Genomic DNA, 54,211 nt, shown 5'->3' on the forward strand with positions numbered 1-54,211 from the left:
CCCGGGTTTGCGCGCCCCCACCCCCTCACCGCACCGGCGGCACCTCGATGACACGCGTTTCGCCTGCGCGATCCACCGTCAGCGCGCCGCCATCGGCCTCGCTGTACTCTGACATGAGCCAGAGCACGTCCTCGCAGCCATCACTGCCCAGCGCGCGCCCGTCGATCGCCGTGACGCGGTCGCCCAGGCGCAGGCCGGCTTCGTCTGCCGGCGAGCCCTCGTACAGCTGCACCACCTCGACACCCTCTTCGGCAAAGGCAAGGGCAAAGCCCGGCTCGATCCGTTCCGGCGCCGGCGCGTCGCGCGGCGACAGGGTGAAGGCCGCGCCGGGATAGTCCAGCGTCACGATGAACCGGTCCATCATCCCCGCGCCCACCAGGCTGGGCGGGACCGTGCGTGTGGTGGCGCGCACGAGACCGGGTGACATCTCGCCGATCCGGAAGTCCTCGAGCGAGAAGCGCACCAGTTCGCGGTTTTCAGACCGCCCGCCCGCGCCTTCGCCATCACTGCCCTGGCCGGTCACCACCGAGCCGCGCACGATGTGCGACCGCGCCGGACGGCTGTCCGCGACCTCCTGGAACAGCACCACTTCTTCCTCGCTGCCGGTATCGAACAATGCCTTGTCCTCGATCCGCCCCAGCGCATAGTCCAGCACCGGCGCGTGCGGATAGCCGAAATCATGCAGCGGTGCTTCCAGGGCCGTTTCCAGCGGCGCCAGAGCCGCGGCGCTTTCAGCGATCTCCAGCCGGCCGGCCGACGTATCGATCCGCCAGGCACTGCCGGGCAGGATTTCCGACCCGATCACCCCGCCATCGATCAGGCAGGCCCCGGTCGCCAGGCCGGAGAAATCATGGATCAGCACCGGCACGCGGGTGAAGGTGACGTCGCCCAGGGTCAGCCGGTCGATAATCGCGAAATCCATGGTGATCGGCGTGCCATTGGCATCGCGGCCGGTATTCTGGCCGACGATTTCCAGCCCCAGTGCATCGGCGAGCTGGCGCGACAGCACGGTCGGCGAACCGGTATCGAAAATGAATTCACGGGTCTCGCCGTTCACCGACGCGTCGAGATAGAATTTCCGCACACGCGTCTGGAAGGGCACGCTGGACACCGCCGCCGCGCGCTCGATCCCCACAGGGGCCGACAGCAGGGCCTGCAGGTCATCCTGCCGGGCAAAAGCCGGTGAAGTGGCTGGAAGGGTTACGGCCAGCACACCGGTGAGCACCGGTAGGGCCAGTCGGACAAATGAAAATCGCCGGGTAAAGGGCGTCGGGCATGGTCTGGTCAAGGGTCATCTCCCCGTCAAGGAAACACCCGCATCGACCCATCCCCCGATGTGCCTGCGGGCACTCTAGCCGGGGAGGCCCAAGGGCGCCAGCGTTCCATCATCAAGCACACTCCCGCCTTTCCTCCCCATTCCATGGGGAGGTGGATCGCCGCGTGAGCGGCGAGACGGAGGGGCGCCGCGTCAGCGGCGGTGTGTTGATGCCAGGCGCGACGGGCGTAGGCGGAAGAGCAGCAGCTTCACCCCAAACACACTTCCCCCGGCCTTGTGCCGGGGCCCGTGATTGCTGACGGGCTGAGCGCAGTTGCCTTCGTATGCCGGGCCCCGGAACAAGGTCCGGGGAAACCGCGTGTTTGCTTGCTACTGCCTTTCCTCCCCATTCCATGGGGAGGTGGATCGCCGCGTGAGCGGCGAGACGGAGGGGCGCCGCGTCAGCGGCGGTGTGTTGATGCCGGGCACGACGGCCGTAGGCGTAAGAGCAGCAGCTTCACCCCAAACACACTTCCCCCGGCCTTGTGCCGGGGCCTGTGACTGCTGACGGGCTGAGCACAGTTGCCTTCGTATGCCGGGCCCCGGAACGGGGTCCGGGGAAACCGGCAAGTTGAGCGCCCCGCTTTTCTACCCGCAGACGCGGAGAAGAAACTTACGCCGCGAAAATCTGGTCGTCGTTGCGGAAGGTCTTGAATTCAAGATTGTTTCCGGCCGGGTCGCGGACGAAGAATGTGCCCTGTTCGCCCGGCTGGCCCTCGAAGCGGACATAGGGCTCGATGACGAATTCGAAGCCGGCATCGCGGAATTTTTCCGCCAGGCTTTCCCAGTCGGACCAATCCAGCAGAAGACCGAAATGGCGGCAGGGCACCTGGTGGCCGTCGACCGCGCCGGTGGGCGGCGGCGTGCATTCGTCCGGCGCGTAATGGGCGACGATCTGGTGGCCATAAAGGTCGAAATCGACCCAGTTCTCGGCCGAACGGCCTTCCGGACACCCGAGCAGACCGCCATAGAAACGGCGCGCTTCGGCAATATCGTTGACGGGAAAAGCCAGGTGGAAACGGGGACGGCTCATGGGCGTTCTGCCTTTCGGGACTGGTTTCAGGCCATAGCCCTGATTACATCATGCTGACCAACAGGCAACGCAAAGCTCTCGATGACCGATTTTTCTCCACGCGAAATTGTCTCCGAACTCGACCGCCACATCGTCGGCCAGTCCGACGCGAAGAAGGCCGTGGCCATCGCCTTGCGCAATCGCTGGCGGCGGCGGCAGCTGGACGAGACACTCGCCGAGGAAGTCACGCCGAAGAATATCCTGATGATCGGGCCGACCGGTGTCGGCAAGACCGAGATCTCCCGCCGCCTGGCCAAGCTCGCCGGGGCGCCCTTCATCAAGGTGGAAGCGACCAAATTCACCGAGGTCGGCTATGTCGGCCGCGATGTGGATCAGATCGCCCGCGACCTGGTCGAGATCGCCATTTCCCTGGTGCGCGAGAAAAAGCGCGAGGAAGTGAAATCGCGCGCCCACACCGCCGCCGAGAATCGCGTGCTCGAGGCGCTGGTCGGGCCGGGCGCGTCGGAGAGCACCAAGGACAGTTTCCGCAAGCGCCTGCGCGCCGGCGAGCTGGACGACAAGGATGTCGAGATCCAGCTGTCCGAAACGTCCTCGCCCATGCAGATGCTGGATATTCCGGGCATGCCCTCGGGCGGGGCCGGTGTGCTCAATCTGGGCGAACTCTTCGGCAAGGGCTTCCCGAAGAAGACCAAGACCGTGCGCATGAAGGTGAAGGATGCCTATGAGCCGCTGATCGAGGAAGAGGCCGACAATCTGCTCGACGACGCCCAGATCACCGCCGAGGCGATCAAGCTGGCCGAGAATGACGGCATCGTCTTCCTCGACGAGATCGACAAGATCGCCGCGCGCTCGGACGCCCGCGGCGGCGATGTCTCCCGCGAGGGTGTGCAGCGCGATCTTCTGCCCCTGATCGAGGGCACGACGGTGGCCACCAAGCACGGCGCCATCAAGACCGACCATATCCTGTTCATCGCCTCGGGCGCCTTCCACGTCGCCAAACCCTCGGACATGCTGCCCGAATTGCAGGGCCGGCTGCCGATCCGGGTCGAGCTCAACGCGCTGACCGAGGCCGATTTCATCCGCATCCTCACCGAGCCGGAAGCCAATCTGATCAAGCAGTACACCGCGCTGATGGGTACGGAAGGCGTGACGCTGGACTTCACCGAAGATGCCGTGAAAGCGCTGGCCAAGCTGGCCGCCGACGTCAATTCCACCGTCGAGAATATCGGTGCACGGCGGCTGCAGACCGTGATGGAAAAACTGGTGGAGGAGGTCTCCTTCACCGCCTCCGACCGCTCCGGCGAGACGATCACGATCGACGAGGCCTATGTCGCCAAACATGTCGGCGAACTCGCCAAGAATGCCGATCTGTCGAAATTCATTCTCTGACACGGGAAGGCTCGCGGCATGGATGTTTCGCTGGCGGGGATTCTGGGCGCAGGCTTGCTGGTGATGGCCAGCCCGGGTCCGGCCACGCTGGCGATTGCTGCCGCCTCCATGCAGGACGGCCGGCGCAACGGGCTCGCCCTCGCCGCCGGGGTGACAACCGGGTCGGTGACCTGGTCGCTGCTGGCCGCGGCGGGGCTGGGCGTTGTCATGGCCAGCCATGCCTGGGCCTTCACCCTCGTGCGCTATCTCGGCGCCGGCTATCTGCTTTATCTGGCGATCAGATCGGCCCGCACCGCCCTGCAGCGGCAAACCCCCGCCGACACGCCGGACGAGTGGACCGCGCCCACTTCGCCGGCCGCGTCATACCGCCGGGGCCTGATGATCCATCTGACCAATCCCAAGGCGGTGTTGTTTTTCGGCGCGCTGTATTCCCTCGGCCTGCCGGCCGGCGCCGGCCTGTCCGAACTCGCCGTCATCGTCGCCGCACTCGGGGCACTGGCCGGGCTGATCTTCTGCGGCTATGCGATCCTCTTCGCCGCCCCGCCGGTCGCGCGCGGCTATGCCCGTCTCAAACGCGCGTTCAGCGCCGTCTTCGCTGTGCTGTTCGGCGGCGCGGCCATCCGCATCCTCATCTCCCGGGCCCCGGCCGGATGATGTTCAGCCTTCAAGCCAGCCGGGCCTCGATGAAATCGGCCCGTGCCGACAGCGGGCCTTTCGGCACGATCTCGACGTCATAGCCGGCGGCCGGATAGGCGGTCAGCAGATGCGCGTACTCGGCAACCGCCGCGCCGAAATCATGCTGGCGCTCACTGTCCTGCTCGAACAGGTCCTGCCAGGGCGGGACCAGGAAGACCGTACGCGCATAGCGCAGCCGCTCGACGATCCGGCGATGGTGCCCGGCCACGGCAAGACCGGTCCGCTCCAGCGCGGCGACGGCATCCACGACGGAGCGGTCGAAAATCGTCCGCCGCGCCTCCGCCACAGCCGTCGCATGAAAATGCACCGCGCGCGACAGGCACAGTTCCGCGAAATGCGAAAGGTCCTTCCAGGGCAGGCCCGGACCGTCGATCAGCGTCTGCTCGCGCACAATCTGGCGGCCCGGTTCGGGCCGCACCGCATGTCCGCGCCGGGCCAGTTCCTCGAGCAGGCTCGACTTGCCACCGCCGGAACAGCCCGACAGCACGGTCAGGCGCGCCGTCTCCTCCGCCGTGGGCCGGCGGGTCATATAGCTCTCTTCGCTCATCCTGATCGGTCCTGTCGTGTCAGGCGGTTTTCGGCTTGACCCGCAGCGTCACATAGAAGGCCCCGCCGCCGCCATGGCGGATATGGGCGGGGGCTATTCCTGACACCTGCTGACGAAACTCCGGACTGCCCAGCCATTCCGGCAATTTGCGCCGCAGGACGCCGGGTTCTTCGACATAGTCCCACGGCTCGGCATCGCGCTCGCGCGTCTTCAGCCCCTTGCCGGTGATCACCAGCACGGTGCGATATCCCCCCCTGTGGGCCATCGTGATAAAATGGCGCAGCGAGGACAGCGCCTGGTCCTGGGTCAGGCCGTGAAGATCGAGGCGGGCATCGATCTCCACCCGTCCCCGGCGCACGCGTTTTTCCGTCGACCGGTCGTGCGGCACCGGCGGGTGATGGGTCGCCGGATCACGATAGGCATGACGCTGCGGCAGCGGCTTGTCCGGCTTGCGGGCGGAAACGTCACCGGACGGGGCATCAATGTTACGCGAAGGGGGCACCAATGGGGGCTCTTCGTCACGCTCAAGCGACTGTTTCTTGGCATCATCGAGCGGCTTCACCGACCGCGCCACCTTCCGCCAGAGCGCGCGCTCCTCGGGCCGGATTGTCCGCTTGCCCTTCACGGCCGGTCACGCAGGCGGGCGTTCGGCGAACAGGCGCGCAACCACTGTGTGCGGCAACAGCATCACCCATTCTGCCTGCGCCCGCGTCGACCCGGCCCGGCGCTCTGCCGCCTCGCCCCAGCCCCAGAAAAAATCCACCCGCAACGGACCCGTGATCGCCCCGCCCGTATCCTGGGTCACGACCAGGCCGGACCAAGGACCCAGCTCGGGCAGGTCGGCACTCAGCCAGACCGGCACGCCATAGGCATGCTGGGACGGGTCGACCGCGATCGAGGCCATCGGCGTCAGCGGCACGCCGGCCGAACCGGACGGACCGATCGCCGGATCGTCCAGCATCCGGGTCTGGAAGAAGACATAGCGCGGATTGACGGCAAACAGCTCGGCCGTGGCCTGCGGACCGTTATCCTCCAGCCAGGCCTCGATCCCCGCCTTGGACGCGGCATGCGCTTCCAGCTCGCCACGCTCGATCAGCTCGCGGCCGATCGAGCGGTAGGGCAGGCCGTTGTGCGCGGCAAAGGCGGCGCGCTCCTGATGACCGTCGGGCCAGACCAGGCGGCCGGACCCCTGGATCTGCAGGAAGAAGACATCGGCCGGACGGCCCCAGGCAAAAATCTCGCCGGCATTCAGGCGCTCGATCTCGCCGCGATCCTTGTAGAGGACCAGCTCGCCGCCTCGCACCTCGCCGACAATCCGGCGCCCGGCCAGGGCCGGATCGAACCGGCCCAGATCGACCGTCACCAGATCGTCCGGACGCCGGCGCAGGGGCTGGGTGAAACCGTTTCCGGGCTCCGGACGGACATGGACGAAAGGCTCGTAATAGCCTGTCATCATGCCGGTTTGCGCCTCGGTCCCGCTCTCCGGCTCCACAGCGACAACGCGGACCGGCGTGAACACCGCCTCGAAAACCGGCTGCAGCGGCGCCGAACCGGGTTCCACCGCATCGAGCTGGGTACAGGCCTCGCGCCAGTCGGCGACCGTTCCGGCCCAGGCGGCCCGTTCGCTGAGCGCCGCAGCCCCCTCACGCACCCGCAGGCGTTCACAGCTGCGCAGGAAGGCCGATTGCGCGTCGGCGAGATCGGCCTCTGCCCAGCCGGGCAGCGCATCCCAGCTGGCGGGCAGGAATTCGAGCGTATCGGGTAGGGGCGCCGGCGGTTCTTCCGGCTGCGGCGCGGGTTCAGGCTCCGGCTGGCATGCGATCAGCAGCAGACAACCGGCCGCGACCGTCCAGGGTGCGCGCCGGCCATCAAGCCGAGGCGACACGGGTCAGCACCCAGTTCGGATTGCTGTCGTCCGTGCGGCGCTGGAAGACCCAGTCCTCGTGGACCGTGGAGAGACGACTGAAGTCGCCGGCGACAGACTTGCCATTGGCGTCCAGGGTCTCGGTCGCGATCTCGGCATCGAAATGCACCTTGATCGTCGCGACATGATCGGTGTGATCCGCCTCGGTGATCTCGGCCGAACGGATGCGCTCGATCTCCGTACGCACGGTCTCGCCCTTCGTCTCGCGCTTGGCAATGGCGGCCTCGTAGCGATCGTAGACGGTTGGTGCGAGCAGCGGTTTGAGGGTTTCGCGATCGCCCCGGGCAAAGGCCTCGACGATCATTTCATAGGCGGCGCGGGCGCCTTCCAGGAAGCGCGCCGGGTCGAAGCTGGTATCGGCAGCGGCAATGGCTTCCAGACCGGCCGCGGCCGGTCCCTCGAAGGCCGGGCGCAGATGCGTGGCGTTTTCCGACGCCAGGCCCTTGCGGGTTTCGACATCCCGGGGGGCTGGCGCTTCCATATGGCCTTCCCGCCGTCCGAGCACGGAATACAGGCGGATGGCGAAGAAAACGGCGATGGCACCGAAGATAAGGGTCGAGAGGAGTTCGATCATCAAGGTCCGCCAGACTGGGCAAGCAACAGGTCCAGTCCCTAGATATAGGCCGGATTGGCGGTCACGTCAGCCTCTGCGCTGTGGTGCTGCCAGCTTGCCGCAGGCAGGCCCGCATGTTAACGGGCCCGCCTTGTTTCAGTGCGGCCCTGTTAGAAGGGTCCGACATTCACCTTGCCCGAACCGGGGCTCATCCGGGGACTTAAATGACCGACGCACCGTCCACGCCGACCGATAACCAGACGCCCGCCCAGCCGCAGCTTCGCGTGCTGGCGCAGTATGTGAAGGATCTCTCCTTCGAAAATCCCGGTGCGCCGGACACGCTGCGCCCGGGTCAGCCGGCCCCCGGCATCGACCTGTCGATCGACGTGCGCGCCCGCAATGTCGGCGACGATACGTTTGAAGTTCTCCTGGTGATCAATGCGCGCGCCAGCCGCAAGACCGAAGCCGGTGAAGACAGCGTCGTCTTCATCGCAGAGCTGTCCTATGGCGGCCTGTTCCAGCTGGCCAACATCCCGGACACCGAGCGCGAGCCCTTCCTGCTGATCGAATGCCCGCGCATGATCTTCCCCTATGCGCGCCGCATCCTCGCCGACACCACGCGCGACGGTAATTTCCCGCCGCTGATGCTGGATCCGGTGGATTTCGCCAGCCTCTACCGCCAGCAGCTGGCCAAGCGTGCCGCGGCCGTTCCGGGCGCCGACACGAACGGCAATGGCGATCCGGCCGCGTCGAACTGACGCAAGCCGCTAGACGTTCGACAGACGTTTCCAGAGCGCGTCGTCGCCCAGCTCGTCGATAAAGGCGGCATGGGCGGCGCGCTCTGCGTCGGACACGCGCGAAACCAGCGGCTGCGGCCGCGGCGCTCGCGCAGGAAACGCCACCTTGCCACCCTCCGAGGCGTGCCGGCCGGACAGGTCGAGCGCCCGGGTGCGCCCACCGGTCAGTTCCAGATACACCTCGGCCAGCAGCAGGGCGTCGATCAGCGCGCCGTGCTTGTCACGCGTGTCGAGCGAGATATCGAACCGTTTGCAGAGCGCATCGAGCGACACATAGGAACCAGGAAACTTGGCGCGGGCAATGCGGGCCGTGTCCTTGAACCGGTCTTCCGGATAGATGGGGTGGCCGAGCCGCGCGAGCTCCATATTGATGAAGCCGCGGTCGAAAGGCGCATTGTGCGCGACCAGGACGGCGTCGCCGACAAAGGCCAGGAAATCCTCGGCGATCTCCTCGAACAGGGGTTTGTCGGCGAGGAATTCCGCGGTCAGTCCGGTGATCTCGATCACTTCCTTGGGGATGGAGCGCTGCGGATTGACGTAGGCATGAAAGGTCTTGCCGGTCGGGATGCAGTCGATCACCTCGACGCAGCCCAGCTCGGTCACCCGGTCGCCGGTATTGGGATCGAGACCCGTGGTTTCCGTATCGAAGACAATTTCCCGCATGTCCGCCCCTGGACCTCTCTGGCTGTCGGCCGCCTGCCCAAAATGTCTAGCTGGCGCGCAGGGCCGCAATGATCTTGCTAACCTGCTGACGCGCATCGTCGAAACCGCCCGATGTTTCAACGATATAATCCGCTTTTTCGAGCTTCACCGAATCAGGTGTCTGCCGCGCGATTATGGCCGCCAGCTTGTCTTCCGTCATGCCGGGCCGCTGCAGCACGCGTTCGCGGCGGACATCATGCGGTGCATGCACGGCAATCACCGCATCGACATGTTCATGACCGCCCGTTTCGAACAGGAGCGGGACATCCAGGATGACGATGTCGGCGCCGTCTTTCTTTGCAACATCGAGAAAATGCTGCCGGGCCTCGCCGACCAGGGGGTGCACGATGGCTTCAAGGCGCGCAAAGCCGTCCGGATCGTCATTCAACTGCCGGGAAAGCCGCGCCCGGTCGATCGATCCGTCTTCGGCAAGCGAGCCGGGAAAAGCGGCCTCAACCGGCCCGACGGCCGCGCCGCCGGCATCATAGAGTGCATGCACACAAGCATCGGAGTCGAAGACCGGGATGCCGGCTTCGCGGAACAGCCTGGCTGTTGCCGACTTTCCCATGCCGATGGACCCTGTCAGACCGATGATTTTCACGGGCGGGCTCCCAGCACTTCAAGCAGGACCGGACGAACCGGCGGATCGGCCGGTGCTTCCCGGCCGAAGAAAGCGCGGAAGCTGGGCCGGGCCTGGCCGATCAGCATGTCCAGCCCGTCGATGGTTTTAAGCCCGGCCTGCCTCGCCCCGGCGAGGAAACCCGTGACGAGCGGCGTATAGACGCTGTCGAACACGATCGCACCGGACCGCGCTTTTCCCCAGTCCATGGCGAGGTCGTTTTCACCTTTCAGGCCAAGCGCAGTCGCATTGACGACGATGTCGGCATCGGCGAGGGCCGCATCGCGGTCGTCCCAGGCGACAATCGCGGCATCGGGGGCAAGTTCAGCCGCCAGGGCCCGGGCCCGGTCAGCGGTCCGGTTGGTGATGATGAGATGATTGACACCCGATGTCACCAGCGCATGGACCAGGGCGCGGGCCGCGCCGCCTGCACCGAGCACCAGGGCGGTTGACTGGTGATAGGCGGGTTTAGCGGGTTCCAGGGCATTCAGGAAGCCGGTGGCATCGGAATTGTCGACCAGAATACCGTCAGGATGAAATGTCAGGAGATTGGCGGCACCGATGGCCTTGGCGGCCGGTGTCGCCCGGTCGGCCAGGGCCAGGGCAGCTTCCTTGTGTGGCAGGGTGACATTGAGGCCGCTGGCCTGGGTGCCGGCCAGCCCGCGCACAAAGGCCTCAAAACCTGATGGCGGCACGGCAAATGGCAGGTAGGCGGCGTCCAGTCCGAGCGTGCGGATCCAGTGCCCCATCAGTCTGGGCGACAGCGAATGCGAGACCGGATCGCCCACCACGCCGGCAAAGACCGCCCGGCCTGTCAGCCCGACCGTCATGCCGGGATCACGTCGAATTCGCGCAGCGCATCCAGCAGCGGCAGAAGCGGCAGGCCGAGAATGGCGTAGTAGTCGCCGTCGATTTTCTCGAACAATTGCGCGCCCAGACCTTCGAACGCATAGGCACCGACGCTGGCGGTCAGGGCAAAACCGGCCCGCTCGAGATAGTCGTCGAGGAAGGCATCGGAAAAGGCGCGCACATGCAGGGTGGAAGATTGCTGGTGCTGCCAGACGCATTCACCGTCCCGATAAAGCGCCAGGCCGGAATGCAGCTGGTGCGACCGGCCCCGCATGGCCATCAGGCGATCGCGGGCGAGGGCGGCGTCCGGAAGCTTGTCGAGGAGTGAGCCGTCCAGTTCCATCGTCTGGTCGGCACCCAATACCAGGGCTTTCGGCCGGCCGCGCGAAACGGCTTCGGCCTTGGCCTTGCCCAGCACCAGCGCCATCTCGGCCGGCGAGAGATCGCTGCGCTGCTCCTTGATCACGCTCTCATCGACGTCGGGCTTTTCGACCGAGAAATCGATGCCCGCATTGTCGAGGATCTGGCGGCGGATCTGGCTGCCGGAAGCGAGGACGAAGTCAGTCATGATTTGGCTGCGCGCTTTTCATTGACGAGATTGATGATCTTGGCGGCCGTTTCCTCGATCGATCGGCGTGTGACATCGATGGTCGGCCATTTATGCTTGGCGTAGAGCCGCTTGGCGTAAAGGATTTCGTCGCGCACTGCGAAGTCGTCAATATAATCGGTATCGCGGTCTTCATTCAGGCTCAGCAGGCGATTGCGGCGGATCTGCACGATGCGTTCCGGTGAAGCGGTCAGACCGACAACGAGCGGATTGCGCAGTTTGAAGATCGCCTCGGGCAGGGGCACATCCTTGACCAGCGGGATATTTGCGGCGCGATAGCCACGATGGGCGAGATAGACGCTGGTCGGGGTTTTCGAGGTGCGGCTGACGCCCAGCAGCACGATATCGGCCGCTTCATAATCGTCGCCCTGTCCGTCATCATGCGCCATTGTATAATTGAGCGCGTCGATGCGGCGGAAATATTCGGCGTCCAAGGAGCGCTGGGCGCCGGCCCGGCTAGCCACCGGCCGGCCGAGATAGGTACTCAGCGTGGCGAGCATCGGATCGAGCACGGCAATCGCCGGCACGCCGAGCTCGGCACAGCGCGTTTCCAGCTCCCGGCGCAGATCGGCATTGACGATCGTGTACATCACCACGCCCGGATAGGCTTCCACCTCTTCGAACACGCGCTCCATCTGCCGTGACGAGCGGACCAGGGCGTACAAATGTTCCAGCGGATGCGTGCCTTCGAACTGCGCCACCGAAGCACGCATCACCTCCATCAATGTCTCACCGGTTGAATCTGACACCATATGGATGTGGAAACATGTTTCGAAGCGTGTGGACGGCGGAACGGTCATGGCGCGTTTTTGCCCCTCGATCGCGTTTACGATCTGTTAACAAATTGGGAAAACCGGCCACATTCTGGCCATTCGCTTCCCGCCCTGTGAGTAGTACCGGGTGTTACCCGGCGCAACCAACACCTCTTTCCACACGCCGGACGCTGTGAACAAGCCTGTTCAGGAATATCGGCAATTCACAGGGTGTATCTCGTTTTCGACACGATATTCTTTGAAGATATGTATCCAGCTTGTTGGATTTAAATAAGAGTTTCGGTTTTAAAACGGCTCGTTCTGGCCGGGGTGTGGATATCGCGCCGTGGACGGGGATATCCGGCAAAACGGTATAACCGTATTCGCCCACACCATTCACGGCCCTACAATCACATCAATTCAATAAGATGGTTTTGGGAAGAAAAAGGGGCTGGTGAAAAGGACGCATTGATCGAAAGCCCGCGGATGCCTATCAGGCGGTATGACACTGACTTCGAAAAAACCGATGCTCGCCGTCCTCTCCGGAGAGACGCGCACTCCGCCTCCGGTCTGGCTGATGCGCCAGGCCGGCCGGTATCTCGACGAGTACCGGGAGGTTCGCTCCCGGGCGAAGAATTTCATCGATTTCTGTTTCTCGCCCGATCTGGCGGCCGAAGTGACTCTGCAGCCGATCCGCCGGTTCGGCTTCGACGCAGCGATCCTGTTTGCCGACATCCTGCTGATCCCGATCGCACTGGGCCGCAAGGTCTGGTTCGTCACGGGTGAGGGTCCCAGGCTGGAGCCCTTCGATCCGCTGGCGTTCGAGACGCTGACGCCAGAGCGTGCCCGCGAAGTGTTGGCACCGGTCGGTGAGACCTTGCGCCGGGTTGCGCCTGAACTGCCAGACGAGACAACGCTGATCGGCTTTGCCGGAGCGCCCTGGACCGTCGCGACCTATATGGTCGAGGGCGGGGGATCAAAGGACCGGTTTTCAGCCCGCGTTGCGGCCTGGCAGCACCCGGAAGCCTTTGACGGCATGCTGGACCGGATCGCCGATGCGACGGCAGAATACCTGGTCATGCAGGCCGAGGCCGGCGCCGAGGTTCTCAAGATTTTCGACAGCTGGGCGGAAGGGCTTCCGGAACCCCTGTTCGAGCGGGTCGTGATCCGGCCGACAAAGCGGATTGTCGACAAGGTGCGGGCTGCCGGCGTGACCGTGCCGATCATCGGCTTCCCGCGGGGAGCCGGGGCTTTCTACGCCCGCTATGCCCGCGAGACCGGCGTCACCGCCGTGGCGCTCGATACCGGCATGGATCCGGCCTGGGCGCAGTCCATGCTGCCCGAGGGCATGCCGGTCCAGGGGCATCTCGATCCGGCGGCCTTGCGGGCGGGCGGTGCGGCCCTGCGTAGTGAAACGCAGCGTTTGCTGGATAGCTGGTCGGGACGGCCCCATATCTTCAACCTGGGTCACGGCATTACGCCCGATGTCCCGGTCGCGCATGTCCACGAATTGCTGGCGTGCATCCGGGAGCGGGCCTGAATCAGGAGAGCGCCATGGGTGATGCGCGCCGCAAGCTGGCTGTTGTGCTGTTCAATCTGGGCGGCCCGGATGGTCCGGACGATGTTCGTCCCTTCCTGCGTAACCTGTTCCGCGACCCGGCGATTATCCGCGCGCCCGGCCTGATCCGGGAAGCGCTGGCGCTGCTGATCTCGACCACGCGGGCAAAGGAAGCCAGGGCCAATTACGCCAAGATGGGCGGCGGTTCGCCGCTCCTGCCGGAAACCCGCAAACAGGCTGAGGCACTGAAGGCCGAGCTGGAAAAGGCTTTCCCCGATCGCGAGATCGGTGTCTGGCCGGCGATGCGCTACTGGCATCCGCTGACCGAGGATGTGGCGGAAGAAGTCTCGGCCTGGGCGCCGGACGAATGCGTGCTGCTGCCGCTCTATCCGCAGTTTTCCACCACGACGACCGCAAGCTCACTGAAGCGCTGGCGCGAGGCAGGCGGGCCGGAAACGCGCACCGTGTGCTGCTATCCCACCGAACCGGCCTTTGTGGATGCGCATGCGGCGCTGATCCGCAAGACCTGGGAAAAGGCGGGCCGGCCGGACAATGTCCGCCTGCTGTTCTCGGCTCACGGCCTGCCGAAGAAAGTCATCGAGGATGGCGATCCCTATCAGTGGCAGGTCGAGCAGACGGTCGGGGCGGTGATGCACCAATTGCCGGAATTCCCGGACTGGCAGGTCTGTTATCAAAGCCGGGTCGGACCGCTGGAATGGATCGGCCCGTCGACCGAAGAGGCGATCGAGGGCGCTGCGAAAGACGGCCGGAACATTCTTCTCAGCCCGATTGCCTTTGTCTCCGAGCATATCGAAACGCTGGTCGAGCTCGACGAGGAATATGGCGATCTGGCCCGTGAGCAGGGGGTGAGCTCCTATGTCCGCGTGCCGGCGCTGGGTCTGGATGCCGTTTTCATTGAATCCCTGGCGACATTGGTGAAGTCTGCCCTGGCGGGGGCGCCCGGTCCGCGATGCGATACGGGCGGGCGGATCTGTCCGGCGGAATGGTCCGGATGTCCCTGCCGGAACGGGGAATTGGAAACAGCATGATCCTGGCAGCAGCGTATGACTGGTTGAGGGCCCTGCACATCCTGGCGGTGATCTCTTGGATGGCGGCGATGCTCTATCTGCCGCGTCTCTTCGTCTATCACTGCGGCGCACAGCCGGGCGGCGAGCTGGACGAGACGCTGAAAATCCAGGAGCGCCGTCTGCTCAAGGGCATCATGAACCCGGCGATGATCGCGACCTGGCTGTTCGGCCTGCTTCTGATCTGGTCGAATGCCGAGCGCGCCGGCGGCTGGACGATCTTCCTGCACTGGGCCTGGATGGCCAAGTTTGCACTCGTGCTGGCAATGTCGGCGATGCATGGCGTCTATTCCAAACGGACCCGCCTGTTTGCCGAGGGCGCCAATGACTGGTCGGACAAGCGCTATCGCATGCTCAACGAAGTGCCCTTCCTGCTGGCCTTCTTCATCGTGCCGATCGCGGTGGTGGCGCTGAAATAGCCGACGGTCCCGCGCTTGTGCTTGACGAGGATGGCAAGGCGTGGCAAGGCTTTGAGTAACTCCTCTTATGGATCCTTTCTTTGCGTGGCGCAGGACATCGGTCCGACGACGCGCCAGCCCATTCCACATGTCACAGGTCGTGTCCGGATCCTCCGGCACGCCGATTGTTTGAACGCGACAGCTCCCCGTCCGGGGATGGTCGCCCGTAATGTCTGACAGATAGACCCATCATGACCGACGAAACTTCCCTGCCCGCCCCGCTCGAAGGCCTGGAGCGGATGACTCTGCAGGATCTCAAGGAAAAGAAGCCGACCGAACTCCTGCAGTTCGCCGAGGCCCTGGAGATCGAGAACGCCTCGGCCTTGCGCAAACAGGGCATGATGTTCGCCATTCTCAAGGCGCTCGCCGAACGCGGTGTCGAGATCCATGGCGGCGGGGTGATGGAAGTCCTCCAGGACGGGTTCGGTTTCCTGCGCTCGCCGGAATCCAACTACCTGGCCGGCCCCGACGACATCTATGTCTCGCCGACCCAGATTCGCAAATTCGGCCTGCGCACCGGCGATACGGTCGAGGGCGAGATCCGCAGCCCGCGCGACGGCGAACGCTATTTCGCGCTGCTCAAGGTCTCCTCGATCAATTTCCAGGATCCCGAAAGCGCCCGTCACAAGGTGCATTTCGACAATCTGACGCCGCTCTATCCCGAGAGCCGCTTCGTGATGGAGTCGCAGGATCCGACGGTGAAGGATCGTTCGGGCCGGGTGATCGATATCGTCGCCCCGCTCGGCAAGGGCCAGCGTGGCCTGATCGTCGCGCCGCCGCGGACCGGCAAGACCGTCCTCCTGCAGAACATCGCCCACTCCATCGAGAATAATCACCCGGACTGCTACCTCATGGTGCTGCTCATCGACGAGCGCCCGGAGGAAGTCACCGACATGCAGCGCACGGTGAAGGGCGAGGTGATCGCCTCCACCTTCGACGAGCCGGCAACGCGTCACGTCCAGGTCTCCGAAATGGTGATCGAGAAGGCCAAGCGCCTGGTCGAGCATGGCCGCGACGTGGTCATCCTGCTGGACTCGATCACGCGTCTGGGCCGCGCCTACAACACGGTCGTCCCGTCCTCGGGCAAGGTGCTGACCGGCGGTGTCGACGCCAACGCCCTGCAGCGTCCCAAGCGCTTTTTCGGTGCTGCGCGGAATATCGAGAATGGCGGCTCGCTGACCATTATCGCCACGGCGCTGATCGATACCGGTTCGCGCATGGACGAAGTGATCTTCGAAGAGTTCAAGGGTACGGGTAACTCGGAAATCGTGCTGGACCGCAAGGTTGCCGACAAGCGCGTCTTCCCGGCAATCGACATCCTCAAGTCCGGTACGCGGAAAGAGGAACTCCTCGTCGACCGCAGCCAGCTTCAGAAAATGTACGTCCTGCGCCGTATCCTCAACCCGATGGGCGCCCAGGACGCGATCGAGTTCCTGCTCGACAAGCTGCGCCAGACCAAGACCAACGACGAATTCTTCGACTCGATGAATACGTAGGTCTGCATCGCCGATGTTTGTCATCCCGGCCGTATGGCCTGCGAAGGCAGGCCGGAGGGCCGGGACCCATACGCTCGCTTGAGGCCGGAAGCAGGCTCGGTTTAAGCGATAGCGGGACGATCACCGGGATTATGGGTCCCGGACTTGCGCCCCGCCTTCGCGGGGCATTCATCCGGGATGACATCGGCGAGGTGCGCTACGGCACTAGAACACTCGCACCCGTGGTACGCCGCCCCTCCAGATCCTCATGCGCCTTTTGCGCGTCGGCCAGGGCATAGCGCTGGTTTATGGCGATCGAGATGGCGCCGCGGGCGACGGCGTCGAAGACATCAGCGGTGTTCGCGGCGAGATCATCGTCGGATGCCACATAATGCATCAAGGACGGCCGGGTGACGTAGAGCGAGCCTTTCTGGGTGAGGATGCCCAGGTTGACGCCGGTCACCGGCCCGGACGCATTGCCGAATGTCACCAGCAGGCCACGCGGCGCCAGACAATCCAGTGACATCTCGAACGTATCCTTGCCGACACCGTCATAGACGACCGGCACGCCGCGTCCTTCGGTGATTTCGCGGACGCGCTCGACGACATTCTCGCGGGAATAGTTGATCGTGTGGGCGGCGCCCTTCTGCCGGGCGATCTCGCATTTCTCGTCACTGCCGGCTGTGCCGATCAGGGTGACGCCCATATCGGCCGCCCACTGGCAGGCGATCTGGCCGACACCGCCCGCGGCGGCATGGAAGAGGATCGTATCGCCCGCTTGCAGCGCATAGGTGTCCTTGAAGAGATAGCGCACCGTCATGCCCTTCAGCAAGAGGGCTGCGGCCTGCTCGTCGCTGACGCCATCGGGGATTTTGGCGACGCGTCCGGCGGGCAGGATATGGGCCTGGGAATAGGCGCCGATCGGTCCGGAGCCATAGGCAACCCGATCGCCTTCCTGCAGCGTCGTCACGCCGTCGCCGACAGCCTCGACGATACCGGCGGCTTCCAGGCCGATCCCGCTGGGCAGGGGCAGAGGGTAGAGACCGGAGCGATGATAAGTGTCGATGAAATTGACGCCGATGGCCGTGTGGCGTACGCGAATCTGACCCGGTCCAGGATCGGCCAGATCGACCGTATCCAGACGCAGCACGTCGGGCCCGCCGGTCTCGTGAATGCGGATTGCCTGGATACTCATCGCGTGTGCTCCCGTATCAACCCCCTGTCACATAGGATGTTTCCCGTGAAACACTAGCCTATGAAACGGTCGGGCATCAGAAAGGCGTCGCGGGATGCCGGGTCGGCGAGGCGGGCCGGGCTGTACCAGGTATCGAGCGTCTGCGGATGCGGAATACCGCCGCCTTCCCGGATCAGTGACAGGAAAGCCAGCGTCTTGGTGACCGAGCGCTTCTGCGGGACGCCGGCGCGCGCCGTGATACGGGCGAGGGCCTGATCGTAGAGGCAGGCTGCATCCAGGAAGCCTGTGCGGGCCAGCAGCCCTTGCGCAATACGCACATGCGCGGCGTGGGAGAAGGTGGACGGATCGGTCTGTCCCGCCAGGAAGGCATCCAGTTCGCGATCCGGATCAGGCAGGCGCGTCATCGCTGTCCTCGCAGAGTGTATGGCTGTCCGCCGCCGTGAGATCGAGCCCGTAGACGGCTTTGAGCTGGTCAATCTTGGCCAGCGTTTCGGGCGAAAAGGCAGGCCTGCCCTCAAAGGCGTGCCAGACGATCCCTTCAAGGAGATCGCCCAGCGACAGATCGAGATATTCGGCCAGGGCCTTGAGGGTTTTCAGTGTGCGGGTTTCAAGCCGCACACCGGTCTGCGTCCGGATGAGTGTGTTCGCCATAACGGTATATTGTTACCAATGTACCGTTATGTCAATCCGGTGTGCAGGCGGCGATCTGTGCTTGCAGCGCCTCCGCACCGCCCAGCGCGACGACAGCCGTGTCGACATCGTCGATCGAGAGCAGTTCCACACCGGCTGCCGCAGCCGTTTGGTATACGGCGGGATCGCCATTCTCGAGCCTGAACAGACCGGCGGAGGTTTCCAGTCCGGCTTCGGCCAGGCGGGCATCCTGGTCGGCGTCTGCGGCACCGACCCCGGTCCAGATATAGACGGCATCCAGATTGGCGCCGGCCGCGCTCAGGGCGGCCGGATCATTGGGAGCGGAGAGGAGGAGGCCGTCATCGAGGGCGTGGATGGCGGCAGCCTGGTCGATCGAATAGGCGATGATGGCGACTTCATCGCGCGCGTCGTGGTCGTGGACAAAGCCGACGATCTCTTCGGGGGAGACCGATTTGAGATCCAGATTGAGGACCAGGCCGGCCTCACGCGCGACCGTCAGGGCGTCTGCGAGGGTCGGGATGGTGTCCTCGACAATTGTGCCGTCCGGATCGCGCAGTGTGGTGCCGGACAGCGCGTCCCAGGCGAGACCGTCCAGGGAGCCGGTTCCGGTCGTGGTGCGGTCCAGCGTGTCATCATGCAGCAGGAAGAGCATGCCATCGGCGGAGCGGCGCACATCGATCTCGGCATAGAGTACGCCCAGCTCGGCAAGACGGTGCAGGGTGGACAGTGCGTTTTCCGGATAGCCCGGCGCCGGGCCGGCGCGGTGCGCGGCCAGCATGGCAGCCCCGGTCTCGCGGAAACAGTCGAGCTGGATCGCCGGCGCGGCCAGGGCGGTTTCTGGCGCTGTCGGGGTGGACGGCGAACAGGCGGCGGCCAGGACGAGGAGGGAAGGGATGAGGCGCTTCAGCATGGGTGTCTCCGGAAAGTGTCGCGAGACACTATCCCATGAGCGCGACAGAGTTGTATCTGTGACATGCTGAAATTCAGCGCGGCGGCGCAAGATCGCCGTGGAACGGTAGGACACGCACAAGCATGGATAAGGGGAGACCGGCCATGGCCGATACGTCAGGAATTCGCGTCTATCACGCACCGCGCACGCGCTCGATCCGGGTGTTGTGGCTGTTGCAGGAAATGGGTGTGCCGCACGAGATCGTGCCGGTGAAGTTCGACTCGCGCCCGGCCGGCGACGAGGCCTATGCCGAAATCCATCCCTTGCGGAAGGTTCCTGCGCTCGACGACAAGGGCACGATCGTCCTGGAGTCTCTGGCGATCGTGCAATACCTCCTGGGCCGCTACGGACCGTCGCCGCTGGAGGTGACACCGGACGAGGCCGATTATGGACGGTATCTGCAATGGCTGCATTTCGGCGAAGCCGGGATGATGATGCCGGTCAGCCTGCTGCTGGCGCATACGGTCTTGCTGCCGGAAAAGGCGCGCGACCCGAAACTGGCCAAGTGGGCCCGTTCGGAAGTGGGTCATCTTCTTGAATTTATTGGGAAACATGGAATCGGTGACCGCGAATACCTGGCCGGCGACCGGCTGACCGCGGCCGATATCTCGATCGTCTACATGCTCTACATGATCAAGGTGATGCGCCAGTTCGACGGCGCACCGGAGAATGTACAGGCCTATTTCAAACGCCTGACCAAGCGCGAAAGCTGGGTTGCCGCGACGGCGGTGGAATAGATCGATGGGTTGCGTCTGCGGCGCCTGCCCCGGGAGGCAAGCGCCGGCAGATACGGCCTATTCGGATTTCAGATTCTTCCGGAAGAATTCCAGGGTGCGGCTGTCGGCGAGATGGGCGCTCTCGGGATTATAATGTGCCCCCTCGATGCGCGAGAAGGCGTGCTCATCGTCGGGATAGTCGTGCAGGGTCACCTGCAGGTGCGGGTCGAGGCCGGTGTGCATCGCGGCCTGAGATTCCGGCGGCACGAACTCGTCGCGGCCGGCGATATGCAGCATCAGCGGTTTCGAGATCTTGCCGGCCTCGTCGAGAAAGTTCGGGATATTGACGCCGTAATAGCCGACCGTGGCATCGCTGTCGGTGCGCGCTGCGGTGAGATAGGCCATCAGCCCGCCGAGGCAGAAGCCGATGGCGCCCACCTTGCCCGTGCACCCGTCCAGCTTGCGCACATGATCAAGGGTGGCCTGGACGTCTTCGATGCCCGTATCCGGGTTGAACTTGCCCATCAGATCGAAAGCCTTATCGAGCTCGGCCTGGGTCTTGTCTGTAATGTCGACACCCGGCTCGATCCGCCAGAACAGGTCGGGGCAGACCGCGATGAAGCCCTGGGAGGCCAGGCGGTCGCACATCTCGCGCATCACATGATTGACGCCGAAGATTTCCTGCAGGACGACGATGCCGGGTCCGGTACCGCTCGCCGGTTTGGCCAGATAGGCCGAGAATTCGCCGGCCGGCCCGGTGATGCGGATGTCTTGACCTGTCATGTCATGCTCCTGTTCATTGGAAGAGGACCCACCATCCTGCGAGGCGGCCATGAAGGTCAACATCGAGATCGAATGCACACCTGAGGAAGCGCGCAGCTTTCTCGGCCTGCCGGACGTCACGGCGCTCAATGAGAGCCTGATGGCGGAAATGCAGAAGCGGGCTGAAGCAAATATGGATCAGCTGGACCCCGAGGTTCTGATGCGTCAATGGTCGGCCTTTGGTGGCCAGATGACGAACCAGTTCATGGAGCTGATGCGCAGTGCGGCCGGGCCCGCTGCCGGCGGCAAGACGGGCAGCAGCAAGGATCGCTAGGCCGTGAACACGACAATCTATGCCCTGTCGACGCCCCCGGGACGGTCCGGTGTGGCGGTGGTCCGCCTGTCCGGTCCTGGCGCGGGCGGCATGCTGGATGCGCTGGCGGGTCTGCCGAGGCCGGAGCCGCGCCGGGCGGCGCTTCGCACGCTGAATGCTCCCGACGCGTCCGTCATCGACCGGGCACTGGTGCTATGGTTTCCGGGTCCGGCAAGCTTCACCGGCGAGGATTGTGTCGAACTGCACCTGCATGGCGGGCCGGCCGTGATCGAGGCCGCGCTGTCCGCGCTCGACGAGAGCGGGGCGGTACCGGCCGAGCCGGGCGAGTTCACGCGGCGAGCCTTCGAGAATGACAAGCTGGATCTGACCGAGGCTGAGGGTCTGGCGGATCTGATCGAGGCCGAGACCGAGGGGCAGCGGCAGCAGGCCCTGGCGCAGATGTCCGGGGCTCTGCGTCAGCTCTATGAGGGTTGGCGCGAGGATCTGATCGTCGCCATGGCCTCGATCGAGGGGGAGATCGACTTCCCCGACGAGGCCGATGTTCCTGACGCATTGTCCCACGTGGCACACGCGCCGCTGAGCCGGCTGATTGCGTCCATGGAAGCCCATCTGGATGATGGCCGGCGCGGCGAGCGCGTGCGGACCGGCTTTTCCATCGCGCTGATCGGGGCACCGAATGCGGGCAAGTCGAGCCTGTTGAACCGGCTCGCACGGCGCGAAGCGGCCATCGTCACGGATATTCCCGGCACCACGCGGGACGTGGTCGAGGTGCGCGTCACCATGGCGGGCTTTCCGGTGATCATTTCCGACACGGCGGGTCTGCGCGAGGCTGTGGATGCCATCGAGGCCGAGGGCGTCCGGCGGGCGCTGGATCGCGCCGACAATGCGGACCTGCGGATCGGCGTCGTGGATGCTCGGTCTGATGAGGATCTGCTCGATCTGCGCGGACGTCTGAAGGACGACGATCTGCTTGTTCTCAACAAGCTCGACCTGGCGCCGCAAAAGCGGTCGGAAGGGGCTTACCGTCTCTCGGCCAAGTCCGGCGACGGTGTGGACATGCTCGAGGCGAAGATCGAGGAGATCGTGCGCGAGCGCCTCGGCGCGCGGGAACTGCCGGCGTTGAGCCGGGCCCGGCATCGCCGTGCGGTGGAAAGCGCGCTGGGGGCCCTGAAGCGCTGCCGCGAGCGGCTGGCCGATGCGCCGGAGCTCGCAGGCGAGGATGCGCGATTGGCTGTGCGGGCGCTGGAAAGCCTGACCGGCCGCGTCGGTGTTGAGGACGTTCTCGACCGGGTGTTCAGCCAGTTCTGCATCGGCAAGTAGGCTCTCGTGAACCGCGCGGCGTGTTTCACGTGAAACACGCGGGTGTGCCCCTCGACTCGACGACCTGCGGGCATTATGTAGGCCGACCTTTTCCGCAAGTCAGAGCGTCGGGATCGATCCGGTCATGAAGCAATGGGATGTCATCGTCATCGGGGGCGGACACGCCGGCTGTGAAGCCGCGTCCGCAGCCGCACGTCTGGGCGCCTCGACCCTGTTGCTGACCCATCGTCTCGACACGATCGGCGAGATGTCTTGCAATCCGGCCATTGGCGGTCTGGGCAAGGGGCATCTGGTTCGCGAAGTCGACGCGCTGGACGGGGTGATGGGCCGTGTCGCGGATGCGTCGGGGATCCAGTTTCGTTTGCTCAACCGGTCCAAGGGTCCGGCCGTGCGCGGTCCGCGGACCCAGTCCGACCGGGCGCTCTACAAGACCGCGATGCAATCGGCTCTGGGCGCGACGGACAATCTGGAGATCCGGGCCGCGGCGGTAGAGGACCTGATCATCGACCAGGGCCGCTGCGTCGGTGTGACGGATGCCGCGGGGAATGAATACGCCGCCGCGTCTGTCGTGCTCACGACAGGCACTTTCCTGCGCGGCATGATCCATCGCGGTGCCGAGCGTATTCCCGCCGGGCGGGCCGGCGAGGCGCCGGCTGTGGGTCTGGGCGAGACGCTCTACGGGCTCAAGCTGCAGATGGGCCGTCTCAAGACCGGAACTCCGGCGCGGCTGAAGAAATCGTCGATCGACTGGGACGCACTGGAGCAGCAGGCGGCTGACGAGACGCCGGTGCCGTTCTCCTTCCTGACCGACCGGATCGAGGTGCCGCAGATCACCTGCGCTATCTCCCGGACCACGGAAGCGACGCACGCCATCATCGCCGCCAATCTGGAACACTCCGCCGTTTATTCCGGCGCGATTGCCGGGCGCGGGCCGCGCTATTGCCCCTCCATCGAGGACAAGGTGGTGCGCTTTGCCGACCGGACCAGTCACCAGGTTTTCCTGGAGCCGGAAGGGCTGGATGACGACACCGTCTATCCCAATGGCATCTCCACCTCGCTGCCCGACCACGTGCAGGACGCCTTCCTGAAGACCCTGCCGGGTCTCGAACAGGTCGAGGTGAAGCGCTACGGCTATGCCATCGAATACGATTATGTCGACCCGCGCGAGCTTGACGCGACACTTCAGGTGCGCGCCGTTACGGGGCTCTGGCTGGCCGGTCAGATCAATGGCACGACGGGCTATGAAGAGGCCGCTGCCCAGGGCGTGATGGCCGGCTTCAATGCGGCACTGTCCGCTCAGGCGCGCGAGCCTTTCGTGCTCAGCCGGTCGGACGCCTATATCGGTGTGATGATCGACGATCTGATCACGCGCGGTGTCAGCGAGCCCTATCGCATGTTCACCTCGCGCGCCGAATACCGGCTCACCCTGCGCGCCGACAATGCCGATCAGCGCCTCACGCCGAAGGCGATCGCGCTGGGAGCGGCGTCTGTTTCACGTGAAACACGCTTCACCAGAAAGATGGCGGCGCTCGAAACGACCCGCAGCCAGGTGCAGGCGCTCACCCTGACGCCGAACGAGGCGAAGGCGCACGGCTTGTCCGTGAATGCCGATGGCAAGCGCCGCACGGCGAGTGAACTGCTCGCCTACCCGGATATCGCCTGGAGCGACCTCGCACCGATCTGGCCCGAGCTGGACGGTATCGCGCCGGACATTGTCGAGCAGATCGAGATCGACGCGCTCTATGCCGGCTATATCGATCGTCAGCAGGCCGATATTCTCGCCTTCCGCCGGGACGAAGCTGTGCGCCTTCCGCGTGATCTCGACTATCGCTCTGTCGGCGGGCTGTCGAACGAAGCGCGCGAGAAGCTGGAGCGCGCGCGCCCCGAGACCTTGGGCCAGGCCTCGCGTATCGAAGGCGTCACGCCGGGCGCTCTGACAGCGGTTCTGGCGCATGTGAAACGGCTCAGCAAAGAGGCCAGCTAGGTGACACGCGACGAATTCCAGGCCCGAACGGGTGTTTCACGTGAAACGCTCGACGGGTTCGACCGCTGGCGGCAGATTCTCGTCGAGACGAGCGCTCACACCAATCTGGTGGCCCGCAGTTCGCTCGATCATTTCTGGGAGCGCCACGCTCTCGACAGTTTCCAGCTGATGCCGCTTGTTTCACGTGAAACGCGTCTCGTGGCCGATCTCGGCGCCGGTGCCGGCTTCCCCGGCATGGCCCTGGCGCTCGGTTTCCGCGACCGCGGACAGGCGGCTCGTGTGGTCATGGTGGATTCCGTGGGCAAGAAGGTCGCCTTCCTGCGCAAGGTGATCGACGATCTCGGCCTCAATGCCGAAGCGCGCTCGGTGCGGGTGGAGACGCTCGATCCTGCGGAAGGTTTCGATCTCGTCACTGCGCGCGCCTTCGCGCCGTTGAATAAATTATTGGGCTATGCCGAGCCCCTGTTGAAAAACGGGGCTGAAGGCCTCTTCTTCAAGGGCCGCCAGTACCAGGATGAATTGACCGAAGCCCGCAAAAGCTGGACAGTTGATCCGGAAGTCATACCCAGCCAGACGAGCGACGGTGTGATCCTGCGCATCAAAGAGGTCGAGCGTGTCCGATAAGAACGAGCGCCGCAGAGCGCCCCGCGTCATCGCCATCGCCAACCAGAAGGGCGGCGTGGGCAAGACCACCACCGCCATCAATCTGGGAACCGCCCTGGCGGCCATCCGCCAGAAGGTCGCGATCATCGATCTGGACCCCCAGGGCAATGCCTCCACCGGTCTGGGCGTGCCGCCCAGCAAGCGGACCCTGACATCCTATGACGTGCTGGTGGGTGGCGACCCGCTGAAATCGGCTTTGGTTCCCACTGTCGTGCCCGGCCTGTCCATCGTGCCGTCCGATCAGCTCCTGTCCGGGGTCGAGCTGGAACTGGCCGACGATCAGCGCCGTTCCTACCGGCTCAAGCGCGCCGTCGACCAGAGCATTGCGGCGCTGTCGCACGATGAAGACGGGCTGGACTATATCCTGATTGACTGTCCGCCCTCGCTGAACGTTCTGACGGTGAATTCGCTCACCGCGGCCGATGCCATCCTGGTGCCGCTGCAGTGCGAATTCTTTGCCCTCGAGGGTCTGTCCCAGCTCCTGCGCACCGTCGAGCGTGTGCGCGGCCACCTGAACACCAAGCTGGAGATCCAGGGCGTCGTGCTGACCATGTATGATGGCCGCAATAATCTCTCCGCCGAAGTCGCTGCCGATGTGCGCGAGCATTTCGGCGAGAAGGTCTACAAGACCATGATCCCGCGCAATGTGCGGGTCTCTGAAGCGCCCTCCGTGGGCAAGCCGGTGCTGCTCTACGATCTGCAGTGCACCGGGTCTCAGGCCTATATCAGCCTGGCCAAGGAAATCGTCCAGCAAGAGCGCAAACGCCGCCGGGAAGAGCAGGGTGAAGCCGCATGACATCCACTGACAAGAATCGTCGTCTGGGCCGGGGCCTCTCGGCCCTTCTGGGCGAGGTCGAGACCGAGGACTATGCCGCGCCGGATGGCGGCGATGCGCCGGCCTCCGCGCCGCGTTCGCGCGATGGCGTGCGCACCCTGCCGATCGAGCTGATCCGCCCGAACCCGGACCAGCCGCGCAAGACCATCACCGAGGCGGAGCTGGAAACGCTGTCGGAATCGATTGCCGAAAAAGGCGTGGTCCAGCCGATCCTGGTGCGGCCCGTCAAGGGCGAGGGCGAAGCCTATGAGATCGTTGCAGGGGAACGCCGCTGGCGAGCGGCCCAGAAGGCCCGCTTGCACGATATTCCGGCGCTTGTCCGCGAGCTCACCGACAAGGAAACGCTGGAAATCGGCATTGTCGAGAACGTTCAGCGCTCGGACCTCAACCCGGTGGAAGAGGCGCATGCCTATCGCCAGCTGATCGACCGTTTCGGTCACACCCAGGACGATGTCGCGCGCGCCGTGTCGAAGAGCCGCAGCCATGTCGCCAACATGGTGCGCCTTCTGGCCCTGCCGGAGGCCGTCCTGACGTCTCTTGCCAGCGGTGAAATCAGCACGGGTCACGCCCGCGCGATCGCCTCGGCGCCCGATCCGGAAGCGCTGGTCCGTATCATTGTCGAGAAAGGCCTGTCCGTACGCGAGGCCGAGCGCCTGGCGCGCGATGCGCAGGCCGGCAAAGCGTCTGACGGCAAGGCTGGCAAGGCCTCCAAACCTGGTGACAAGGATGCTGACACGCGAGCTCTCGAGTCCGATGTTACCGCACGCCTCGGCCTGTCGGTCGATATCCGGCACGGCAATAAGGGCGGCGAGATCCGGGTGCAGTACAAGACACTCGAACAGCTCGACGATGTCTGCCGCCGGCTGTCCGGAAACCGCACCGCCTGATTCCTCAAAGATATAAAGCTAGCGGCTGGCCTGTGCAGCGCCGCGGGCCAGCCGGATCAGCAATTCGCTGACCAGGGCCTCGGCCGGGCTGCCCGAGCGCTTGACGTCGCGCTCGGCCTGGAAGGCGAGCTGTCTGGCGTGCTCCAGCCGGCGTCCCCGCCACAGGCTGACCTGCCGCTTGAAGGCATCGGCCTGGGGCCCGAAGCGCGGCGCACCGGAGCGCGCCAGGGCGGCATCATCCCCGCCGGAGCTCTGCACGACACCGATCTGGTCGAGCCGCCGCTGCAGGGCGCGCAGGATGGCAACCGGGCTGCCACCCGCACTGACGGACCGGACATAGGCCTTGTCGGCTTCGGCGAGCCGGCCGAGCAGGGCAGGCTCGATGACGGCATCCATCTGGGCCTCGCCCTGGTCGGCGGCGATGGCCTCGACATCCTCGATCGAGACGACATCGTCACCCTCGGCGCGCTGGCTGCGGAGACCCTTGTAGAGAATCAGCTTGTCGATCTCGCCGCGGGCGAGCGCCCGGTCACCTTCGAGCCGCGGCAGCCAAATCATGCGCGCATCGGAAGCAATCGACAGACCTTCAGCTTTAAGTAGGTCTTCTGCGAGGTTTCCGAGCGATCGCGCGTCATCAGCATAACATGCTATAGATAAAGCCTTTTTCGCCGGTTCGAAGGTTTTTCTGAGCTTCCCTCGCGGCGTTAGATCCCCGGACTCGACCACGAGTACGGTTTGCGGCGCGAGAGAGCCGCTCTCGATCTCCGAAATCACGTCCGCAACGGGGCCGCCGCCGGTCTCGCCGCTGAGCCGGACCCGGACCAGGCGCTGACCGCCGGTCAGCGACATGGCGACCATCGCGTCGGCCAGGGCGGCCGGATCGGATTTGAGGTCTTCCTCGGTGAGCAGGGTCAGCGCGAAGGGATCGTCGGGATCGGACAGGATCGACTTGACCAGCGTGCTGGCGCGCTCGTGAGCGAGGCCGCGATCCGGCCCGTAGATCAGATAGGCCTTGATGGCCGGATCCGGGGTCCGGACGCGCGCATCGGCGTCGCGGGCCGATACCTTCATGGCGTGGCGGGTCCGCGGGTGTGGATCTCGTCCAGGGCGCGGACAAGCTGCATGGAAACCCGCTGGGCTGCCATCCGGGCGGCACGGGCCTGGGCATCCTGTTCGGAGATCATGGAGGCGTAGACAGAGCTCGACAGATTGTAGGAGGCCTCGCCATAGGTGGAGCCGACCAGAACCGGATCGGTCTCTCCGTCACGATAAAGCGCATAGTCGACTTCGAGCCGGATGGAAAAGCGCCGGACGATCGCATCGGCCCCGACGCCCAGTCCGGTCGCGCCCAGATCCGTCTCCGTTCGCAGCGTCAGATCGCCATTGGCATGGCGCGAGCCCATCTGGTCGATCAGGGCCTCCTGAAGCAGGAAGTCGACCCGTTCATCGCCTGTCTCGACGCGGATCTGGGACAGCGTGCTGCCGACAGCGCTCGATCCATACATCGGCGAGAAACCGCAAGCGCCCAGCGCCAGCGTGAAAGAGGCTGCCAGAGAGCCCAGGATCACTCGACGGCTGGTACGCATGGTTTTCCTACCCCACGACGATATTGACGATCCGGTCCGGTACCACGATCACCTTGCGCACTGTAAGCCCTTCGGTGGCGCGCACCACCCCGTCATGGGACAGGGCGAGTTCCTTGACCAGGTCTTCGGGCGTACCCTTGGCGACATCGATCTGGGCGCGGCGCTTGCCATTGACCTGGATCGGCAGCGTCACCGTATCCTCGACCAGCAGCGCCGGATCGGCTTCCGGCCAGGCCGCGTCGATCACCAGGCCTTCCCCGCCCAGCACTGACCAGCATTCTTCGGCCAGGTGCGGTACGAAGGGGGCGATCATGCGCACGAGAATACCCAGGCCTTCCGCCTTGGCCGCAACACCGGCCGCATCGGTCGGTTCGAACTTCCGCAGCGCATTGACCAGGTCATGGACCTGGGCGACCGCCGAGTTGAAGCGGAAACCCTCGATCGAATCCGTAACGGATTTCAGGGCCTTGTGCGCGGCCTTGCGGATATCCAGAGCGTCGCCGCTTGCGTCCGCTGCAATCGTTGCAGGACCCGGCGCACCCTCGGGCAGTGAGGTGACGGTCGTCCACAGGCGCTGGATGAAGCGCCAGACGCCTTCCACACCGCTGTCGGTGTATTCGACATCGCGCTCGGGCGGGCTGTCGGACAGGACGAACCAGCGTGCTGCGTCCGCGCCATAGCTCTCGATGAATTCATCCAGGTCGACGACATTCTTTTTCGACTTGGACATTTTCTCGATCGCGCCGACGGTCACCGGCTTGCCGGTGGCGATCTCGACGCGTGTTCCGTCGCGCTCCTCGATCTCGTCGGGGCCGAGCCATTTGCCATCCGCCGACTTGTAGGTCTCGTGCGTCACCATGCCCTGGGTGAACAGGCCGGCGAAGGGTTCGCCGCCGTCCAGCTTCATCAGGCCGCAATCATTCAGAGCGCGCGTGAAGAAGCGGGCATAGAGCAGGTGCAGGATGGCGTGTTCGATACCGCCGACATACTGGTCGACCGGCATCCAGTGCTCGGCCTCGGCCGGTGCAAAGGGCGCGTCCTCGGTCCAGGGCGAGGTGAAGCGCAGGAAATACCAGGACGAGCACACGAATGTGTCCAGCGTATCGGTCTCCCGGCGCGCCGGCTTGCCGCATTTCGGGCAGTCCGTGTTCTTCCAGGTCGGATGGCGTTCCAGCGGATTGGAGGGCTGGTCGAAGGTCACATCCTCGGGCAGGACCACCGGCAGCTGGTCTTCCGGCACCGGCACGGCGCCGCAATCGGCGCAATGCACGATCGGGATCGGGCAGCCCCAGTAGCGCTGGCGGGAGACCAGCCAGTCGCGCAGGCGATAGCTGGTCGCACCCTTGCCGAGGTCCAGCTTTTCCAGCTCCTCGATGGCGCGCTCGATCGCGGCCGGCGTTTCGAGCCCGTCCAGGAAGCGCGAATTATAGATCGTGCCGTGGCCGGTGAAGGCTTCGTCCTCGATTGTGTGCGTCGCGGCATCGGCATTGGGCGGCAGCACCACCGGATTGACCGGCAGACCGTATTTGCGGGCAAAGTCGAGGTCGCGCTGGTCGCCGGCGGGCGAGCCGAAAATCGCGCCCGTACCATAGCCCGACAGCACGAAATTCGCCGACCAGACCGGGATTTCCCAAGTGTCGTCAAACGGATGGCGGACCTTGATGCCCAGATCGATCCCCTTCTTGGGGGCTTTCTCGATCTCTTCTTCCGTCGTACCCATGCGGGCGCAATCCTGACAGAAGGCCTCGATCTGCGGATTGTCCTTCGCCAGCGCCTTCACGATCGGATGATCGGGCGCCAACGCCAGGAAGCTCGCCCCGAACAGCGTGTCCGGACGGGTGGTGAAGACGTCGATCGTCTCGCCGAAACGGGTATCGGTCAGCGGGAAGCGGACTTCGGCCCCGCGCGACCGGCCGATCCAGTTTGACTGCATCGTACGGACCTTGTCCGGCCAGCGGTCGAGGCCTTCAATAGCGTCGGTCAGCACATCGGCATACTGGGTGATCTTGAAGAACCACTGGTCCAGTTCGCGCTGCTCGACCTCGGCGCCGGAGCGCCAGCCCTTGCCGTCGATCACCTGTTCATTGGCCAGAACGGTCTGGTCGACCGGGTCCCAGTTGACCTTCGCCGTCTTGCGATAGGCCAGACCATTTTCCCACAATTTCAGGAAGATAGCCTGCTGATGGCGATAATAGGCCGGGTCGCAGGTCGCGATCTCGCGGCTCCAGTCGAGGGCCAGGCCCAGACGCTGGAGCTGTTTGCGCATGACGTCGATATTGCCATAGGTCCACTTGCCCGGGTGCACACCGCGGTCACGGGCGGCGTTCTCCGCGGGCAGGCCGAACGCGTCCCAGCCCATCGGATGCAGCACGTCGAAGCCGCGGGCGCGCTTGTAGCGCGCCACGACGTCACCCATCGTGTAATTGCGGGAGTGGCCGACATGGATACGCCCCGACGGATAGGGGAACATCTCCAGGACATAGTATTTCGGCTTGCCGGACTCGGGTCCGCCGGCACGGAATGCATCACGCTCCGCCCAGGCCGATTGCCATTTCGGTTCGGCCTCGCGGGGATTGTATCGGCTCATGGTCATGCTCGCTGCGAGGCCGCTATGGCGTCACTAGCCTTCCAGCTGGGAAATACGCAGCTGGCGGGCCCGGGTCAGGATCGCATTCTCGATCTCGTAGGCGGTGTCGTCGCCGGACTGCGCGTCGGTCCATTCGCCCTGGTCGTTGCGGACCTGGCGGAAGACGTTGACGGCCAGTGCGTCGGCACGCAGGCGCGTATCGAGAATATAGACCGTCAGCTTGAAGCGCTCGGTCGGCATCTGCGGATTGGCGTACCAGTCCGTGATGATGACGCCGCCGAACGGATCGACTTCCGACAGCGGCATGAAGGAGATGGTGTCCAGGCTGGCGCGCCACAGGAAACCGTTGACGCCGATGCCCTCGACCTCGACCGGGCGATTGCCGCCACCCAGCGGGTTGGGCAGGGACGGAAGACGCAGGCCGGACCGGCTCTCCGACGCGGCGGATTGCTCGGCCGCATTGTTCGAGGCACAGGCCGACAGGCCAAGAATGGCGGCGGAGAGGGCTACTCCAAGAATCCGACGGTCGGACATAAGCCGAGACTCCTTCGAAACAGACAGCGGTAACACGCGGGGAACCGTGAACGCGGACGCGCTCCTTGCTTTGACGATTTGTATAACATGCGAAACGGGACACGCCAGCGCCGAAAGGCACCCGATGCGAGCGTGGCAGGATCGCAACAACTTGGCGCCAAGTTTTCCGCAAGCCGTGCGGGGTGCTTGACCGGACGGGCGTGCTGACCTCCTTTAGGGGCGCGACGTCCGGGGGGACGGGGCCGATCGGCGGGACCGCGAGACATGGTACGGACACTCAGCGCGACCTTGATCGCCGCTCTGTCCGGAGCGCTTGCGGCCCCGCCGGCATTCCCCCAGACGGACTCGTCTACCGGCATATTTTCCAATGAAAGCAACGGGTTCGATGCGGCGTTCGAGACGCGTTTCGAGCTGGCTGCCGGCGCGGTCCTCGCGTCCGGTGATGGCGCTGAGACGCCGCTTTTCGACATCGATACGGCCCTGACCATTGAAGGCTTCACCGATGCCGGCCGCCGCTATGGCCTGGTCGTCGGCGGGCGGATCGAGCGGGACAGCGGCCGCCTCGGCTGGGGCGGGCTCGCCGGAGACTGTCCGGCCGGCCGCGGCGATTGTGCCACGGGGGTGAGCCCGGCGAGCGGCTATCGCAGCAGCGGCGCACCGGTTGGTGACGCCACCCGCACCGCGCTGGAAGACGCCTATCTCTACTACGACACCGGCTGGGGCGAGCTGCGTCTGGGTTACGGGCCGGGCGCCGCCCAGCTCGACACGGCCGGCGGGCCGGCGGCCTTCCGCCTGAGCCGCGCCGATGGCGGCCGCGTCGCCACCGACCGCCTGTCGGGTGCGCGCACGGCCAACCTCGCGTCCGGCTGGTCGCCGAAAATCCTGTTCCGCTCGGTCGCGCTGGGGCAGGAGAGCACGATCGGCACCCTGCGGGCCTCGGCCTCCTGGACCCCGGCCGTGCGCGATTGCGGCGTCGATGTCTGCCATCGCGAATACGGTCCGGCCGGACTGGTCAGCCCGGTCTTCGACGACATGGCCGAGCTGGGCCTGATCTATGCCGTCCGCCGCGGCGATCATGAGATCGAGGCCTCCTTCGGTATCGCCAGCGGCGCCGACGCCACCGGCCGGCCGGGCTTCGAGCGCCTGCTTGCCTGGGATGCGGGCCTGTCCTGGCGCCTTGGCGACTGGTCGGCGGGGCTGCGCGGCCTGGTCAGTGACAATGGTCTTGCCGGCGACCAGGGCTATCAGGCCTGGTCGGCTTCAGCCGGGTATGAGGCCGGTCCCTGGCTGTTCACGCTGGAATATGCGGGCTTTTCCGACGACGCGGTTCATGTCGACGGCACCAGCTGGCAAGCGGGCGGATCGCGCCTGATCGGCGAGCACTGGCTTGCCGGCGTCGGACTGCGCAGCGCCCGGCGCTGGGATCCGGTGCTGACACCCGCCGGGCGGACACAGGTCCGGTCGGAGGACACGGTCGGATTTTTCGAGCTCGGCTGGCAGTTTTGACAAATCCGCCACAGGCGGCGTGAAACTGTTGTAACCGCCGCAGAATCTTCTTGGGACGGATGGGTCCGGTGCGGTAAAACCATCTGGTGTGAGGGAGATTGCAATGAGCGGGCGGAGCTATCCGTTTGACATCATTGGTAAGACGGCGCCTGCAGTCGTAACGGCTGCTGCCCTGTGCCTGTGCGCGCCTGCGGCTTTCGCCCAGGACGATACCGCGGCTGCGCTTGCAGCGCCGGCACCGGCCACGTCCGAGGCTGAAACGCCGTGGTATGAAGCCTTCACCCTGTCCATGAATGAAGCCGCCCATCCGGGCCTGGAAGAACCCGATACGTTCGACTGGGAATCCGCCGGTGGCCGCTGGGGCATCACGCTGGGCGTGGAAGACCATTCCGACACGCGCTTCGAAACCGAAGACGTGAGCGCCGGGGCCTTCGTCAATCTCGGCGAACGCTTCCGCCTCGGCGGTCAGGTCCGCTTTGCCGCACCGGACAGCGAGTATTTCACGCTTCGCGAGAACCGCCAGGACCGCCGCGAGCCGGAAATCAAGTTCGAGTCGGCCCTGCGCTTCTGATCGCGCCGACACACGCAATTCCTGAAAATCCGAGACCTGTCAGCCGTTTCGCCGTGCGGTGATTGACGCCGCCCAGTGCATAGACCGGCAGAACTGTGGCCCGCGCCATCGCCGCTGCGGCCCAGCCCCCCAAAGGCCGTCCGGCGCTGGGGCTCTGGCTGGGAAAGACCGCCGACAGCAGGGCTGCATCGATACCGGCATCGCCCGCCCGGGCCAGCGCCCGCCAGGAATGGGCGGCGGCTGTGAAAAAGCCCGTATTGCCGCGCGCCCGGCAGGCGGCGGCTTCGGCGATCTGCCGTTCCGGCCAGTGCACGCCGTCCGCCCCGGCCCGCCGGGCCAGATCCGGATCTCCCGACACCAGCAGCCAATTGCCCTGCGCGTGGCAGATCGCAGCCAGCCGTTCTGCGACCTCCAGCCGGTCCGGTGCACCGAAATGCCGGTAGATCACCGCGCTGCCGCCCGGGGCCGCAGCGGCGAACGCTTCCGGGTCTGGCGTGCGGGCCGGATCGGTCAGCGCCAGCAGCGCCGGCAGACCGGTCCCGCGCGGGGCCTGCACCGCAAGCGCCTGTCTTGCCAAGCCCGCCGGGGCGTCATATGGCGGCATGATGAGCGACACTTCCGCAATCTCCGCAAACCGTCAGGCCCTGCTCGACACGATCGCTGCCGCGGCCCGGCCGGCAGGACGAAGCCCGGGTGATATCACCCTGGTGGCCGTATCGAAACGCCAGAGCGACGACCGGCTGGATGCCGCGCTTGCGGCCGGCCAGCGCGTGTTCGGCGAAAACCGTGTGCAGGAGGCCCAGGCGCACTGGTCCGGCCGCCGCGCAGACTATCCCGATCTCGAACTGCGCCTGATCGGCCCGCTGCAGTCCAACAAGGCGGACGATGCCGTTGCCCTGTTCGACGTGATCGAGACGCTGGATCGCGACAAGCTGGCCGGTGCGCTGCGCAAGGCGATGGACGCGCAGGGCCGCACGCCGCGGCTCTATGTGCAGGTCAATACCGGCGAGGAAGACCAGAAGGCGGGTGTTGCCCCGGCCGAGCTGCCGGACTTCCTGGCGCGGATGCGGCAGGACTATGGCTTCGAGATCGAGGGTCTGATGTGCATTCCGCCGGTCGAGGAGCCCGCCGGTCTCCACTTTGCCCTGCTCGACAAGCTCGCCCGCGAAAACGGGGTCGAAAAGCTGTCCATGGGCATGAGCGGCGATTTCGAGACGGCCGTCGCGCTGGGCGCGACATCGGTCCGCGTCGGCACAGCCTTTTTCGGTGAACGGGAAGTCTAGAGCCGCTGCATTTTCGAACCGCGAAACCGGTACCCACTTTCGCTGAAAATGCTAGCTGATCGTCAGCGTGTCGCCCGGCTTCGCCTGCGCCAGCAGGGCGCGCACATCGTCGGGATCCAGCGCGACACAGCCCAGCGTGGGCTCGTAATCGCCGCGCTTGCAGTGCAGGAAGATCGCCGAGCCCGCACCGGGCACGGGCGGATCGTCATTATGGCCGAGCACGAGAATGATGTCGTACAGCCCGTCCTCGCGCCATAAATCCTCGTGAGACGCCGGATAGGGCTTGCGGACGGGGCGGTTATAGGCGGGGTCGTCCGGCGCGTCGCACCAGCCATCATCGGGGCGGATCGCCCGCACCGGCAGCGCGGTGTCGGGCGCCGTGACCCGGTCGGCCCGGTACATCACACGGCGCAGTGCATAGCGGCCCAGCGGGGTGGCGCCATCGCCCTCACGCTTGTCTGACGCGTCCGTGATGCCGCCTTTTCCCAAGGCTGCGCGTACGGTGCGGCCGCCGAGGTCGATCTGCCCGGTTCGTGAGACTTGCCAATCCATGACGCCAGCATAGATGAAAAAAGCGGTGGTCGGCGAGGGACGCTCTTGTGCCGGAAATGGCACAGGCATCCACTTCGCCTCCCCCACCACGGAAGGGTGTCCGGCCTGCGGACTCGGCGCTAACCAAGCAATTTCGGTACCAGAATTCGTGATGGAAATACGGGACACTTCGCTATGCTTAAGCAAATATTGCCGGGCACATCCTGCCGGTGGGCAGAATTTGCCTTGCGACCGGAAAAGGGCATGATCGCACCATGAGCGCACAGAAAACGATTCTGATCGTGGACGATGACGAGGATCTGCGCGAGGCGCTGGTCGAACAGTTCGCGCTTCACGAGGAATTCCGCACGCTCAGCGCCGGCACGGCCGGCGAAGGCATGGCAACGGCGAAGGCCGAACGCGCCGATCTGGTCCTGCTCGATGTCGAACTGCCGGACATGGACGGCCGCGAGGCCTGCCGGCTGATGCGCAAGAACGGGGTGTCTGCACCGGTCGTCATGCTGACCGCCCAGGATACCGATGCCGACCAGATTCTCGGTCTGGAATCCGGCGCCAATGACTATGTCACCAAACCGTTCAAATTCTCCGTCCTGCTGGCCCGCGTGCGCGCCCATCTGCGCAGCCACGAGCAGAGCGAGGACGCGGTCTTCCGCATCGGCCCCTACGAATTCCGGCCGGCGATGAAGCTGTTGCTGACCGCCGACGAGAAAAAGATCCGGCTGACGGAAAAAGAGACCAATATCCTCAAATACCTCTACCGCGCCGGCGGCAAGCCGGTGCCGCGCGACGAGCTGTTGCACGAGGTGTGGGGCTATAATCCGGCCGTGACGACGCACACGCTGGAAACCCACGTCTACCGGCTAAGACAGAAGATAGAGCCCGATCCGGCCCATGCGCGGCTGCTGGTGACGGAAAGCGGCGGATACCGGCTGCAGGGCTGAGGCAAGGGGTCCAACTCAGGGCTCGTCCGTTCCGCCTTCCCAGATACCGAAACAGGCGGTGAAGACCAGCAGATCGCCCTGCTGCAGCGTGTCCTGCTCGATCTTGTCGTTGTAGCAGGTGCGGAAATGGAAATCGAAATCGCCCTTGCGGTTGCGCAGCGTGTCGCGCTTGGTCACCGGCAGCCAGCCGACTAGGTGCAGGCCGGCATGGCGTGAACGGACCAGGCTGGCATAGCTCTGTCCGATCAGCGGATCGTCGGCCGCCAGCTCCTTCATGTAGAGATGGGTGCCGTCGCGCATATTCATAACGGCGATCAGGAAATCGAGAACCGAATTGCCGTCGAACACGTCCTTGACGAGGAAGCGTTCGACCAGCGTCGCGCTGGGGATGACCGCATTGGCGCCCGCGCCGGCCTGGCTGGCAGTCTCGCGGACAGGCAGATCCTGTCCCTGTGAGAATTGCGGACCGAGAAAGGCGTCGCGGTCCTCGCGGGCGATCGCCTCGGCGATGATCTTGCAGGTCCATCCGCTGCTGTCGGCGATCTGCCGGATCAGCTTGGTGGCCAGAAGCGTGTGGGCATCGGCCGCACGCACCCGGGCCGAGCTGGACGCATTGCGCTTCTTCTTCGCGTCGGCCAGGACGATGGCATAGTCGAAAGCCTCCACGCCGCAATCCGTCCTGAAACTGTCGAGGCGTTCGGCCAGGACATTTCGGGTCAGGAAGGGAGTCGACTCGATCGTGACAACGCAGATCTGCGGGTCGCGGTGAAAGGCGCGCAGGTTCTTTTCCAGCCGGTCGACATGTTCTTCCGAAGCATAGATCAGGATCCGCGTGCCCTCGGGGCGGGAAAAATTGAACAGCTCGCGGGGGATCGGGGCTGCGTCCAGAACGGTCTGGCGATGCCCGGGCTTCAGCACCGTGTCGCGGGTGTGGGCGGCGTAGATGATCCTGTCATTGCGCGCGGGCACATGGTCATAGCCGGCCTCGCGGGTCAGCGAGATGATCGGACCGCCATCCAGAACTTCGGCGTCATAGACAGCCTCGCGCTTGAGATCGCCGCGGACCACGCCGATCAGGTTTGCCCCGCTGCGCCAGATCTCGCGTTCGACATCGCACAGCGTCATTTCCGGGTCATAGCCGGGGTGCCGGTCGCACAATTCGCCGTATTCGACGGCGTAGATTTCGTCGAACGCGTCATAGGTCAGCACTTCCAGCAGATAATCCACCATCAGCGGATGGATGGTGGAGAGCGCGGCGGCCTTGGCGATGAAGAGGTCCGGCGTGATCAGCGTGTCGCAGCCGAAGCTCGCGAAATGGTCGGCATTCTGGTTGAAATTCAGCTCGGCCGAGATGCGGATCTCGGGGTTCAGGCGCTTCAGATTCATCGCCGTCAGGATAGCGCCGATATTCTGGCTTTCCCGGCGCTCGTAATCGGCCAGGATAATGGCATGCGAGGCGCGCCTGGCGCCGGCTTCCTCGAGCGTCTTGCGGTCGGCGCTGTCGCCGCGCCGGAAGCGGACCCGTTTCGGATTGAAATGATGCCCGTCCATCGGGCTCGCATCGCCCGACTGGGCCACCATGCACACCTTGTATCGCTCGGCTGCGTCCTGTCCCGTCAGCGAGTAGATCACGCCGGAGAGATGCTCGTTCCAGCCGCACACCAGGATGTGGTCATGCCATTTCGTGCGGGCCCAGCCGGCCGCCTTGGCGGCACGCTGCCGGCCGATGAAATTGCTGGTGACGATAATCGCCGTGATCGGTCCGCCAATGCCCAGCAGGGCCAGGCAGGCCACCATCACCCGGCCCGGCGGGCTCAGCGGGTAGGCGTCATTCTCGGTGAAGCCGCTGGCCACGAAGGCCAGCATCCAGACAATCCCTTCCATGAAGGCGAGATCGCCGAACGGATTGTCCAGGTTGAAGGCCCGCGCGTGCATCGCCTCGGCTGTGCGCAGGGCGATAAAGGCGCCGCACAGGATGATGGCAAACAGGCTGATACCGATGAACCAGGGGCTGGGCCGGGCCCACAGGTCGATCGCCTGCTGCACGCCCGGCAGGCGCCGGTCCCGGGTCCGCGCTTCGCCCGTGCGGTCATAGGTCGTGCGCATGGAAATTGCCGCGACGCTCGAGGCCAGCAGCGCGCCCCAGGCGATCAGCCAGAGCCAGTAACGCGGCGGCGCAGCGGCATGGCCCTGTTCGACCAGGACCGCGCGTGCGGCCGGATGAAAGTCCAGCGCCAGACGCGTCACGAAATCCTCGGGCGGATACAGCCCGCCGACATCCTGCAGGTCGGGCCAGATCGCGAGGAGTGTACCGGTCAGTGCTCCGACTGCCTCGCGCGGCGCATCCCGCCGGGCCAGCAGCACGGCGCGTGTCGCCAGCGACGCCTGGATGCGTCCGTCGATCTCCAGGCCGGAGCTTTCGTAATAGGGGTTCTCGTTGGCCAGCTGGGTGATGATCGAGGGCGGCACGGCGAGGCGCGAGAAGCGGTCCGCATCGAACTCGAAATTCTCGCCGGCCGTCACGAAGACGGCATCCACCGTATTGTCGCCCAGCGCCGTGAACGCATCGCGTATGCCGTCGCTGGCCGGCAGATAGTCGACGCCTTCACGCAGACCGGCCGCGGCCAGCACGTCGCGCGCATTGATCGTGCTGCCCGATCCGGGCACGCCGATATTGATGCGGCGTCCGCGCAGCTCGCCGAACAGATCCGGCGCATTGTCTTCCCGGCGCACAAAGACTTGCACGAATTCGGGGAAGAGCGGCGCCACAGCCGCAAAGTCCTGCCAGCGTTCCAGCCCGTGGCTGCCGGTAAACTGGTGATAGGCGAGATCGTTCTGGGCAATGGCGAAGGCCAGCTCACCGCCGCGCAGCCCGCGCAGGTTTTCCAGGCTGCCGGCGGTCGGGGCGTTGCAGACCGAGCCTTCGAGCCCGGCCTCGATCAGGCGCTCCGCGAAGGCGTGATAGCGCCCGCCCGGCTCGCCGGACCCGATACAGATCCCGGCGGCGGCCGCACTGTCCGTATCGGTCTCCGTGCTCGTCGCGGAGCCGGAGCCCGTCTGGGCCAGCGCACCGCAGACCGCGAGAATCCATACCGTTGCCGCTGTCAGGAAAATCCGCATCAACCCGTCCCCCCGGCGCACAGGATGCGTCGGAAAACGGGCCGATTACAAGAGATTGGGTGGAAGTTGGCGGTCAGCCGCCGATCCGCAGCACCACCGGGGCGTGATCCGACGGCTTCTCCCAGCCGCGCACATCTTCCCAGATCCTGAAAGCCTCACGTCCGCCGGCCAGGGCGCGCTCGCGCACGGCGGGAGCGGCCCAGATATGGTCGAGACGGCGGCCGCGATTGGCGGCTTTCCAGTCGCGGGCGCGGTAGCTCCACCAGGAATAGACCTTCTCGTCCATCGGGATCAGCTCACGCGCCACATCGGCAAAATCGCCGGCCTGGCGGATCCGCTCCAGGGCTTCGGTCTCGACCGGTGTGTGGGAGACCACTTTCAGCAATTGCTTGTGCGACCAGACATCGTGCTCATAGGGCGCGATGTTGAAATCGCCGACCAGGACGAGCGGCGGGTTCTCGGCGGCGCGGGCCTTGAAATAGGCCTCGATGCGGTCGAGGAAGCCCAGCTTGTGGGCAAAGCGCGGATTGATCGCCGGGTCCGGTTCGTCGCCGCCGGCCGGGATGTAGAAATTGTGAAGCTCGATGCCTTCCACCATCACCCGCTGGTGACGGGCTTCCGCCTTCGGGCACAGGTCTTCATCGCCCAGATCCTCCAGCGGGAGTTTCGAGGCGATCGCGACGCCGTGCATCCCCTTCTGGCCGCGCACGTGGAAATGCCGGAACCCCATCTCGCGGAAGGCCTCTTCCGGGAATTGCTCGTTCAGGCACTTGATCTCCTGCAGGCACAACACGTCCGGATCGGCCTGGCTGACCCAGTCGGCCACAAGCGGTGCGCGCAGGCGCACGGAGTTGATATTCCAGCTGGCGAGCGTGAAAGCGGTCATGGGCAGTCCTTGTGCGGGCGGTCGGTCGGAAAGTGTCAGAGGATGTTGTAGGTGGCGCCGGCCAGGCCCACGGGCCAGCGGCCGCGGGCGAACAGGCGCCAGCGCGCGAGGAAGGGATGGGGCGGCTCATCGTCCTCGGCTTCGGCCAGAACCACCAGGGCCGCGCCATTCGCCGCCTGGGCCAGCGCACCGGCAGCAGCATGGACCAGCGCCATGTCCTCGACATCGGCCAGCGCGGCCGCATCCTCGATCGCGTCGCGGGCCGTGTCGCCGGTCTTCTGGGCAACCAGGGTCAGCGCGGCATGCACCGCTTCCTCGTCCAGCCGCTCGAGAACCCGCGACACCAGGCCGGTGCGCAGCATCTCCTCGGCTTCCCAGCCCATCGGATCGGTATCCATGGTTTCCGCCGCGCCGGCAGCCTCGTCCCAGCCCGACAGCAGGGCCGGCTCGGCTTCGGGAAAGCCCAGCCCGTCCAGATAGGTCCGCGCCAGAAAGCGCTCGCGCGCGTCCAGCGGTTCGCCCAGGCGGGAAAACCAGGTGTTGGCATTGAGGCTCTCGGCAAAGGCCCGGGCCTTGTAGAGCAGCGGAATTTCTTCGAGCAGGCGCGGGATGTCGGCGCCTTCGTCTTCGTCGTGGAAGTGCATGCGTCGTATTTAGCGATCCGCTGCCGGCTTTGACAGGGGGAAGGTGTGCCGGGGGTCGCGAATGACGGCAGGCTGAATGACGGGAGCCTGAAACGAAAGGCGCCCGGTCTCGAGGGGGGAGAGACCGGGCGCCGAGCCGTGCGCGTGTCTTTTTACAGCGCAGCGCCGGGAGGGGATCAGTCCGGCGCGACCGAGAAGGGATCTGCAAGCGGGGGGACGACGCCGATCCTTTGCCTCTCAGTCAGCGTATCAATAACGCCACATCGCCCGGATTTCTGCAAATAAAAAATGAGAAAGGATTTGCCTGTGGCAGAAAAACATCAACCATTTTACCGGTTGCGGCGCGAATCCCGGCGGTCTTCCGCCTCCGGAATGACAAACAGGCGCGGGTTCAGCCGCATGCCCGTCTCGACATTGTTCAGGCTGACGCGGGTGATCTCGCCCATCGCATCGGTCACGAACCATTCGCGCAGCTCATAGCTGGGCTCGGCAAAGACGAACATGATCTCGCCCGGCATTTCCTCGCTGGGGTCGCGCAGCGTGACATAGAGAAAGCCGAACTCGCTCTCCATGCCCACCAGTTCGGCGTCACGGGCGATATCGATATCCTCTTTCAAGAGCCACCAGAGCGGCGTCGAGCGCAGCGGGCCGCGATCGACCGTCTCCAGGGCGCTGTCCTCGATCGCGACGGTCGTTCCGTCGGCAATGATGCGGATCGGCGTCGGCTCGTCATACTCGAAGCGCAGGCGGCCGGGACGCGCCATGGCCAGTTCGCCCGTCGCGGACGAACCGTCGGGGGCCACCTGCACGAACTCCGCACGCAGGGTGTCGATACCGTTGAGATAGGCGTTGATATCGGCCAGCGCCGTTTCGCGGTCCAGGCCGGACGGCGCCGTGCCGGCTTCTTCGGCCGCCGGCGTTTGCACGGCCTCGGCGGGAGCGTCGGCCGCAGGGTCCTGCTGCAGCAGGGCGAGGGAGAAAAGCAGAGCGATCATGGCCGCAAGCTGGCCCGGGATTTGGGCGCGAGCAAGGCCTGGATGTTCATTCTTCCGTCAGCCGCTGTCATCGCTGCAGATCAGCGCAGCGTGTCGAGCAGGCCGGGCAGTCCGGCCAGATCGCCGATCTCCCGGAAGCGGGGATGTTCGGCCGGCGCTTCGGCGTGCTCGAGCGCCCAGGTCATCCCGTGCGGCACGTGAACGCCCCAGCTGCCCGCCTCGATCGCCGGCACCACATCCGAACGCACCGAGTTGCCGATCATCATCGCGCGCTCGGCGCCGTCGCCATGCCGGTCGAAAATCGTCCGGTAGATATCCGGGGTCTTTTCCGAGACGATCTCGATCCCGTCGAACAGCTCCGCCAGACCGGAGGCCGCAATCTTGCGCTCCTGGTCCATAAGGTCACCCTTTGTGACGATTATGGTGCGGTAATGAGGGGTCAATGCTTCCACTGTGTCACGCACATGGGGCAGTAACTCGACAGGATGCTCCAGCATGTCGTGACCGGCATCCAGGATCTGCCGGATCGTGGCCGCCGGCACCCGGTTCTCCGTCACTTCGACCGCCGTCTCGATCATCGACAGGACGAAACCCTTGATGCCGTAGCCATAGCGTTTGAGATTGCGCCGCTCCGCCTCCAGCAGCCGCTCCGACAGGTGGTCCGGCTCGGCATAGTCGGCCAGCATCGCGGTAAAGCTCTCCTCCGTCAGCCGGTAGAAGCGCTCATTGTGCCAGAGCGTATCGTCGGCATCGAAGGCCAGTGTGGTGATCATGACAGTCGCGCTCCGGACCATTGCGGGCGCGGGAAAATGACCGCCCCGGCACCGGAAGGCAATGCCCTACACCCCGTCATTCTCCGGCAGGAAGATTTCGCGGCGGCCGGCGTGGTCGGAGGGGCCGATCATACCCTCGTCTTCCATGCGCTCGATCAGGGTGGCGGCGCGGTTATAGCCGATCTGCAGGCGGCGCTGGATATAGGAGGTCGAGGCCTTGCGATCGCGGGCCACGAGGGCGACGGCCTGGTCGAAAAGCTGGTCGCCGGAACCCTCATCGCCCATGTCGAGACCGGGAATGCCGTCCTCGTCATCATCGCCGCCGGCGGTGACGGCCTCGATGTATTCGGGCGGGGCCTGCTTCTTCAGGAAGGCAGCGATTTCCTCGACTTCGCGGTCGGAGACGAAGGGGCCGTGCAGGCGGCGCAGACGTCCGCCCGAGGCCATGTACAGGAGGTCGCCCATGCCCAGGAGCTGCTCCGCCCCCTGCTCGCCGAGAATGGTGCGGCTGTCGATCTTCGAGGTGACCGAATAGGAAATCCGGGTCGGGAAGTTGGCCTTGATCGTACCGGTGATGACGTCCACCGAGGGACGCTGTGTGGCGGTGACGAGGTGGATGCCGGCGGCACGCGCCATCTGGGCCAGGCGCTGCACGGCAGCCTCGATCTCCTTGCCGGCGACCATCATCAGGTCGGCCATTTCGTCGATCACCACGACGATATAGGGCATTTTCTCCGCCGGAATCGTCTCGGTCTCGTAGACCGGTTCGCCGCTTTCCTTGTCATAGCCGGTCTGCACCGTGCGCGAGAGTTCCTCGCCGGTCTTGAGGGCTTCCGCGACGCGCTCGTTGAAGCCGGAGACGTTGCGCACGCCGATCTTGGACATGCGCAGATAGCGGCTTTCCATTTCGCGCACGGCCCATTTCAGGGCGACCACGGCCTTTTTCGGATCCGTCACGACCGGTGTCAGCAGGTGCGGGATGCCGTCATAGACGGAGAGTTCCAGCATTTTCGGATCGATCATGATCATCCGGCAGTCTTCCGGCGGCAGCCGGTAGAGCAGGGACAGGATCATGGCGTTGATACCGACCGACTTGCCCGAGCCGGTGGTCCCCGCGATCAGCAGGTGCGGCATGCGGGCCAGGTCGGCCACGAAGGGTTCGCCGCCGATCGTCTCGCCGAGCGCGAAGGGCAGTTCCGCCTTGGCGTCCTCGAAGGCCTTGGAATTGAACAGGGCGCGCAGATAAACGGTTTCGCGCTTGGGATTGGGCAGTTCGATACCGATCGCATTGCGGCCGGGCACGACGGCGACCCGGGCGGCGGTAGTGGACATCGAGCGGGCGATATCGTCGGCCAGATTGATCACGCGCGACGATTTCACACCCGGTGCCGGCTCGAATTCATAGAGTGTGACGACGGGGCCGGGGCGCACCTGGACGATCTCGCCTTTCACACCGAAGTCCGACAACACGCCCTGCAGCAGCTCGGCATTCTGGCGCAGCGCCATCTCGTCGACGGCGTCATTGCGCACCGACGGCTTCGCCAGAAGATCGAGCCGGGGCAGTTTGAACCCGTCGGTCTTGACGAAGGGCAGCGCGCCCTGTGCCTCGCGGACGTCACGGTCGGACTGTTTGGCCTTGCGGCCCGGCGCCACTTTCACTGCGCTTGAAGCTTCGGACTCGCTGGTTTGAGCGCGCACGGCTGCTGGAGCGTCGTCCGCAGCCCGCATGGCACGGCGCAGGACCGGCTCTTCACGAACGGGACGGTGAACCTCGTCGTCCGGGCCGTCATCGCCCGAGAAGCCGGCGACACGGCCACGCACGGCATCCAGCCATACGCGCACCGTTGCCCAGGCCAGCCCCGCGGCATCGACGGCTGCCGCGATATCGCGTGAGCGCAGGCCGAAGGTGAGGAAAATACCCGCAATCGACAGGAGGAGAGCAAAGCCCGCCGCCATTCCTGTCGCGCCCGGCAGATCGAAACGGGCCGGCAGAGCGGCCAGCGTGTTGAGGAAGATATCGCCCATGGCGCCGCCCATGCCCGAGGCAAACGGCCAGGCATTGGGAACGGGAAGGGCGCTCACGGCGGCCGCAAAACCGGCCGTGCCCAGGGCTGCGAAGAACCAGCGGAAGCCGGCGACCGAACGCGGGCGGTGCTGCGGCGTGCGCCAGACGAGGATGGCGCCCCAGATGGTCAGGGCAATCGCCGGCCCGCCGGCGGCCCAGCCGACCGATTGCAGCAGCATGTCCGACAGGGATGCGCCCCAGCGGCCCATCCAGTTTCTCACCTCGCCCTCGGCCGCAACATTCCAGCTGGGATCGAGCACATTGTGCGACAGCAGGGACAACAGCAGGAAGAGACCGGCCGCCAGCATCAGCCCGCCCGCGACGAGGTCGTGCAGGCGCAGCCGCCAAAGCGGTTTGGCGGCGCGGTTCGTATCCCCGGTGTCGGCGTTGGCGGCGGCTTTGCGGCTCATGAACACCGTCCTAGCGGGGAAGTCTTCCCGCAGGGTAAACAGAAACTGAATGCGCTGCGGCGCTCTGACCGCTTTTCACAGAACACAAACCCCGTATTCTCCGTTCCATGACAAGCAAACCCCTTTTTGATGGCGATGTCGTGATCGCCGGCGGCGGTCTCGCCGGAATGACGCTGGCCCTGGCCATGGACCAGGCCGGTCTGTCGGTCGCGGTCGTGGACGCGCTGGAATTCTCAGACCAGCTGGCGCCGACTTTCGATGGCCGCGCCTCGGCGCTGGCCTACACCTCCTGGCGCATGTTCGAGGCGCTGGGGGTGGCCGATCACCTGCGCGAACATGCCCAGCGGATCGAGCATATCCTCGTGTGCGACGGGCGGCCCTATGGCGGCGAAAAGCCCGGCGGGCCGGGACCGCACACGCTGCATTTCGACCGCAACGAGATATCCGAAGGCCCGGACGGCGAACCGCTGGGCTGGATGGCCGAGAACCGGCGCTCGCGCCAGGCGCTCGTCAAGGCGCTGCAGGCGCGGCCGCAGATCACGCTGATCGCACCGGCGCGCGCCGATCGCTACGAACATCGCAAGGGCGGGATCGATCTTGTCCTGGCTGACGGGCAACGCCTGTCCGGCAAGCTGCTGGTCGCGTGCGACGGCAAGTTCTCGCGCCTGCGCGACCAGGCCCGTGTGCGCACGGCCGGTTGGGGCTATGGCCAGAAGGGTCTGGTGGCCACTGTCCGTCATGCCGAGCCGCACAATGGCACCGCCTATGAATATTTCCTGCCGTCAGGCCCGTTTGCCATCCTGCCATTGACTGACAACCGCTCCTCACTGGTCTGGACCGAGCCGGACGCGATTGCCGATGCGCTCAAGGAGGCGCCGGACGCGGTGTTCCAGGAGGAGCTGGAAGCGCGCTTCGGCGATTTCCTGGGCGATGTCCGGCCGGAAGGTCCGCGTTTCGCCTATCCGCTGGGCCTGCGCTATGCCGAACAATTCTGCGACGACCGCATTGCCTTTGTCGGCGATGCCGCGCGCGGGATTCACCCGCTGGCCGGGCAGGGCTTCAATCTGGGCATTCGCGACGCGGCGGCTCTGGCGGAAGTCTGCGGTGAGGCCAGGCGGGTCGGGCTCGATATCGGAGCCGTCACGACGCTGCGCCGCTATGAGGACTGGCGCAAATTCGACAGCGCGACGCTGGCCGCGGGTACCGACTTCTTCAATCGCCTGTTTTCGAACGACATAGAACCGATCCGGCAGCTTCGCGGCATCGGCCTGTCGATTGTCGACAGCATTCCGCCGGCGCGCCGTTTCTTCATGCGCCAGGCCGGGGGCGAGACCGGCGATCCGCCGCGTCTGCTGAAAGGCCAGCGCCTGGACGCCGCCTAGAACGGGTTGAGCGTATAGCCGTCGGCCTGCAGCAGGGCGTGGGCCGTCATGGCCGAGAGCGACATGGACACGCCCGGCAGGAGATCGTCTGCCGCGACGTCGTACCAGACCGCGCTCTGGCCGCAGACGAAAATCTCAACGCCGTGCTCCACCAGCGCTGCGACAAGGTCGGCATTGGCGCCGGCACTGCCGCGGGTCACATCGTGGACGGCCGTTCCGTGAACCACGATGGCGAGGTGGATGTTCTCGACGGGCACGCCCGCAGCGGCCTGCATGTTCAGGAAGCGCGCTGCAGCGGTCAGCTTGGAATTGAGTTCGCCTTCGGCGGCCTGGTCCTTGGTGTCGAAACTGATCCGGAATTCAGTGCCCTCCGGAATGGGCAGGGCGCCTTCGACAGGTGCGACGGGGCCGAATTCCTCGATGACGGGACCGGGCGCGAAGTCCCCGGGGCCGGCCAAGGCGAGTGCGGGCAAGGCAATGGCGGCTGCGAGGCCGGCGAGAACGGGTTTGAGCATCGCAGTCTCCTCGGACCGGTGATCAGTGCGCGCTTTCACCCAGCGCATAGAGATAATCCCACGTGAACAGGCCGGAATCATGGCCGTCATCGAAGACGAGCCGCACAGCATAGCGGCCGACGGGCTCGGCTGCCGTGACCAGCACATTCTCCTTGCCGGTCACCAGTCGCTTCTCGCCGGGGCCGTGTCCCTGGACTTCTGCGCTGGGGCTTTCGACCCGCAGGGTCTCGAAGGGTATGGCAAAGCGCTTGCCATCATCAAAGGCGACATGCAGGGCCTTGTCGGCACGGGAGAAGCGCAATTGCTCGGGCCAGGGGCGCGCCATCAGTCACGCTCCAGCTTGCGCGCCTCGTCGGGCAGCATGATCGGAATCCCGTCGCGGATCGGATAGGCCAGGCCGGCACTGTCCGAAACCAGTTCCTGGGCCTTGCGATCATATGTCAGCGGGCCGCGCGTTACCGGGCAGACCAGGATTTCCAGCAGTTTGGGATCGACTTCGCGCGGGGCGGTCTGGTTCTCGCTCATCGTCTTCTTCCTTACGAAAACAGGATGGCCGACAGGCGGCGGCGGCCCTCACGGGTCACCTCGCTGACCGGGCCTGCCGCATCGAAGACTTTCAGCAGCAGGGTGCGGGCGGCCTGGTCGTTCCATTCGCGGTCGAGCGCGGTGATCGCGATCAGCTGGTCGATGGCGCCCTTGTGATCGCCGGCAGCAACCAGGGCCTCGGCCAGCTCGTAGCGGGCCTCAAGGTTCGACGGGTCCTGCTCGACGCGGCTGCGCAGCGCGGCCGTTTCGCTGTCATCAGCCGGAGCGCCGGAGGCAAGCTCAAGCGCTGCGCGCACGCTTTCAACGGCGGGATCTCCGGCGCGGTCTTCGGGTACATGGTCGAGAATCTCGCGCGCCTTGTCGGTATCGCCATTCTTCAGCCAGACACGGGCCAGACCGGCCAGCGCGCCGGGATGCCCCGGATCGGCCTGCAGCACGGCGGCGAAGTCCTGGGACGCACCGCCCAGATCGCCGGCCTCAAGGGCTGCCAGGGCGCGGTCGACCATCGCTTTCAGCTCGGCCTCGCTGGGGCCTTTGCCGGAAATGCGCTGGATGAAGTCCTTGATCTGGCTTTCCGGCAACGCGCCCATGAAACCGTCGACCGGCTGACCGTTCTTGAAGGCGAAGACGGCCGGGATGGACTGGACGCGCAGCTGCTGGGCGATGCCCGGGTTCTCGTCGATATTGATCTTGACCAGACGCACTTCGCCGCCCGCGTCGCGCACGGCCTTTTCGATCACCGGACCCAGCTGGCGGCATGGCCCGCACCAGGGCGCCCAGAAGTCGACGATGACCGGCACATCGCGCGACGGCTCGACCACATCCTGCATGAAGGCCTGATCGGTGGAGTCCTTGACGATATCGCCTTCCGGCGCGCCTGTTCCCAGGGTCAGATCTGCGCTCATGACCAAATTCCTTGTGTTCGCGTCACCCTAGACCGGGAGGCTTCCGCTTGGAAACCGGCCCGGCCGGAATGTTCAAAGGCACGATGCGGCTGCCACAGCGGCAATCGCATCGCAGTGTTGTGTCCTAGTTGGCCTTGCTGGCGCCGGGATGCAAGGCGTCACTGCGCCGCGCCCGCCTCGGCAGACAGCGCCTCGAAATCGACAATCTGCACCGGATGGCCGGTGTCCTCGGCAAAGCGGATCAGGTCGGCACAGCTCACCGCAGTCGTGGCGTCATTGGAGAGCGGGTGGAAGTTCACCGGGTCGTGGCGCGTCAGGGCCGCATCAAGCACGAAGTGGACCCGCTTTTCGACATCATTGATCAAGGCAAAGGCGGTCACTGATCCCGGGGTCACGCCCAGCACGGCTTCCATCAGGTCCGGCTTCCCGAAAGAGAGGCGGCCGCAGTCGAGCAGGCGGTGGAGACGGTTGACCGGGATCTGCGTCTCGCCGAGCGCAGAGACCAGGATGATCCGGCCCTTCTTGTCGGCGAGGAAGAGATTCTTGGTGTGCCCACCCGGCATCTTCGCCTTGATATCGCGGCCTTCCTCGACCGTGAATACAGGCGGATGATCGACGGTCTCATGGGCGATTCCCAAGGCGTCGAGACGGTCGAAAAGCTGTTGGCGTGTCGCTGGCATCTGTCCGTTGAAGCGCGAGATGCGGCCATGTGCAAGTCGACGGAATCAGGTGCTTGCAATTATCCGGCGTTTGCGCGATATACCCCGCTCCCCGGCGGGGCCAAGCCCCGCACATCGTGAGCGGGCGTAGCTCAGGGGTAGAGCGTCACCTTGCCAAGGTGAATGTCGTGAGTTCGAATCTCATCGCCCGCTCCATTATTTCAAAGACTTAGCGAACCACGAAAATCGGGCCGGGAAAATTCCCAGCACCATCCCAGCACGGCGTTGTAAATCGAAGTCGCGAATAGATGGCGTTCGGACATCATCAACGGCCTTCGTGATGGATGCGTGCGTCCTCAAAAGTTGGCAGCAGTTGTTGTGCCTCAAACTTATCGCGGATTCGCTGGCATGCCCGGCTAAACCGGGCGGCTCGCAGCGCTGCGTTGGTCAGGGCCGGACTGAAGTAGTTACTCCAAACCATATGGATTTCGCCGCCATCGGGTTTGATGCCTGAAAAGCGAACTGGCGCGTTTGGCAGGACCGACATGTGAGCATGTGCCATCTGGTCTCGCAGATCCTTTGTTTTTTCCCAGCGCTTCAACACAGACTGCAACAGCGAGGAGTATGGACCTAGGGGGCCCGCGGTTCCGGCGATACGCTTCAAGAACCGGACGCGCTTCGACATGGTGAACGGCAATGAGTCATGGTCGGATGCAATGCTGTCGTACTCAGGAGCGTACGACGCGCGAATGGCCAATTCGGAAAGACACTGCTCGATGTGGGCAAAGCTGGCCAATATCGCCCCGCGAAGCATGTAGGCTTCGGCGACACGGTCGGATGGTTCCCAGGGGCTTATGACAGCCATCAGCTTCCGATCAAACTCCACAGGCTTCACCTCCGCCACGTAGCCGAGAAACTATCTTCAGCATGGCGTAGTGTGTCCACTCCCGTTCTGGTGGGGCTCGAACTCCCTTGATGCTCGCCGTTCCGCCTCCTGCCGGTCGAGCCCCCCGTCAAATTCCATGATCGCAGCGCGCTCTTCGTACGCGGCCAGGCGGTCGGCTTCATCGGCATGTTGGCGGGTGTCTTCCCCAGCGGTGGGAACGGTGGGACCAGTGGGAACCGAGCCGCCATCTGTCTGGTTTGCCGAGGAATTCCGGGTTCCCACTTCTGCGAACCCGCGTTCCCGGTTCCCACTCGCTGGGGCGGCCGCGCCGAACTGGCGCCGAGCTGCTGCGATCGCGCCGGCGAGGCGATCAGTCGGCATCGAAGTCGATCCCCAGGACGGCAGCGCGGACCCAGTAGAAGCGGCGGTTCTGGCCCTGCACCTTCTTGGCTTTCTTGATGTGGTTCCCGTCACCAGGCGCCAACAACTTCTCTTCCAGCACGACGCGCGCCGCGAATTTAAGGTCAAACCCTTCGAAGATCTCCGCCCACCCGGCGTCGTGGAACAGATAGAAGGTCTCCTCGCCCGCATCGTGCATATACCCCAGCGTCTTCAGTGATCGCGCCTCGCCAGCGCGCGGACGCGAGCCGGTGTGCTCATCAATTTCGTCTAGGGCTGTGTCTGCGATGAAGGAGAAGCGGCTCTGGTTCTGCTCAATTGCCGCCTTCAGGGTCCTGACTACGTCCTGCCGCTCACGCGGGGCTGATCGCCCGAACGCTCCGGCCCATCGATTGAAGAGCGTCAAGGCGGCTTTGGACGCGTCGCCAGCCTCCCAGGGCGCAACCCCGAACGATGCAGCCAATTCGCCCGCGGCCGCGACCAGGGCAAAGCGCAGGGCGCCCCGATGCACCTGCCCGTGATCGCCGGGACGCTGCGCCGTTTCGATGAAGGCCTGCATGATCTCGCTCGCCGCAGCGCGAGCGGCGTCTGCATCCCGAACGAAGCGTTCCACGAACGCCGGACCGGCATGACCGTAGTGCCGACCGCATGAAGCCTTGAGCGCGTCCGACAGCTCCGCTGGAGAGGCCGCGCTGTGCAGATCCTCCCAGATCCCCATCCCCTGACCGGCATCGGCCGGGATATCGATCAGGCGCAATTCCTGCCCCGCCATCACGCGTTCGGCGCGCTTGCTTGTCCGAATGTGGTCTGCGAGGCCGATTTCGCCGGTAGACAGCAGAATGGTTCGCCACTCCGGCCGGGGCCGAAGCGAGGCGTTCGTGTTCATGCGGCCCTTGGCCTGCCCGCTGGCGAGCGCGTAAGCGGACTGCCCGGCCTCTTCTGGTGCGACCAGAGCCAGTTCGTCCAGGACGAGCAATGTTTCGCTGTGGCCGTAGGCGATCATCTCAAGGGCGTTCGCGGTCGAGCGCCATGTGTGCGCCGCCCCCAGCGGACCGCCGCCGCCCCAGATGGATCCGGCCGCCAGCGCAAGCGTTGTCTTGCCGGTCGAACTGCCGCCCCGGAAGTGGAAGCCCCCGCCTTCGATATCGAGAGGGCGGAGCAATGGTCCGGCAAACCCGATCGACAGCGCGAAGAGCAACATCGAGTTGCCCGGCGCGCGGCCCGCGATGTCCGACTGCCAAGCCTGTAGCGATCCGCGCTGCCGATAGTGCAGCGCGCTCGCATTGCCGGTGAACAGCATGGGTTCGGAACCATCCGGACCGAATACCCGCTGGGGCAACACGAACCGGTCGCCACTTTTCCATCCCGTGGAATCCACCAGCGTGAGGCGTTCGGCGCATTCGATTTCGGTGAAGAACTGGGCGAACCGTTCTGCCTTCGCCCGGCTCGACGGCATGAGGAGGCCCGCGCCCGCCAGCCGGGAGCGCACCGCCCCCGGTTCGGATGCGAGCTGGGATCGGGCAATGATCTCGGTTTTCTCACGCCCGTCACGATCCTTGAAGCGGATGACGATCGACCAGCCATCGCCGTCCGGATCCCGGCCCTCGCCGATCAGCTCGAACGATCCGGCAATCTTCATCCAGTGGCGCTTGTCGCCCTCACCGGTTTCATATTCGAGGCCGTTCCGAGAAAGCCGATAACCGTAGGGCAACGCCCGTTCGCTGGGGGTCGAGAGTGCGCCGGCAATCAACTGGGCAGCGGCTGACTTCTCCAGCGTAGACGGCCACGGGTCCGCCAGTCCCCACCCGTCGGGCAGGCCGGCGGGGATTTCGACCACCGACGCGGATTGCGCCCCAGCGGCAAGACAGGCGCGCTGTGCAGCACGGGCAGACTTCTGGCCTGGTGCATCGGCATCGGGCCAGATCGCCACCCTGCGGCCCTTGAGCGGCCCGAAATCGGCTTTGGCAACGGCGTTCGAACCGCCGGGCCATGTCATGCACACATAGTCCGGAAACCTTTCCGCCGCGCCATCCGCATCTTTCTCGCCTTCACACAGCAGGACCGCTGCGCTGGGGCGGCTGGCGAGCTGGTCGAGGCCATAGAGGGGACGAGCATCCCCAGGTTCGGACTTGAAGCGCCAGGTCAGCTGCCCGGCCTTGTCGCGCCATAGCGTCAGGGGGCGTATTTCCTTGCCGCCGTCCTCCTGGTCAAAGCGAAGCGTGTACCGAAGCACTAAGCCGCTGGCCTCGAGGAAGGCCCAGCACCTGGACGGAGTGCCCAGTTTCCGGAACTCGTCTGGCGGCGGCGGCGCATCGGCCGGAACCGGCGAAATCAGCTCTCCGGCCGCTGAACTCGCCGAACGCCGTTCGGTAGGGCCATTCTCGACAGCGGCGCGGACCCGGTCGAAAGGATCGTCAGCCCCGTTCGTCATGCCGCCCCCTCAATCGATGGAGAGCGGCACGGCTTGCCGCAGGATCCAGAACTTCCAGCGGCGCGTAAACACCATAGAGGGACGAATAACGATCCGCGCTGTGCATGATTTGTACGCCGGCCGCCGCGTATACCTCCTGCAGCTCGTTTATTAATGCGGTATCTGGGCTTCGTTCCGACCAAGCCAGACGGTCATAGTCTAGCCGTACACCAGGCAGCCCGATCACATCCCCTCGCGTCCAGCCGAGCAGGGCGCGGGCTGCGGCCATTAAGAAGCCCGCATGCAGCGGAGCGAACACGAACGCGCCGGCACCCCGCATGCAAAGGCTCGGTCCGGTGAGCCACACCGGTACCTGCTCGAGTGTGGCGCAGAAGCGCCGGAACTGGGAATCTGTCAGATCAGGGCAGCCAAGGTTGATGTCACATAGCTGCCGGTATTGATGGATGATGCCTTCCTGCTGCAGCCCGTATCGCAAGCGCTCGCGATCCACCAGGTTCAACCCGGCCCGCAGGCTGGCAAGTGCCCAGGGCGGGCAGGCATCGAAGCGCCTTGAATGAGCATTCATCGCGCGCCCTCCTCGAACGGATCCACCCCCAGCGACTGGGCAAGGCTGATTGCAGCCTCCCGCTGCGACTTCCCGGTGACGAAGGCGGACAGGCTCACCAGATCTGTGCCGCGGTCTCCGGTGGCGAAGTCGGCCCACTTGCCGGTGTTGAGGTTGATCTTGAAGGATCCCAGACGGCGGTCTTGACGCTGGGGGTTGCGGGCAACCCACTCATCACCGTCAAGCCGTCCGCTGGGGAGAAGCGCCGGCACAATACATCGCGCATTGGACAGGGCGGCGCTGTTCACGCGGGCGAAATCTATTCGACCTCGCCGCGCGCTCGCGTCTTTGGACATGGGGGCTAAACCGAGGTCGACGCGCGCTTGCGATCGGCGAACCACTGATCCAGGTCGGCAACATCATAGACGACGCGCCGGCCGACCTTCACGAACACGGGACCGCCTCCGGTGGTCCGCAACTTATTCAGGTATCCTTGGCTCACGCCGAGGTATGCAGCGGCTTTGTCGGCGTCCAGATAACGAGAATCATGCATGGGCTATTCCTTCCAGTTCAAAGCCCTACAGAGTGGGCGAGGGAAGGAATGCCGAACGCGAGCGAATGAGTTCAGACCGGTTGATGGCTAAAAAGGGGAGCAATCATCATAAATGGGGGGAGTTTTGATGATCAGTTGGGGGGTCTTCTGGCCTTATCAACTGGGTTGCCCGTTGACCGCTTAAGCTGGCCCTTTTTTTCCCACTTAGAGATTTGAGCGATGATCCCCGCTCTCTTGGGAAGCCTCCCAATGGGCTCATCGGCTTTTGCCTTGTCGTCAAAGT

General features: G+C 65.0%; 58 protein-coding genes and 1 tRNA gene (1 of these 59 running past the window's edge). 20 read left to right on the top strand and 39 right to left on the bottom strand.

Annotated features, from left to right (window positions below):
- Positions 1-25: 25 nt before the first annotated feature.
- Complete coding sequence (locus JJ918_RS00550; protein ID WP_291881913.1) at positions 26-1,288, bottom strand: aspartyl protease family protein; 1,263 nt, start codon at positions 1,286-1,288, stop codon at positions 26-28.
- A 640-nt stretch (positions 1,289-1,928) separates the two neighbouring features.
- Positions 1,929-2,348, bottom strand: a complete 420-nt coding sequence (locus JJ918_RS00555) for a VOC family protein (RefSeq protein ID WP_291881915.1) — start codon at positions 2,346-2,348, stop codon at positions 1,929-1,931.
- 81 nt (positions 2,349-2,429) lie between these two features.
- On the opposite strand from JJ918_RS00555, the gene hslU reads away from it, so the two are divergent.
- A complete protein-coding gene (gene hslU / locus JJ918_RS00560; protein ID WP_291881918.1) occupies positions 2,430-3,737 on the top strand; it encodes an ATP-dependent protease ATPase subunit HslU in 1,308 nt (435 codons plus the stop codon).
- 18 nt (positions 3,738-3,755) lie between these two features.
- A complete protein-coding gene (locus tag JJ918_RS00565) occupies positions 3,756-4,391 on the top strand; it encodes a LysE family transporter (protein ID WP_291881921.1) in 636 nt (211 codons plus the stop codon).
- Positions 4,392-4,401: 10 nt separating this feature from the next.
- Here JJ918_RS00565 and JJ918_RS00570 read toward each other — a convergent pair whose 3' ends face one another.
- The 4 genes from JJ918_RS00570 to JJ918_RS00585 form a co-directional block, all read right to left on the bottom strand.
- Positions 4,402-4,962: an AAA family ATPase gene (locus tag JJ918_RS00570; protein ID WP_291881924.1), complete on the bottom strand. Its 561-nt coding sequence runs from the start codon at positions 4,960-4,962 to the stop codon at positions 4,402-4,404.
- A 37-nt stretch (positions 4,963-4,999) separates the two neighbouring features.
- Positions 5,000-5,542 carry a Smr/MutS family protein gene (locus JJ918_RS00575; protein WP_291881927.1) on the bottom strand — a complete coding sequence of 181 codons (543 nt, stop codon included), beginning with the start codon at positions 5,540-5,542 and terminating at the stop codon, positions 5,000-5,002.
- 69 nt (positions 5,543-5,611) lie between these two features.
- Complete coding sequence (locus JJ918_RS00580) at positions 5,612-6,865, bottom strand: MltA domain-containing protein (protein WP_291881929.1); 1,254 nt, start codon at positions 6,863-6,865, stop codon at positions 5,612-5,614.
- Positions 6,849-7,478 (bottom strand): Tim44/TimA family putative adaptor protein, encoded by a 630-nt coding sequence (locus JJ918_RS00585; RefSeq protein WP_291881932.1) that lies wholly within the window; start codon positions 7,476-7,478, stop codon positions 6,849-6,851. Before JJ918_RS00585 ends, JJ918_RS00580 begins: the two co-directional genes overlap by 17 nt.
- Before the next feature lie 203 nt (positions 7,479-7,681).
- On the opposite strand from JJ918_RS00585, the gene secB reads away from it, so the two are divergent.
- Positions 7,682-8,215 (top strand): protein-export chaperone SecB, encoded by a 534-nt coding sequence (gene secB / locus JJ918_RS00590; protein WP_291881935.1) that lies wholly within the window; start codon positions 7,682-7,684, stop codon positions 8,213-8,215.
- Between the two features lie 9 nt (positions 8,216-8,224).
- Here secB and dnaQ read toward each other — a convergent pair whose 3' ends face one another.
- The 5 genes from dnaQ to JJ918_RS00615 are packed head-to-tail and all read right to left on the bottom strand — an operon-like array spanning position 8,225 to position 11,831.
- Positions 8,225-8,917, bottom strand: coding sequence for a DNA polymerase III subunit epsilon (dnaQ, locus tag JJ918_RS00595; protein WP_291881939.1), 693 nt, complete (start codon positions 8,915-8,917; stop codon positions 8,225-8,227).
- 46 nt (positions 8,918-8,963) lie between these two features.
- Entirely contained in the window at positions 8,964-9,557 is a 594-nt protein-coding gene (gene coaE / locus JJ918_RS00600) for a dephospho-CoA kinase (protein ID WP_291881942.1), read from the bottom strand.
- Complete coding sequence (aroE, locus tag JJ918_RS00605; RefSeq protein WP_291881944.1) at positions 9,554-10,405, bottom strand: shikimate dehydrogenase; 852 nt, start codon at positions 10,403-10,405, stop codon at positions 9,554-9,556. The genes coaE and aroE overlap by 4 nt, the downstream gene beginning before the upstream one ends.
- Positions 10,402-10,992 (bottom strand): nucleoside triphosphate pyrophosphatase, encoded by a 591-nt coding sequence (locus tag JJ918_RS00610; protein ID WP_291881947.1) that lies wholly within the window; start codon positions 10,990-10,992, stop codon positions 10,402-10,404. The genes aroE and JJ918_RS00610 overlap by 4 nt, the downstream gene beginning before the upstream one ends.
- Positions 10,989-11,831, bottom strand: a complete 843-nt coding sequence (locus JJ918_RS00615; RefSeq protein ID WP_271187244.1) for a pyruvate, water dikinase regulatory protein — start codon at positions 11,829-11,831, stop codon at positions 10,989-10,991. The genes JJ918_RS00610 and JJ918_RS00615 overlap by 4 nt, the downstream gene beginning before the upstream one ends.
- Before the next feature lie 454 nt (positions 11,832-12,285).
- Between JJ918_RS00615 and hemE the strand changes: the two genes are divergently transcribed.
- From hemE to rho, 4 genes are all read left to right on the top strand, one after another.
- Positions 12,286-13,323, top strand: a complete 1,038-nt coding sequence (hemE, locus tag JJ918_RS00620; RefSeq protein ID WP_291881955.1) for a uroporphyrinogen decarboxylase — start codon at positions 12,286-12,288, stop codon at positions 13,321-13,323.
- A gap of 14 nt (positions 13,324-13,337) precedes the next feature.
- Positions 13,338-14,390, top strand: coding sequence for a ferrochelatase (gene hemH, locus JJ918_RS00625; protein WP_291881957.1), 1,053 nt, complete (start codon positions 13,338-13,340; stop codon positions 14,388-14,390).
- Positions 14,387-14,845, top strand: a complete 459-nt coding sequence (locus JJ918_RS00630) for a CopD family protein (protein ID WP_291881960.1) — start codon at positions 14,387-14,389, stop codon at positions 14,843-14,845. The genes hemH and JJ918_RS00630 overlap by 4 nt, the downstream gene beginning before the upstream one ends.
- Before the next feature lie 230 nt (positions 14,846-15,075).
- Positions 15,076-16,380 (top strand): transcription termination factor Rho, encoded by a 1,305-nt coding sequence (gene rho / locus JJ918_RS00635; protein WP_367277609.1) that lies wholly within the window; start codon positions 15,076-15,078, stop codon positions 16,378-16,380.
- A 196-nt stretch (positions 16,381-16,576) separates the two neighbouring features.
- Here rho and JJ918_RS00640 read toward each other — a convergent pair whose 3' ends face one another.
- The 4 genes from JJ918_RS00640 to JJ918_RS00655 are packed head-to-tail and all read right to left on the bottom strand — an operon-like array spanning position 16,577 to position 19,115.
- Entirely contained in the window at positions 16,577-17,554 is a 978-nt protein-coding gene (locus tag JJ918_RS00640) for a quinone oxidoreductase (protein ID WP_291881963.1), read from the bottom strand.
- 53 nt (positions 17,555-17,607) lie between these two features.
- Positions 17,608-17,958 (bottom strand): hypothetical protein, encoded by a 351-nt coding sequence (locus JJ918_RS00645; protein ID WP_291881965.1) that lies wholly within the window; start codon positions 17,956-17,958, stop codon positions 17,608-17,610.
- Entirely contained in the window at positions 17,942-18,205 is a 264-nt protein-coding gene (locus JJ918_RS00650; RefSeq protein WP_291881968.1) for a hypothetical protein, read from the bottom strand. The genes JJ918_RS00645 and JJ918_RS00650 overlap by 17 nt, the downstream gene beginning before the upstream one ends.
- Before the next feature lie 31 nt (positions 18,206-18,236).
- Entirely contained in the window at positions 18,237-19,115 is an 879-nt protein-coding gene (locus tag JJ918_RS00655) for a glycerophosphodiester phosphodiesterase family protein (protein ID WP_291881972.1), read from the bottom strand.
- Positions 19,116-19,258: 143 nt separating this feature from the next.
- On the opposite strand from JJ918_RS00655, the gene JJ918_RS00660 reads away from it, so the two are divergent.
- Positions 19,259-19,891 (top strand): glutathione S-transferase family protein, encoded by a 633-nt coding sequence (locus tag JJ918_RS00660; protein ID WP_291881975.1) that lies wholly within the window; start codon positions 19,259-19,261, stop codon positions 19,889-19,891.
- 57 nt (positions 19,892-19,948) lie between these two features.
- Here JJ918_RS00660 and JJ918_RS00665 read toward each other — a convergent pair whose 3' ends face one another.
- Positions 19,949-20,653 carry a dienelactone hydrolase family protein gene (locus tag JJ918_RS00665; RefSeq protein WP_291881979.1) on the bottom strand — a complete coding sequence of 235 codons (705 nt, stop codon included), beginning with the start codon at positions 20,651-20,653 and terminating at the stop codon, positions 19,949-19,951.
- 49 nt (positions 20,654-20,702) lie between these two features.
- Here JJ918_RS00665 and JJ918_RS00670 point away from each other — a divergent pair, with 49 nt between their 5' ends.
- From JJ918_RS00670 to JJ918_RS00695, 6 genes are all read left to right on the top strand, one after another.
- Positions 20,703-20,966 carry a DUF6489 family protein gene (locus tag JJ918_RS00670; protein WP_291881981.1) on the top strand — a complete coding sequence of 88 codons (264 nt, stop codon included), beginning with the start codon at positions 20,703-20,705 and terminating at the stop codon, positions 20,964-20,966.
- A 3-nt stretch (positions 20,967-20,969) separates the two neighbouring features.
- A complete protein-coding gene (gene mnmE, locus JJ918_RS00675) occupies positions 20,970-22,286 on the top strand; it encodes a tRNA uridine-5-carboxymethylaminomethyl(34) synthesis GTPase MnmE (protein ID WP_291881984.1) in 1,317 nt (438 codons plus the stop codon).
- A 124-nt stretch (positions 22,287-22,410) separates the two neighbouring features.
- Positions 22,411-24,270 (top strand): tRNA uridine-5-carboxymethylaminomethyl(34) synthesis enzyme MnmG, encoded by a 1,860-nt coding sequence (gene mnmG / locus JJ918_RS00680; protein WP_291881986.1) that lies wholly within the window; start codon positions 22,411-22,413, stop codon positions 24,268-24,270.
- Positions 24,271-24,894, top strand: coding sequence for a 16S rRNA (guanine(527)-N(7))-methyltransferase RsmG (gene rsmG, locus JJ918_RS00685; RefSeq protein WP_291881989.1), 624 nt, complete (start codon positions 24,271-24,273; stop codon positions 24,892-24,894). It abuts the gene before it with no gap.
- Positions 24,884-25,729 (top strand): ParA family protein, encoded by an 846-nt coding sequence (locus JJ918_RS00690; RefSeq protein WP_291881992.1) that lies wholly within the window; start codon positions 24,884-24,886, stop codon positions 25,727-25,729. Before rsmG ends, JJ918_RS00690 begins: the two co-directional genes overlap by 11 nt.
- The gene (locus JJ918_RS00695; RefSeq protein WP_291881995.1) at positions 25,726-26,655 is read left to right on the top strand and encodes a ParB/RepB/Spo0J family partition protein; all 930 of its coding nucleotides are present in this window, start codon (positions 25,726-25,728) and stop codon (positions 26,653-26,655) included. The genes JJ918_RS00690 and JJ918_RS00695 overlap by 4 nt, the downstream gene beginning before the upstream one ends.
- 18 nt (positions 26,656-26,673) lie before the next feature.
- Here the strand turns inward: JJ918_RS00695 and holA are convergent, their stop codons facing one another.
- From holA to JJ918_RS00715, 4 genes are read right to left on the bottom strand one after another with little or no spacing between them, the layout of a single operon-like run.
- Entirely contained in the window at positions 26,674-27,726 is a 1,053-nt protein-coding gene (gene holA, locus JJ918_RS00700; RefSeq protein ID WP_291881997.1) for a DNA polymerase III subunit delta, read from the bottom strand.
- A complete protein-coding gene (gene lptE, locus JJ918_RS00705) occupies positions 27,723-28,241 on the bottom strand; it encodes an LPS assembly lipoprotein LptE (RefSeq protein ID WP_291882000.1) in 519 nt (172 codons plus the stop codon). Before lptE ends, holA begins: the two co-directional genes overlap by 4 nt.
- A 7-nt stretch (positions 28,242-28,248) precedes the next feature.
- Complete coding sequence (gene leuS / locus JJ918_RS00710; protein WP_291882003.1) at positions 28,249-30,828, bottom strand: leucine--tRNA ligase; 2,580 nt, start codon at positions 30,826-30,828, stop codon at positions 28,249-28,251.
- Between the two features lie 33 nt (positions 30,829-30,861).
- Positions 30,862-31,362, bottom strand: a complete 501-nt coding sequence (locus JJ918_RS00715) for a DUF3576 domain-containing protein (RefSeq protein ID WP_291882006.1) — start codon at positions 31,360-31,362, stop codon at positions 30,862-30,864.
- 264 nt (positions 31,363-31,626) lie between these two features.
- Here JJ918_RS00715 and JJ918_RS00720 point away from each other — a divergent pair, with 264 nt between their 5' ends.
- Both JJ918_RS00720 and JJ918_RS00725 read left to right on the top strand, forming a co-directional pair.
- The gene (locus tag JJ918_RS00720) at positions 31,627-32,868 is read left to right on the top strand and encodes a porin (RefSeq protein WP_291882009.1); all 1,242 of its coding nucleotides are present in this window, start codon (positions 31,627-31,629) and stop codon (positions 32,866-32,868) included.
- 103 nt (positions 32,869-32,971) lie between these two features.
- Positions 32,972-33,439, top strand: a complete 468-nt coding sequence (locus tag JJ918_RS00725; RefSeq protein WP_291882012.1) for an NtrZ family periplasmic regulatory protein — start codon at positions 32,972-32,974, stop codon at positions 33,437-33,439.
- On the opposite strand, the gene JJ918_RS00730 is transcribed toward JJ918_RS00725, so the two are convergent.
- Complete coding sequence (locus JJ918_RS00730; protein WP_291882014.1) at positions 33,411-34,043, bottom strand: thiamine phosphate synthase; 633 nt, start codon at positions 34,041-34,043, stop codon at positions 33,411-33,413. The genes JJ918_RS00725 and JJ918_RS00730 overlap by 29 nt on opposite strands.
- Position 34,044: 1 nt before the next feature.
- Here JJ918_RS00730 and JJ918_RS00735 point away from each other — a divergent pair, with 1 nt between their 5' ends.
- Entirely contained in the window at positions 34,045-34,722 is a 678-nt protein-coding gene (locus tag JJ918_RS00735; RefSeq protein WP_291882017.1) for a YggS family pyridoxal phosphate-dependent enzyme, read from the top strand.
- 51 nt (positions 34,723-34,773) lie between these two features.
- On the opposite strand, the gene JJ918_RS00740 is transcribed toward JJ918_RS00735, so the two are convergent.
- Positions 34,774-35,274 carry a L,D-transpeptidase family protein gene (locus JJ918_RS00740; RefSeq protein WP_291882019.1) on the bottom strand — a complete coding sequence of 167 codons (501 nt, stop codon included), beginning with the start codon at positions 35,272-35,274 and terminating at the stop codon, positions 34,774-34,776.
- A gap of 254 nt (positions 35,275-35,528) precedes the next feature.
- On the opposite strand from JJ918_RS00740, the gene JJ918_RS00745 reads away from it, so the two are divergent.
- Positions 35,529-36,215: a response regulator transcription factor gene (locus JJ918_RS00745; protein ID WP_271187219.1), complete on the top strand. Its 687-nt coding sequence runs from the start codon at positions 35,529-35,531 to the stop codon at positions 36,213-36,215.
- A 15-nt stretch (positions 36,216-36,230) separates the two neighbouring features.
- Here JJ918_RS00745 and JJ918_RS00750 read toward each other — a convergent pair whose 3' ends face one another.
- The 6 genes from JJ918_RS00750 to JJ918_RS00775 all read right to left on the bottom strand — a co-directional run bounded on the left by JJ918_RS00750 (position 36,231) and on the right by JJ918_RS00775 (position 45,108).
- The gene (locus JJ918_RS00750; RefSeq protein ID WP_291882024.1) at positions 36,231-39,335 is read right to left on the bottom strand and encodes a TAXI family TRAP transporter solute-binding subunit; all 3,105 of its coding nucleotides are present in this window, start codon (positions 39,333-39,335) and stop codon (positions 36,231-36,233) included.
- A gap of 73 nt (positions 39,336-39,408) precedes the next feature.
- A complete protein-coding gene (gene xth / locus JJ918_RS00755) occupies positions 39,409-40,221 on the bottom strand; it encodes an exodeoxyribonuclease III (protein WP_291882027.1) in 813 nt (270 codons plus the stop codon).
- Between the two features lie 35 nt (positions 40,222-40,256).
- Positions 40,257-40,865: a hypothetical protein gene (locus tag JJ918_RS00760; RefSeq protein WP_291882030.1), complete on the bottom strand. Its 609-nt coding sequence runs from the start codon at positions 40,863-40,865 to the stop codon at positions 40,257-40,259.
- A 329-nt stretch (positions 40,866-41,194) separates the two neighbouring features.
- Complete coding sequence (locus JJ918_RS00765; protein WP_291882032.1) at positions 41,195-41,860, bottom strand: outer membrane lipoprotein carrier protein LolA; 666 nt, start codon at positions 41,858-41,860, stop codon at positions 41,195-41,197.
- Positions 41,861-41,940: 80 nt separating this feature from the next.
- The gene (locus tag JJ918_RS00770; protein WP_291882035.1) at positions 41,941-42,633 is read right to left on the bottom strand and encodes an HAD family hydrolase; all 693 of its coding nucleotides are present in this window, start codon (positions 42,631-42,633) and stop codon (positions 41,941-41,943) included.
- Between the two features lie 66 nt (positions 42,634-42,699).
- Positions 42,700-45,108 carry a DNA translocase FtsK 4TM domain-containing protein gene (locus JJ918_RS00775; RefSeq protein ID WP_291882037.1) on the bottom strand — a complete coding sequence of 803 codons (2,409 nt, stop codon included), beginning with the start codon at positions 45,106-45,108 and terminating at the stop codon, positions 42,700-42,702.
- A 107-nt stretch (positions 45,109-45,215) separates the two neighbouring features.
- On the opposite strand from JJ918_RS00775, the gene JJ918_RS00780 reads away from it, so the two are divergent.
- On the top strand, positions 45,216-46,490 hold the full coding sequence (locus tag JJ918_RS00780; protein WP_291882039.1) for a UbiH/UbiF/VisC/COQ6 family ubiquinone biosynthesis hydroxylase: 1,275 nt from the start codon (positions 45,216-45,218) through the stop codon (positions 46,488-46,490).
- On the opposite strand, the gene JJ918_RS00785 is transcribed toward JJ918_RS00780, so the two are convergent.
- The 5 genes from JJ918_RS00785 to JJ918_RS00805 all read right to left on the bottom strand — a co-directional run bounded on the left by JJ918_RS00785 (position 46,487) and on the right by JJ918_RS00805 (position 49,136).
- Positions 46,487-47,005 (bottom strand): DsrE family protein, encoded by a 519-nt coding sequence (locus JJ918_RS00785; protein WP_291882040.1) that lies wholly within the window; start codon positions 47,003-47,005, stop codon positions 46,487-46,489. The two genes, JJ918_RS00780 and JJ918_RS00785, sit on opposite strands and share 4 nt — an antisense overlap.
- A gap of 22 nt (positions 47,006-47,027) precedes the next feature.
- Positions 47,028-47,330, bottom strand: coding sequence for a DUF971 domain-containing protein (locus JJ918_RS00790; RefSeq protein ID WP_291882041.1), 303 nt, complete (start codon positions 47,328-47,330; stop codon positions 47,028-47,030).
- Positions 47,330-47,530: a Trm112 family protein gene (locus JJ918_RS00795; RefSeq protein WP_291882044.1), complete on the bottom strand. Its 201-nt coding sequence runs from the start codon at positions 47,528-47,530 to the stop codon at positions 47,330-47,332. The genes JJ918_RS00790 and JJ918_RS00795 overlap by 1 nt, the downstream gene beginning before the upstream one ends.
- An 11-nt stretch (positions 47,531-47,541) precedes the next feature.
- A complete protein-coding gene (gene trxA / locus JJ918_RS00800; RefSeq protein ID WP_291882047.1) occupies positions 47,542-48,456 on the bottom strand; it encodes a thioredoxin in 915 nt (304 codons plus the stop codon).
- 158 nt (positions 48,457-48,614) lie between these two features.
- Complete coding sequence (locus JJ918_RS00805; protein ID WP_291882049.1) at positions 48,615-49,136, bottom strand: prolyl-tRNA synthetase associated domain-containing protein; 522 nt, start codon at positions 49,134-49,136, stop codon at positions 48,615-48,617.
- Positions 49,137-49,256: 120 nt separating this feature from the next.
- Here JJ918_RS00805 and JJ918_RS00810 point away from each other — a divergent pair.
- A tRNA-Gly gene (locus JJ918_RS00810) sits at positions 49,257-49,331 on the top strand.
- Between the two features lie 109 nt (positions 49,332-49,440).
- Here the strand turns inward: JJ918_RS00810 and JJ918_RS00815 are convergent.
- From JJ918_RS00815 to JJ918_RS00840, 6 genes are all read right to left on the bottom strand, one after another.
- On the bottom strand, positions 49,441-50,001 hold the full coding sequence (locus tag JJ918_RS00815) for a hypothetical protein (protein WP_291882051.1): 561 nt from the start codon (positions 49,999-50,001) through the stop codon (positions 49,441-49,443).
- Between the two features lie 370 nt (positions 50,002-50,371).
- Entirely contained in the window at positions 50,372-52,831 is a 2,460-nt protein-coding gene (locus JJ918_RS00820) for a DUF927 domain-containing protein (RefSeq protein WP_291882054.1), read from the bottom strand.
- Positions 52,815-53,396 (bottom strand): hypothetical protein, encoded by a 582-nt coding sequence (locus JJ918_RS00825; protein WP_291882056.1) that lies wholly within the window; start codon positions 53,394-53,396, stop codon positions 52,815-52,817. Before JJ918_RS00825 ends, JJ918_RS00820 begins: the two co-directional genes overlap by 17 nt.
- A complete protein-coding gene (locus JJ918_RS00830; RefSeq protein WP_291882058.1) occupies positions 53,393-53,731 on the bottom strand; it encodes a hypothetical protein in 339 nt (112 codons plus the stop codon). The genes JJ918_RS00825 and JJ918_RS00830 overlap by 4 nt, the downstream gene beginning before the upstream one ends.
- A gap of 5 nt (positions 53,732-53,736) precedes the next feature.
- Positions 53,737-53,928, bottom strand: a complete 192-nt coding sequence (locus tag JJ918_RS00835) for a helix-turn-helix domain-containing protein (RefSeq protein WP_291882060.1) — start codon at positions 53,926-53,928, stop codon at positions 53,737-53,739.
- A gap of 131 nt (positions 53,929-54,059) precedes the next feature.
- Positions 54,060-54,211 carry the 3' end of a hypothetical protein gene (locus JJ918_RS00840; protein WP_291882061.1) on the bottom strand. The gene runs 1,093 nt beyond the window's last position, so the window shows 152 of its 1,245 coding nt (coding positions 1,094-1,245); the start codon falls outside the window, past its right edge; the stop codon is at positions 54,060-54,062.

Origin of the sequence: Maricaulis sp. (assembly GCF_017642925.1) — a bacterium.
Classification (GTDB): domain Bacteria; phylum Pseudomonadota; class Alphaproteobacteria; order Caulobacterales; family Maricaulaceae; genus Maricaulis.

Excerpts from the sequence above, each read along its gene's own strand:
- JJ918_RS00555 (WP_291881915.1), bottom strand. The coding sequence starts at position 2,348 with ATGAGCCGTCCCCGTTTCCACCTGGCTTTTCCCGTCAACGATATTGCC.
- hslU (WP_291881918.1), top strand. The coding sequence starts at position 2,430 with ATGACCGATTTTTCTCCACGCGAAATTGTCTCCGAACTCGACCGCCAC.
- JJ918_RS00565 (WP_291881921.1), top strand. The coding sequence starts at position 3,756 with ATGGATGTTTCGCTGGCGGGGATTCTGGGCGCAGGCTTGCTGGTGATG.
- JJ918_RS00570 (WP_291881924.1), bottom strand. The coding sequence starts at position 4,962 with ATGACCCGCCGGCCCACGGCGGAGGAGACGGCGCGCCTGACCGTGCTG.
- JJ918_RS00585 (WP_291881932.1), bottom strand. The coding sequence starts at position 7,478 with ATGATCGAACTCCTCTCGACCCTTATCTTCGGTGCCATCGCCGTTTTC.
- secB (WP_291881935.1), top strand. The coding sequence starts at position 7,682 with ATGACCGACGCACCGTCCACGCCGACCGATAACCAGACGCCCGCCCAG.
- dnaQ (WP_291881939.1), bottom strand. The coding sequence starts at position 8,917 with ATGCGGGAAATTGTCTTCGATACGGAAACCACGGGTCTCGATCCCAAT.
- aroE (WP_291881944.1), bottom strand. The coding sequence starts at position 10,405 with ATGACGGTCGGGCTGACAGGCCGGGCGGTCTTTGCCGGCGTGGTGGGC.
- JJ918_RS00610 (WP_291881947.1), bottom strand. The coding sequence starts at position 10,992 with ATGACTGACTTCGTCCTCGCTTCCGGCAGCCAGATCCGCCGCCAGATC.
- JJ918_RS00615 (WP_271187244.1), bottom strand. The coding sequence starts at position 11,831 with ATGACCGTTCCGCCGTCCACACGCTTCGAAACATGTTTCCACATCCAT.
- hemE (WP_291881955.1), top strand. The coding sequence starts at position 12,286 with ATGACACTGACTTCGAAAAAACCGATGCTCGCCGTCCTCTCCGGAGAG.
- hemH (WP_291881957.1), top strand. The coding sequence starts at position 13,338 with ATGGGTGATGCGCGCCGCAAGCTGGCTGTTGTGCTGTTCAATCTGGGC.
- JJ918_RS00630 (WP_291881960.1), top strand. The coding sequence starts at position 14,387 with ATGATCCTGGCAGCAGCGTATGACTGGTTGAGGGCCCTGCACATCCTG.
- rho (WP_367277609.1), top strand. The coding sequence starts at position 15,076 with ATGACCGACGAAACTTCCCTGCCCGCCCCGCTCGAAGGCCTGGAGCGG.
- JJ918_RS00640 (WP_291881963.1), bottom strand. The coding sequence starts at position 17,554 with ATGAGTATCCAGGCAATCCGCATTCACGAGACCGGCGGGCCCGACGTG.
- JJ918_RS00645 (WP_291881965.1), bottom strand. The coding sequence starts at position 17,958 with ATGACGCGCCTGCCTGATCCGGATCGCGAACTGGATGCCTTCCTGGCG.
- JJ918_RS00650 (WP_291881968.1), bottom strand. The coding sequence starts at position 18,205 with ATGGCGAACACACTCATCCGGACGCAGACCGGTGTGCGGCTTGAAACC.
- JJ918_RS00655 (WP_291881972.1), bottom strand. The coding sequence starts at position 19,115 with ATGCTGAAGCGCCTCATCCCTTCCCTCCTCGTCCTGGCCGCCGCCTGT.
- JJ918_RS00660 (WP_291881975.1), top strand. The coding sequence starts at position 19,259 with ATGGCCGATACGTCAGGAATTCGCGTCTATCACGCACCGCGCACGCGC.
- JJ918_RS00665 (WP_291881979.1), bottom strand. The coding sequence starts at position 20,653 with ATGACAGGTCAAGACATCCGCATCACCGGGCCGGCCGGCGAATTCTCG.
- JJ918_RS00670 (WP_291881981.1), top strand. The coding sequence starts at position 20,703 with ATGAAGGTCAACATCGAGATCGAATGCACACCTGAGGAAGCGCGCAGC.
- mnmG (WP_291881986.1), top strand. The coding sequence starts at position 22,411 with ATGAAGCAATGGGATGTCATCGTCATCGGGGGCGGACACGCCGGCTGT.
- JJ918_RS00695 (WP_291881995.1), top strand. The coding sequence starts at position 25,726 with ATGACATCCACTGACAAGAATCGTCGTCTGGGCCGGGGCCTCTCGGCC.
- holA (WP_291881997.1), bottom strand. The coding sequence starts at position 27,726 with ATGAAGGTATCGGCCCGCGACGCCGATGCGCGCGTCCGGACCCCGGAT.
- lptE (WP_291882000.1), bottom strand. The coding sequence starts at position 28,241 with ATGCGTACCAGCCGTCGAGTGATCCTGGGCTCTCTGGCAGCCTCTTTC.
- leuS (WP_291882003.1), bottom strand. The coding sequence starts at position 30,828 with ATGAGCCGATACAATCCCCGCGAGGCCGAACCGAAATGGCAATCGGCC.
- JJ918_RS00715 (WP_291882006.1), bottom strand. The coding sequence starts at position 31,362 with ATGTCCGACCGTCGGATTCTTGGAGTAGCCCTCTCCGCCGCCATTCTT.
- JJ918_RS00720 (WP_291882009.1), top strand. The coding sequence starts at position 31,627 with ATGGTACGGACACTCAGCGCGACCTTGATCGCCGCTCTGTCCGGAGCG.
- JJ918_RS00725 (WP_291882012.1), top strand. The coding sequence starts at position 32,972 with ATGAGCGGGCGGAGCTATCCGTTTGACATCATTGGTAAGACGGCGCCT.
- JJ918_RS00730 (WP_291882014.1), bottom strand. The coding sequence starts at position 34,043 with ATGCCGCCATATGACGCCCCGGCGGGCTTGGCAAGACAGGCGCTTGCG.
- JJ918_RS00735 (WP_291882017.1), top strand. The coding sequence starts at position 34,045 with ATGAGCGACACTTCCGCAATCTCCGCAAACCGTCAGGCCCTGCTCGAC.
- JJ918_RS00740 (WP_291882019.1), bottom strand. The coding sequence starts at position 35,274 with ATGGATTGGCAAGTCTCACGAACCGGGCAGATCGACCTCGGCGGCCGC.
- JJ918_RS00745 (WP_271187219.1), top strand. The coding sequence starts at position 35,529 with ATGAGCGCACAGAAAACGATTCTGATCGTGGACGATGACGAGGATCTG.
- JJ918_RS00750 (WP_291882024.1), bottom strand. The coding sequence starts at position 39,335 with ATGCGGATTTTCCTGACAGCGGCAACGGTATGGATTCTCGCGGTCTGC.
- xth (WP_291882027.1), bottom strand. The coding sequence starts at position 40,221 with ATGACCGCTTTCACGCTCGCCAGCTGGAATATCAACTCCGTGCGCCTG.
- JJ918_RS00760 (WP_291882030.1), bottom strand. The coding sequence starts at position 40,865 with ATGCACTTCCACGACGAAGACGAAGGCGCCGACATCCCGCGCCTGCTC.
- JJ918_RS00765 (WP_291882032.1), bottom strand. The coding sequence starts at position 41,860 with ATGATCGCTCTGCTTTTCTCCCTCGCCCTGCTGCAGCAGGACCCTGCG.
- JJ918_RS00770 (WP_291882035.1), bottom strand. The coding sequence starts at position 42,633 with ATGATCACCACACTGGCCTTCGATGCCGACGATACGCTCTGGCACAAT.
- JJ918_RS00775 (WP_291882037.1), bottom strand. The coding sequence starts at position 45,108 with ATGAGCCGCAAAGCCGCCGCCAACGCCGACACCGGGGATACGAACCGC.
- JJ918_RS00780 (WP_291882039.1), top strand. The coding sequence starts at position 45,216 with ATGACAAGCAAACCCCTTTTTGATGGCGATGTCGTGATCGCCGGCGGC.
- JJ918_RS00785 (WP_291882040.1), bottom strand. The coding sequence starts at position 47,005 with ATGCTCAAACCCGTTCTCGCCGGCCTCGCAGCCGCCATTGCCTTGCCC.
- JJ918_RS00790 (WP_291882041.1), bottom strand. The coding sequence starts at position 47,330 with ATGGCGCGCCCCTGGCCCGAGCAATTGCGCTTCTCCCGTGCCGACAAG.
- JJ918_RS00795 (WP_291882044.1), bottom strand. The coding sequence starts at position 47,530 with ATGAGCGAGAACCAGACCGCCCCGCGCGAAGTCGATCCCAAACTGCTG.
- trxA (WP_291882047.1), bottom strand. The coding sequence starts at position 48,456 with ATGAGCGCAGATCTGACCCTGGGAACAGGCGCGCCGGAAGGCGATATC.
- JJ918_RS00805 (WP_291882049.1), bottom strand. The coding sequence starts at position 49,136 with ATGCCAGCGACACGCCAACAGCTTTTCGACCGTCTCGACGCCTTGGGA.
- JJ918_RS00820 (WP_291882054.1), bottom strand. The coding sequence starts at position 52,831 with ATGACGAACGGGGCTGACGATCCTTTCGACCGGGTCCGCGCCGCTGTC.
- JJ918_RS00825 (WP_291882056.1), bottom strand. The coding sequence starts at position 53,396 with ATGAATGCTCATTCAAGGCGCTTCGATGCCTGCCCGCCCTGGGCACTT.
- JJ918_RS00830 (WP_291882058.1), bottom strand. The coding sequence starts at position 53,731 with ATGTCCAAAGACGCGAGCGCGCGGCGAGGTCGAATAGATTTCGCCCGC.
- JJ918_RS00835 (WP_291882060.1), bottom strand. The coding sequence starts at position 53,928 with ATGCATGATTCTCGTTATCTGGACGCCGACAAAGCCGCTGCATACCTC.